Source organism: Bacillus cereus group sp. BfR-BA-01522, from assembly GCF_022662635.1.
GTDB classification, from domain to species: domain Bacteria; phylum Bacillota; class Bacilli; order Bacillales; family Bacillaceae_G; genus Bacillus_A; species Bacillus_A cytotoxicus.
In genome coordinates this window covers 173,015-230,685 of record NZ_JAKUDY010000003.1, presented here as the reverse complement: position 1 = coordinate 230,685, position 57,671 = coordinate 173,015, and the positions used below count along the sequence as shown (strand labels likewise).

Below are 57,671 nucleotides of genomic sequence, written 5' to 3'. Positions count from 1 at the left end.
AACACTTCCTCGAATAACGAAAATAACTGTTCCTTTCTTGGTTCTTTTACAAAAAAACTTTCAGAAGTAGCACTATTCCCCATATTGTCCCTCCATAATACTTATTCCATCAATTTCATTATATTATATTTTTTTATTAGCGGAGTACACCGCTTTCAAATCAATATATTATCACAAAATATAACAAAAAAGCTTCATTATATTATTTTATTCCACAAAATATATTTGTTACAAATCAATTTTAAAATGCAATTCCCACTTGCGCTACCGCTTTACACATATAAATTCCCTTCCCTCTACACTTCCAACAATATATTATCGTAATATACATATTCACTAAAATTATATTTCTTCTAAATAATAATCATAAGATTATTCTGTTTATCCCGCATTAACTGCCCGTAACAACCCGATTGGGGATGCCTCATAATCAATGGAGGATGAAGAAAATTCCCACTGATTCAAGTTTCACTTTATTTATGTGAATTTCTACTCAACTCCCTATACAAATAAGCATTTCATTTTGTACTCTTTCAAATTTATGCTAGAGTTATAGAAAGGAGATGAATAAATATGAGTTTATTAAATAATGGTTTAACTTTTCTTCATTTTGATGAAACGTATCGATTACAAAATAAACTTCATTCTTATTCACATGAAGATATTGATTTTCGTCATTTGGAACATTCAAATTTATACTGTGAGAAAAGTGCATTGCAGCACATTCAAGCAAAATTACATAATCGAAAACAAAAAGGCATTACCTTTATCGGCTCTGGTAACTATCATTACGTATCATATTTACTTATTCAAGAAGTATTAAAACCTTTCACCCTCATTCTGTTTGATCATCATACAGATATGAATCTATCTCCTTCTCAAGAAAGGAATATGATTTCTTGCGGATCATGGGTTTCATTTGCATTGCGAAACAATGACATGCTTCAAAAAGTAATCATTGTCGGGCCTTCTTCGTTTCAAATCCATTCTTCCGAACATTCAAAAATAGAAATTTTTCCAGTGGAAGGTTCACATATCGTCTCTTTACATACAATCCTTTCTCATATTCAAACCGATACGATTTATATAAGTGTGGATAAAGATGTTTTAGATCCGAAAGACACTGTCACAAATTGGGATCAAGGTCACATGAAATTATCGACATTATTAAGCTATATCCGCTCCATGATTGACAAAAAAGAAGTATATGGAATTGATATTTGTGGAGAAATGCCAGTTTCACCTCCTCAAATATTTATTCCAAAATATCAAGAAGCGATTACGAAAAATGAAATGGCAAACATACAAATTTTAAACACGATTTTGCAAACATCCAAACAATACAGTTCTGTAAAGTAATACGCTAGCTATTTTAGGACGGCACTGAAAAAGTGATTACTTCGAAGAAACAACATGTATTTTATGAAAATGTTAAGAATAAAAAAGAGTCCGCCACCTCTGTATATAGTGGGTGATAGACTCCTTTTTATTATGAAGTCGACTTTTTCAGTGACCTCCTATTTTAGCACTCTTTGTTTATTATTCAATTGTTTCCATAATATGATGGAAGCAACAACAAGCATAATTGTTGTAATTACACTTCCTTCAATTCCGAACGCTCCTCCATGCAAAGCATCTGGTCCATTTGTCGTCGATCGAAAAAACGGTGTAGAAAATATAGTTGTCCCACTAACTGCAAAACCATATACATTGTACTGCGCCCAATTCCATATCGAATGCCAAGCACAAATTCCCGAAAGGCTATTATCTTTTAATACGTATAAAGCAGCAAACACACCAACTAATATAATATTTGTAATAGATAAGATGGTAACACCGGGATTTAGCAAATGTAGAAACCCAAATAAAAGAGAAGTTACCATAACGCCGATCCATATACGACTTCTAACAGATATAACCGGGAACAACCATCCTCTTACAATGATTTCTTCTGTGGCACCTTGTATGAGAAATGCAACGAAAGAACTTAAAATTCCTAATATAGCTGTAATCGTCATATGTTGCATTTGCAGCTGTACAAATCCTGTTATAACTAGGAACACAACAGGGAGAGAAATGAGTAGAAACCCTATAAACGCTCCTTTTATGTATTTTTTAAAAAATTGATTTTTCCAAAATCCAATGGATGAGAACGGTCTTTTCTCTATAAAGCGCACCCATAGAAATACAATAAAAGTTGCTCCTCCAAACGTTAAAATCATCTGTATATTAGCGTAAATCCCTTTCATAAATGTTGTTTCTGCTTTTGGTAAAAATAACATAAACAATATAAATACTTCACCAAGTATTATAAATAGAATAGATAATATAACTGCAAAAATTGGATGGACCTTCTTCTTCCCTTCTTTTGCGGCTTCAATAACTTTGTATTCAGTATGTCTCATTTTTCCACCTCCTAATACATTTTACCATTATATTACAATACGGTCACGCAGATTCCTTCTCTTTTCTTTTTCTCACAACTCTTGACATCTTAACAATTTGTTATACAAATACACTTTCTCTTCCTCCGTGATAGCAATATAAGTGATGATATCTGTCTATATGTTTCAAATTCCGATTCCTATATTTCTTCATAATCATTCCAGCACTTGCTATTTCTCACCATATGCTGTAAAATGAAATTTAAGGTTCAATGGAATAACATTCATTTCACATATTATCAAACATCCATAAGGAATGTTTTTCCTTCTTCATGGGTTTTTGATAATATGTGAATGTTTATTTTCGTCTAAATAAGACTGATCATATTATAATTTTTTTATTTTCAGGAGGCATTTGCCATGACATTAACAGGTAAAGTAAAATGGTTTAACAGCGAAAAAGGTTTCGGTTTCATCGAAGTTGAAGATGGTAACGATGTATTCGTTCATTTCTCAGCTATTACTGGCGAAGGATTTAAAACTCTTGACGAAGGTCAAGAAGTGAACTTCGAAGTTGAAGAAGGAAATCGTGGACCTCAAGCAAAAAACGTTGTAAAGTTATAATCCAAACAATAAAAAAAGGTTGTTACCAAGCACGGTTAACAACCTTTTTATATATAATTCAAATTTTTACATAAAAGGAGTGGTCATATGTATCGCAATCGCAAGAACGATGTAGCAGAAGTACCACCAGAACAAACCCCTGTTTGGGAATGTGAATCAGAGGATTGTTTAGGATGGATGAGAAAAAACTTTTCATTTGAAGAAGAGCCAAAATGCCCTTTATGTAAAAGTAATATGAAAAGCGGAGAACGATTACTACCTAAATTAGGATAATATTTACACATCCCCTCTTATCTTATGATAGGAGGGGATTTTATTTTTATAAATAATCATAATATTTTCATTTCAATTATTATTCTGGTATCCTTTAAATTAGATACTTAAAAGGAGTTGAAATGATAATGAATAAGAAAGTCCAACTTGGTAATACCGATTTATATGTCAATCCTATTGGATTTGGAACAAACGCTGTTGGAGGTCACAATCTGTATCCAAATTTAGATGAAGAAGTTGGAAAAGATTTAGTTCGAACTGCGCTACATAATGGAATTAACTTTTTGGATACAGCATACATATACGGACCTGAACGATCTGAGGAGTTAATTGGTGAAGTACTACAAGAAACAAAAAAGCGTTCAGAAGTTATTCTTGCTACAAAGGGTGCTCATAAAATAGTAGGCAATGATATTGTTTTTGATAACTCTCCTGCATTTTTAACCCGCTCTGTAGAAGATAGTTTAAAGCGCCTGAAAACAGATTATATCGATTTATACTATATTCATTTCCCTGATGACAATACACCAAAAGATGAAGCTGTCGGTGCCTTACAGCGTTTAAAAGAAGAAGGAAAAATAAGAGCAATTGGTGTATCAAATTTTTCGATTGATCAATTAAAAGAAGCTAACCAAAATGGTTATGTTGATGTATATCAAGGAGAGTATAATTTATTAAAACGAGATGCAGAAATTGATTTATTACCCTATGCGAAAGAAAATAACATTTCATTTATACCATACTTCCCTCTAGCTGCCGGTTTATTGGCTGGTAAATACAATAAAGATATGAAGTTTCATGATTTACGTGCCGATATGCCTCATTTCCAAGGTGAATCGTTTAAAGAAAATTTAGAAAAGGTAGAGAGAATCCGTCAAATTGCTCATGCAAAACAGACAGAAATAGCTCATGTAGTACTTGCTTGGTATTTAACAAGAGATTCCATTGACGCTTTAATACCAGGTGCAAAAAGAGTCGATCAAATACTTGATAATTTAAAAACATTAGATATCCATCTAACAGACGACGAAATTCGTCAAATAGATCTTCTATTTAAAGTAAAGTAATAATCTTCTTGGACTTTTCCTACACGTTTCTTCCAATAACTAAAAAACCGGTGGAGAAAATAGATTATCTCCACCGGTTTTGTTATTTTTTTATTCTTTTCCTTCATCCGCTTATTTAAGAAGATTGTAAGGCATGACAATGTGCAGCGTCATAAAGAAACAAACCCTCTTAGCGATGAGAGGGTTTGTTTCTTTATGCTTACTTTGAGCAATTATGTAATGCTTTTATAATTTGACTTGCTGTTTGTTTTCCGTTTCCTATACAAGCTCCAATACCTACACCGTAATAAGAAGCTCCAGCTACATAAATATTCGGAACAATTTTTACTAATTTTTCATTTAAAGATTGAACTGCTTGATTATGCTCTAAATGATAATTTGGCATTAAGCCATCCCAATTTGTAACTTCAACTACTTGTGGTTTCCCCTGAATTCCAAGACTTTTTTCAATATCCGTTAAAGCAATTTGAAGACGTTCTTCTTCACTACTATGTTTCATTTTTTCGTAATTTGCGTTTGAACTTTTATAAAACATTCTCACTAGTAAATTTTGCTTTTCTGACGTGTGTTTCCATTTTCTACTTGTCCAAGTACAAGCATCACATTGTAAATTTCCGTTTTCCGAAACAATAAAGCCAGTTCCATCTGCCGGTAATTGATGATCAGGTATATCAAACCCTAAATAAATACTTACAAGCGATGAGTTCTTAAATTTATCAAATTCATCGTCCAAATCACGAGAATGTAAAATTGTTTGTGCAACATCATGTGGAACAGCTAGCACGATACAATCTGCTTTTACTGTTTCTCCATTCACAAAAGAAACTTCATATCCATCATCGTTTTTACTTATATTTGTTGTTAGCATTCCTTTTCGTATTTCCGTATCACTTAATGTCTCTTCTAACCGATGAATAATTGTAGATAATCCGTTTTTAAATGATACAAACTTTTTATTTCCAGCCGCCTGAAATTGTTTTTTATTTACTTCAAATCCTTTTATAATACTGCCGTACTTATTTTTATAGTCCACTAAATATGGTAATGTAGATGCCATCGTAAGTTCATGTAATTTGCCAGAATATACACCCGAAAGCACAGGAGCAATTTGCTTTTCCACTAACTCTTTTCCTAAAAAGCTTTCCAAAAATAAAGCAAGCGATGTCTCTTTTGTGAAACTTTTATTTTTCGTAATAAAGTCTTTTAGCGCAGTGATCTTCCCTTTTGCAGAAACTAATGTACTGTGAAATAATGATTCTACACTTGTTGGGATTCCAAATACAGTATCAGCGGGAATTGGATGTAACATATTATCTGAATAAATGTAAGAAATTCCTGTTTCGTTATAAACCATCTCCTCTTCTAAATTCAATTCTTTTATAAGAGGAATAACATGTTCATTTCGTGCAACCATAGAGTCTGCCCCTGTCTCCATAATAAAACCATGCTTTTTCACACTATGAATTTTCCCGCCTAAATATTTCTCTTTTTCCACTAGGATTAAATTTAAATCTAGATTGTAATCCTTTTTCATTCTTTCTAAGTAAAACATTGTGGAGAGGCCTGTAATACCTCCACCTATAACAAGAACTGTTTTCATGTCAACTAAGCTCCTAACCGATACTACAAATTATTAAATTCTTTTATTATTATACCCAAAAATTAGTTCTCTCGACTAGCAGCTTTCACACTCTGTAAGAATTTAGACAATATATTTGAATATACATCAGGCTGATCCCGATGAACGAGATGACTTGCAAAAGGAATAACCGCAATATAAATTGCGGGATTTAATTCTTTAAATGTCATAGCGGCGGTAACTTCAGCTTTTGATTCTCCCCCTACTATACATAACGATGGCACTTGTAAACTTGAAACTTCCCTCGTTTCAGAAAATGGATACCAATCCTCTTCATTCCATGATTCGATTAATGCTTTCCAATCACTATTTACATGGATTTGATTCATATAATTTACAATCTCTTCATTTTCGAATAACATTTTATGTCTAATTGCTTCTTCCCTTTGATCTTCATCCCAGTTTTCTGTTTTCATCGGAAAAACCCCAGAAAAAGTTAATGATTTTACTTTCTCCGGATACTTTTTGGCAAATAAAAGTGCAACTAACCCGCCAATTGAAACTCCTGCGATATGACAACGGTTCACTTGTAAAAATTCTAAAGTATCTCTTATATCGTCTGGACATTGAGAAAAGTAATTTTTTATGGAACCCCCTGTTTTCCCATGGCCTCTTAAATCCGGTCGAATTATTTTATAACTTTCTTTTTTAAAAAACTCAGTCTGTTCTTCAAACTCTGTTAATCCTGTCATACCGCCAGAATGCAGAAATACAATTGGTTCGCCAGCCCCTGAAATATTCGCATGTAATATCACCTCTACTCCCCCTTAAAATAAATGAAATATTCTGCTAAATAAAAATATATCAAAAATATTCGATAATTTTTATCTCATCTTCTTCATACATGTCTTCATCTCAAAAACATAATCCAATTTATTAGTTTATCAATTTCTTGACTCACTTCTAATACTTTTTCATGTTGAAAACCATAGTTCGCAACAAGCATAACGAGTTCTTCTTTTTTTAGGTCAATCATTTCCTCTATTCTTCTCAGCTCCATATCGCAATACTCGCTCCAATTTTAAAAGTTATGTATCTTAGTATAGACTACTTACATAATAAGTAAAACCCTCATGTTTCTGTAAATCTTACATATGTAAGAAAAAACAAATAAATATCTCTTATTTAAGCGAAAGGTAAAACATTACAAAAAAGATTGACTCTACAAAAAATGAATTGTATATTTGTATTAGGTAAAAAATATTTACCTAATACAAAATAATGACACACGCGCATAATTTATTTAGGTAGTTCAAGATTTCCATCATGTTATTCCTATGTAGCCCGAAACCATAAGGGCTACTCCCCATCATTCTAAATTGTAAAGGCTCCACTTTCTTTCAAATGGAGCCCTTCTTTTTTAGATAACACGAACTTTCTTCACGTTTTGTTCTGTTGAATAATAGTAACTTCGCTTTGACTTTTTCATATATTCCTGAACTACATTGATGTGAAAACTAATTCAGAACCATATTGATGAATCCAGCGCATAATGGTTGTATGAGCAATAAATAGCCCGCGTTCTTCCATCATTTCGACTACCTCACGAAAACTTAGGTTGTATCGTAAATCCCTTCTTACAATTAGTCAAGTAGTTTTTATTTACTAGAGCGGGTTTTTATATTTTGTACAAGCATCCTACCGTTTAGCGAATAGAATATATAAACATTTCAAAGAAAGGAGAATGACATACGCATGGCTGATTATTTTTATAAAGATGGTAAAAAGTATTATAAAAAACAAAACCAGCAAAAAAACAATAATTGTTCTATTGCAACACACATTATATCCGGTGCCGGAATTAACCTAAACGGAAATATTCTACTAGATGTTAACATACCACCTAACTCTACAATAACGGCTTTTGAAGACTTTACTAGCAATCACAATAAAGCATTACTTCAGTTTTTTGTTACTGGTGGTACTCCTCCTATAACAGTATCAATCTTCACAAGAAGTTCTTCAACACCAATTACTGCTACTCTACAAGCTCTTGATACAAGAATATTTCAAGTAGAGGATATCCAACGACTCCAACTCACAAATGCTTCCAATACAGGGGGCGGTATCGGTATGTATATCGAAAAAACATTTTGTATTTGCTGTAATAACCAAAACAACTCTTGTGATGAATATTACCGTGAAGCCGATTTTTTTTGTTAGACTAAATCACTTAGAAGAATCCTATTTAAGTAGGGTTCTTTTTTATTAATTTCCCAAAATGACATATACAATTTAGATAGCAAATAGCATTTCCAATCATCGAAAGTAGGCAAAGAGAGCTTATCCATCTGTATCTTATCAGGAATGGAAAGATGCAAGTTGTGCTGCGTAATCATTCCATTTACTTATGTTTTCTCCTATAACATATACTGTTCTACATAAAAAAGAAACGCTTCCTCACTTTCAACAGTACATACAACATCAATATACGAATATGGCTCTATTAACTTTTTTCCCATTATTCCTTGATAATTTGCACCGCCAAAAATAATGTGTAAATTAAACTGATTCTTTAACCTTCTAGCTATAGATAATGCTCCCATATTCTGCTGAAACATCGTAGATATGCCTATATCCCATGGCATGTTTATCCAATCATCTAGAGCTCTTTCAGCATGAAAAATTCCTTCTTTGAGAATACCTCTTAAATAATTGAGATTACGCCAAGGACTAGGAGTCGTCCTTGGGCGTTCTGCAATATAATCAACAAACTTTTCCAACTCTTGATCAGTTGAACGATCATAAACGAAATTAGAAAAAATCCTAATCCAAAGTACATTTCCATTAAAATACCGCCAGATAACAACCCTATTAATTGAACAAAGTTCCTCCCTGTACTTAAATCCGCATTCGCTTTCCGTAATTCGTCACTAATAGTTGGAATAAAGCTTTGAAGTGCAGCTTCAAAACCTCCTGCAAAAAACATATTTAATCCCACTAAGAGAGAGAGTAGAATAACGTTTTGGCTTCCTAATATCGCCAATAACCAGAAAGCTAACATCACAAATCCTCTTAACAAATCTGTACAAATAATAATTTTTCTACTACCAAATATATTTACTAATGGTGCAAATACGATAGATCCAATCATCCTAGAGACTACAGCTGTAGAAACTGCCCCCGTTCCCCCCCCCATATTCCATTGCTCTGTAATGCAAACCAAATCATAGTAATAGAAAATACGTAATCTCCAAAAAAAGAAATAGTTCTAGAGAGCCAAAATACCTTATATTGATTCAATCAAATTTCTCCCTTCTATACTTCTCTTAAATTTGATTTCATAAGGTTCAAAAAATACTAGGTGTGATCTCGTTAACATAAAGTGAAACTTTAATCAGTGGTTTTTTTTCATCCTCCACTGATTATGAGCCCTCACCAATCGGGCTGTTACGGGCAGCCCTACTCCTTGCTTCTCTTTTTGAATCTTGAGAGGCAATCTTACTGCCCTAAAATAGCGGGATAAACAAACGACTATTCGAATAAAATCATTGAATTATCCTTTAAATGGTATATAAAATATTATAATATCTTTTAAATTATTATATATTTTTCATATAATAATTTAAAAGATATCGGAAAGTAAGTTGAACGAACTAACACCCTCCTCTCTCTTTTCTGACAAACTACTACCGTAGAATAACAATCATGTCTTAGTTCATTTCCGATCCAATCATCCGATATCCTTCTTGACAAAAGGAAATGTCCCCTTTTCTGTGCCGTATGCAATATCTAATATTCATATCTTTTTGAATTCTTACTCTCTCAGCTCCTGAAAGTGAAAATGATAGATCTAATAAACTCCATTTTATTTTGTACAATACATCCCTCATCTCTTTTTGAGTGAAAACAATATACAAATTATACGAAATAAATATTTCTCTATAACCTTTAAAATTAGTTGGACTAATCTCTTTTCGATTATCGTAAGTTAAAATGAAGTGAAAAAATGAGGAGTGATACGATGGAACGATTATGGATTCCAATAATCGTGACATTTTTTTCATTTGGTGGTTTATTACTAGGTGGTGCTGTTGGTGTGATGACACGTCAGTTTATAGCGGAAAAGATGCATCATTTATACGCACTATGCGGTGGCATTTTACTTGGGTTATTATCAATTGAAATTATTCCAGAAACTTTTTCAAATTACAAAGCGGTGAGTCCCATACTTGGAATTGTCATTAGCATTTTACTTATGAGCCTATTCGATCATCATTATCACCATTCCATTATACATACAAAAAACCAACAAGCATGGCAAACTTTTTTATTTTTATCTTTTGCCATTTTTATTCATAATGTACCGAGCGGATTTGCCCTTGGGTCTGCCTTTATCAATCATAACGAGTCTGCTATTCCTTTTTTACTTGCAGTTATAATCCATCATATTCCAGAAGGATTAGCCTTAATTATCCCGTTTTTGTTTACAAAACATACGTATATTTCGTTTCTACTTGTCATTTTCTTACTTTCTATGATTCTCGGTACAGGAACGATCTTCGGTATTATAATGGAAGGAAAAGCAGCTCATTTACAAGGACTAGTTATGGGAAGTGCAATCGGTTCATTAGGATATGTTACCATACACGAAATGCTAGGCAAAGCTGTAAAAAATCTTTCTCCTATCTCCTTTCTTTTCTGGTCTATCAGCGGCGTTTTATTTATCACATTCTTTACAGGACATCATTAATTTCATTATGATTTATTCAAATTCATCACGAAAAAGGCTTATTTCCTTTATTGCTCAAAGATAAAAGTAAAAAGATAGATAAAAACAAAATGTTTTTATCTATCTTTTTACTTATTCATTTCTATTTTTAATTTCTATCTGTAAGTTCTCTATAAACTCATGTAGTGATACAACTTCTGAGTTCTCTTCACCATATTTACGTACATTTACAGATGCATTCTCCATTTCCTTATCTCCGATGACCAGAACATATGGTATTTTCTGTATTTGAGCGTCCCGGATTTTATATCCTAGTTTTTCATTACGAATATCCCGTTCTACTCGTATATCAACCTGTTTGAATTTATCTTCAATCTCTTTTGTATATGAATCGTGTACTAGATTTGAAACTGGGATTACTTTTACTTGAATAGGAGCTAGCCATGCCGGAAAGGCTCCTCCAAAATGTTCAATTAATATTGCTAGGAAACGATCAAACGATCCTAATACAGCACGGTGAATCACGACTGGTCGTCTCTTTTCATTTTTCTCATCGATATAGTGTAAATCAAATTTCTCAGGCATTTGAAAATCTAATTGAACTGTTCCACATTGATGACTTCTTTTTAAAGCATCCTTAATATGAAAATCAATTTTTGGTCCATAAAAAGCACCATCTCCTTCATTAATTCTATAATTATATTGTAAAGATTTCAGTACGTTTTCAAGAGCAGCTTCTGCTTAATTCCATAGTTCATCATCCCCCATTGAATTTTCAGGTCTTGTTGATAGCTCAATTTCATATTCAAATCCAAATGTTCTATAGACATAATCGATTTGTTTTAATACTGATTGTATTTCACTCTCTATCTGTTCAGCTGTCACATAAATATGTGCATCATCCTGACAAAATGTACGTACTCTTAATAAACCATTTAATGCACCACTAAACTCATGGCGATGAACTTGGCCAAACTCACACATTCGAATTGGTAAATCACGATATGACCGAAGTTTATGCTTAAATATAAGCATATGTCCTGGACAATTCATTGGTTTTAATGCAAAGCTTTTATGGTCTACCTCTGAAAAATACATATTATCTTTATAATGATCCCAATGTCCTGATTTTTCCCATAGCTCTTGATTCATCATAAGAGGAGTACGTACCTCTTGATAATCATATGCTTGTTGAATTTCTCTTAAAAATCCTTCTAACTCATTTCGAATGATTTGCCCTTTCGGTAAATAAAATGGCATTCCCGGTGCTTCTTCAGAGAACATAAATAATTCTAGTTCATTTCCAAGTTTACGATGATTTCTCTTAGCCGCTTCTTCTACAAAATGCAAATATTTTTTTAATTCTTTTTGGGAGGAAAACGCAACGCCGTATACACGCTGCAATACTTGATTATTGCTATCTCCGCGCCAATATGCTCCAGAAACATGAGTTAATTGAAATGCTTTTAAATATCCAGTAGATGGTAAATGTGGACCGCGGCATAAATCTACAAATTCTCCTTGTTTATACATTGTTATAACTTCTCCTTCAGGTATTGCTTCTAAAAGTTCTAACTTTAAATGGTCGTCCGCTTCTTTAAAAAACTTCTCTGCCGCTTCTCTACTTATTTCAATCCTTTCGATATTTAAATTTTCATGTATGATATTCTTCATTTCTTTTTCAATTATCGGAAAATCCTCAACAGTTATACTACTTGAAAGATCTAAATCATAATAAAAACCATTTTCAATCACAGGTCCTACCCCAAGTTTGACATTGCCATAAATTCTTTTTACAGCTTGTGCTAATATATGTGCAGCAGTATGCCTTGCTATGTTTACCCCTTCTTCTGAATCGATAGAAATAATTTCAACTTTTGCATCATTCTCAAGCTTACGGCGTAAATCAAATAGTTGATCATTCACTTTCCCGGCTACTGCTTTCTTTTTCAAACTAGAACGAATGGATGCCGCTATTTCTTCTAAAGTAATTCCTTTTCTATATTCTTTTTTGCTTCCATCTGGAAAAATAATACTGATCATCTGTTCACTCATTTTCATCGCTCCATTTCTTTTATAAAAAAAGCACACTCATCCCTATACATATAGGGACGAGCGTGCTTGTACCCGTGGTTCCACCCAGATTCCCATTATATACAATATACAATGGCTTCTTTTGCGATAACGTCGCTGACACGGCACTAGATACTTTTCTTTTCCCCAGTGCAGCTCGAAGGTGGTAAGTTATTTCACTGCGTTAGGAAGTTCTCAGCTATTCTTCCCTCTCTGTATAACCGTTTTAAATAACTCGTGTCCTTTTCTTTGCTTGTCGTGATATAAAATTTAAAAAATAAAAAAAGCATATTCATCCCTGAAATTAGGGACGAATATGCTTAATATCCGTGGTTCCACCCAGATTCCCATTATATAAAAATATACAATGGCTTCTTTTGCAGTAACGTCGCTGGCACGGCACTAGATACTTTTCTTTTCCCCAGTGCAGCTCGAAGGTGGTAAGTTATTTCACTGCGTTAGGAAGTTCTCAGCTATTCTTCCTTCTCTGTATAACCGTTTTAAATAACTCGTGTCCTTTTCTTTGCTTTTAGATTCATATCCATTAATTGCTATTAACTATATCTTATTCAAAATTTTTTTGCAAGTATTTTAAAATAAAAAAATTATTTTTTTATTCCTGACTCTGCACTTTTATTATGAACTAATAAGCCATTCTTTTATATATTCAACTTTTTCCCTTGTACATGTTCTACATCTAATGATACATTTGCCTGTTCATATAACGTTGGAAAAATTTCATTCATGTAAAAGCGATGTGATTTTTCATCTTTCCAAAAAGAAAGTACAATATAGCGATTTGCATTTTTCAATGATCTTCCTACAACACCGCCTAACATCCCTGCTGTTTCTCTCATCCCTTCATTCCAAATCGTTCGTTGTACATGTAAAAACTGTTCTTCCTTTCCACGTTTCACATCACAAATTGCAGTTCTAATAAACGTACCTTTTGCAATTGCCTTCGTGATTGATGAATCCTTTATATGAAATAAAGTTTCATATAGTTCAATATCACAAGTTATGTACGTTTCCTGTTGATTGCTATTGTTAAAAATGGAATCGTGTATTTCATCCATAAAGGTTTGATATGTACTCATATTCTCCCAAAGAGTAAATATACAAGCTTCTTCTTGATCCCATCCCCCACATTGACCAAGAAATCCATTCACATTTCGCAAATCCCTCCATCTTTCTTGCGCTTTTGAAAACAAACTCATTTTCTCTTTTTCGACTTGACAAAATATTGTTTTTAACAGCATTTCATTCTCTCCTAACAAATCTACTAGTAAAACCGAATCAAATTTACATAATATAATTATAATTGATTAAAATATTTTACAGCAGGATATATATATTATAAATCGAAATTTTCAGATGATGATAGCAATATGAACTAGATAATTCAACTTTTGTCTTAGTACGAAATCTTTCTACGTCGACAAAATATGACAAAAAGAAAATGTATAACTTGTTATGATAGATAAGATATTTTGATACTTCACCTTACTGGAGGAATATACATCATGAAAGAGTTATTCGATCGAAAATGGTGGGTAGTGCTTTTTAGTGCGGTCATCATTACAGGCACAATTTCTTTTATTACATTCAGCTACAATTCAGAGAAAAAACTACAACAGGATACAAAAGAATCCCTTGACAAATCTACTTATCAAAAAGAATTAAAATCGCACATTGATTTGTTAAATGCAAAATATGATCAAATTGTAGCCAAGGAATGGCTCCCTGCCTGGGACATTATAAATGGGAACAAAAATAATGTAAATAAAGCCGAATTAATAGAAAAAATGAATCAGATTAGCAATGATTTTAGCGAACTCTCAAGTCAAATGGAGAATTTTAAGGCAGAGAAAAAACTACAAGATACAGATTTGAAGAAAAAAATGAATCATTTTCGAATCGCATTTATCGCGGCTTCAAATTATATGAAAAATGCTGCATCTTCAGTTTCTGAAGATTTAAGTGATGGTACACCTTTAAATGAAATTTCCCAAAATACACTTCATCCTTTAGGTCTTGCTGATCAAAATATGGTAATGGCATTATCTACTTTAAGTGAAATCAACAACTTATTCGGAATCACAAAAAAATAATTTGTTCCGCTTTGAAAAGTTCCTTTCTTCTATTCCACTTGAATCTAAATTTTAAAAACTAAAGGCTGTCCCCAAAGGTATCCTTTTAGGACAGCCTCCTCATAAAACGAACTCGATCGAATATATGTATGTAAATCTTAATTTCCAGTTTGTTCATATGGCATTTATCTGATCACAGATAGTTGTTGTTTCTGAAATTCTGTTTTTTCATCCGCTTTCGCAATTCCTATTTTTTCTATCGTTTTCTTTTTTATAGATTTATATTTTACATATGTGTTGAATTCTGTTTCAAAAGGAAATGGCGCGACTCGAATCGTTTTTTTATCTACCCATTCCGCTTGTAGTAACTCATTTGCTTCTCTATTAAATATTTCAGTCCCCTCAAATCCACCTTTAAATAAAGCTACTTCCTCTTGTTTTGAGGCACCGGGATGATTCATACAAACATATAAAGACAATTCATCACAAAACTTCAATAATCTATAATGCTTATCAAACATCATATACTGTCCTTTTGTTAACGTTTTCAAAAGTTGTTTTTGACGGTCTAATTCTTTTTGATAGAAATTCACCATCTCGTTATCTTCCTGATTGAGAGGAAATGAAATAAAATGTTTACTACAAAGTACAGCTCCATATGTATTACTTTTGGCAATCTCATTAAGTCCTAACGTGTAAAAAACAAATCGTAAAGAACTTGGACAGTCCATAAAAGTATATGGTGCATTTGTAGCATCATTCCAAATTGGCGTCTTATCCAATCTTATCCATCCCCTATCATGTTCATAAATCGCATCAATACATTCTTTTAAATATAAAGTATTTTCAAAGAAATCTTTTTTTATATGTTTCGCAAATTCTCCCGCTAGAAAACCATGATCATGTTGGCGAATCAATACAAATTCTTCTTTTTGATTACGAATAATCATAGACTTACTCCCCCTCTTCATTCCACTTTATTTACTTTCCGCGATTAAAATAAATTCTTAGTCCTTAGCAGGGATTTCATCTCTTACAACGAAATTAAGTAACAGTATGATATGATCCTACTAATTCATTCTATAAGTGAATCCTTTTCTATTCTTACTATTCATTATACTAGTAATCACACGCAAAATAATTCTTTTATGAGGTGAAAAAATGAACAAAACGGAATTAATCAAAAATGTAGCACAGTCAGCTGATATCTCTCAAAAGGATGCCTCAGTAGCTGTTCAATCTGTATTTGACACAATTACGAATGCTTTACAAAACGGAGACAAAGTACAACTAATTGGATTCGGAACATTTGAAGTACGGGAAAGAGCAGCTCGAACTGGACGCAATCCTCAAACAGGGGAAGAAATCCAAATTGCAGCTGGAAAAGTTCCTGCCTTCAAAGCAGGAAAAGAATTAAAAGAAGCTGTAAAATAAGAAGAAACTTGATCTATTCTATCCAAAAAAGAAAAGAACAGAATTTTTATCTATATACAGAAACGAAAAGAAGATGACCATCTATGTATGAAATGATCATCTTCTTTTTTATTTCTAATCGATCTGCCAATAGCGTATTGAAATTCTCTTTTATTAGCGGTTAAATGTTATTGCGTGATGTAAAAATCGATTGAAAATAGCTGTTGTTAATACTTCATCTCCCAAAATTTTCTTCGGCTCTCTAAAAGATTTCATCAATGATAAGTAATTTATACTTCGTATGGTGTTTTAAACGATTTTCAAGGCGATTTGCTACTTTTGCACGTTTAAGATTTTGAAGTAAATCATGACATTTAGCGAAATATGTACTTGTGCGTTTCTTAGCTGCTGCGATGCCGATGGAAGTAGCCAAGTGGGTCTTACCAACACCACTCGGTCCTAAGAAAACAATGTTTTCATGCTTCTCTAAAAAACGTAGAGAAACATCCCATTTTAATGAAAATATGCGCTAAGAAAAATTCAATATGAAAAAACGTTGATTTGACTACTCTAAGCGATTCATCCAATCTCAAAAACAAGGGAGTATTTGAGACAAATGAAATGGAACCTAAAATATGCTGAAAATAGCTTTAAATATGTCTCAAAACTTATCCCTAAATCAACGCCTAAATTGAATAGGGAATATTGAGTTTTAAGAATCCTTTAGCGTATAAAAAGGTTAAAATGTGCATGTTACCCCCAGAAGAGAAACAAGCAATCATTATCATTCGTAAGTGCTTTATATCCCACATAGTTCAAATAAAACCCCTATCTATATACGGATGATACACCTTATGATAGCAACATTTTAACAGGTGTATCATCCAGCATTTTGTAGCACATCATCAATCATGTTTTTGTATCCTCTTAAAACATGCTGAAAGGCCTTGTCATATCAAGGTTTTCTGCATGTTTTATAAAAACGAGGTTTACTGCAAAGTTAAGGAAGTACAATTCCTGTTCCTGTTATCTTTTCTTTATTAAAATCGTACTTACAATTTAAAGTGTGAATGTATTGAAGTCCAGGAATGTCAAGTTCCTTTATTTCGATCCCGTATCGTTGAACCTGTTTTCTAGAAATAGAGGTTGTAAGCTTTTCGATTTGCATTCGTAATAATTTTCGCTGTTTCAAATCTTTTTCCTGTTTAAATGTAGTAAATAACTCACGATTCTCTACATATATAGAACAGGGAATAACTTGATAATTATCAATATCACGCAGCAACCTTTGTGCTTCTGTATTTCCCATATCGTTTAGTGGCAGTTTATCTAATATCTTTAAAGCTTGATAGAATTCGTCTAAGTATTTTTTACTTAGGTTCTCTGTTTTATATAATGTTTCTACAAGCTCCATTTTTGTTTTCTCATGTAGTTTTTGTTCATTAAAGGATTCTAAAAGTTTTAAACCGTTGTTTACAATATCTTTATCATAAACGCTCCCTATCCCTTCTGATTCTGTATAAACAAAAGCATTAGGTTCTGTTCCCTTATACTCTCTCCCGCGATAACAACGACCTAAACGCTGAAATAAGCTATCTAATGTAGAGATTTCAGTAAATAGCAAATCAAAATCAATATCTAATGAAGTTTCTACAAGCTGTGTGGTAATCCAAATACCACTTTGTTTTTCACGTTTTTTATCATTTGGTGCGAATTTTTTAATTTCTTCTTCTAAAACAGCACGATCCTGCTGAATAAATTGCGTGTGCAACAACCTTACATTTTCATTATTAAGCAACCCGTATATACGTTTGGCTTCTTTTACGGTATTAGCAATAATCAATACACGTTTATTTCGTCCAGCTCTGCGAATATGTTCTAAATCCTCATCGATCTTTGTTTTTCGTATAGATATGCGGTGACGAATTAAGTTATTATAAAACTCCCTTTTTACAAAATCACTTACCTTGATTTTGCCTCGTTTCTTCATTGTTTCCATAAAAACAGTTGGAAGTGTAGCGGTCATAATCATAAATTTACCGCCTATCTGGTGAATCATTTCCAATGCTTTGAGTATAACAGCTAAGATTTTCGGAGAATAACCTTGTATTTCATCTAAAACTATCTTAGAGTACGCCATTGTTGCCAAGTATTTCTCATACCCTCGAAATAAAAATGGAAACTTCAGAATTTGGTCAATTGTGCTACATGTTAACTTTTTACTCAATAAACGAGACTGTTCATAGATAAGTTCATTGGTTTCGTAATCATTGTTTAATGTCTGTAGAAAATCCACGCTTCCACTGTGTAGCAATCCAGCAATCGCTTGCCCCTCTTCATCTACATATCCTATTCCATTTGTTATACGCTCATACAAGGCATTTAAACTTACGCGGATAGGAAGTGTAATAAAACCTTTCGCTTCATCAATCCAAAATAAAGAAGCCTCTGTTTTCCCCATACCAGTTTGTGCAGCAGCTACAATATTCTTGTTTCGATTCTCGTAAGAAAAGAGTTGTAGACTGCGTGGTTTATGACCATTCTTATTTAGAAATTCATCGACATAAGCCCCAACCCCTTTGTCTGCATGACATTCTACAAGTTCTCCTGCAGAAGCTGCATGATCTACACGATTTAAAAGTCCCTTTACAAGCACAAGAAAAGGATATTCTTTATCCTTTTTCTTAATTGGTTTCCAACCTACAGTTGTAGTATCAAGGTTTTTATTAACAGAACAGCACAATTCTTGCTCCAGACGGTCTATTTTCCCTTTTAAATCTGGTAAAACTGCATTTAGTATTTGTGCATCAAACATTACGTTTCGTACATGATGATGTGCAATTGCCTCTTTCACAACCCGTTCTTTACTTTGAGAATAATGCAATTGTAAGAATGGAACACAAAGTAAGGAAATAAAAGCATGAGGAACATTAGGATATTTTTTTTCAATTTCTTGTTTTGTTAAAGGAGATAACCCCATATTGAGTTTAATAAATTGTTGAAATCCCTCATAAACCTTTCCTGCATCGTGGTATTGTGCAGCTACTTGTGCCAGTTGCCAGATCTCTTCTGATAAAAGAGAACCATACAAGTGTTTTAATAAAGATAAATTTTCTAATACTCGCCTTGTATGTTCTTGTAATGTTTCAAATTCTCCTGTTTGCTGATCCCACTTTGCGTAAATGAAATCTTCCATGTCTTTTCCTCCTGAAAAAAATCCATGCCCACTCATAAGGCATGGAAAAATACAAGATGTCCATCTTCATCTTCCATATACTGAGGTGAATTTAACCCTTCTCCTTTACGGAAGAACTGTGTTTGAACCGTCTCCCAAGTACGAATTCCTTGTTTCACTTGATATACTGTATTCAAACGATATGAAATTCCTTTATAATTCATATAATCAAGGCGATCAACAATGCAATGACGTGGTATATAGAAATCATTTTTGAGTGTAATGATTTTGTTTGTATGTCTTTCTTTCAATGTTACGATTTTCACGTCTTCAATGACCGCTAAATCTTCACGTCGACCAAGGTGTGGTGCTTCATTGATATTTTTTAATGCTGTTTGTAATTTCTCTAATACATGTTGTTCTGCAAGTACATGAAAAATAAGGGAGACTTCTTTCAACATATGAACATGTGTGGGCATGGTTGTAATTTCATTCGACTTGTAAAAATAATGTGTTTGCAGATCAAACAGCTTTCCTTCGTGAGTGCCTTGGATGCTAATTTCCATTGGAATTAATTCATTTGCACCTAATACGTAGTGAAGGAACCCCTTTACCGTACTATACGGTGGAAGCGGGTAAGTTTCCTTTGCTTTTTGTGCCATCGGTTTCTTGTAACAAGCGGTTTGTTGATACAAATCTACTCGTAATGCTGCATTAGCCGACATAATAATTCTCCACTTGCTGTAATAGATAATCTAGCATACTTGGAATCGTATGAGTTGAGTCGCTTGAAACAAGATTTCGCAACTCTTCTTCATTGGCGAAAACACCAGATAACAGACCAACATGCGTTTGTTCTTGTACAGTCCGCCCCATACTGCGGCGTTCTAAAATTTCTTGCAGCATAATAGAATGTAAACGATATTCACGTTTTGTCGGAAGTAATTGTGTACGTCCTAAGAAATACGGTTGATTAATAGCATACAGACCTCCAATTGCAAACAAAGGAGATAAATCTTCTTGTCGCCCGCGGATATTACGATTTAAGGAAAATACAATTTCTAAGAATTCTTTGATTCGTCGTGCCTTTTCTTCACTTGGTAATTCAATTTCTCCATCTACACCAATTCTATCTAAATCAATAGTAATGGTATAAGAATATAAGCTTGTATGCCGCTCAAATGTTGCGAGATTTGGTTTTTCATTGATACGTGAAGCATGTCCTAAATTTGTTAAAAATTCTAAATCTCCTCGGTACGGTTCAAGAGAAATGGCATGAGACAAACGAACGCTAGCTGGACGTTTATTCCCCATATCACGTTTTGCAGTTCTCATATAACCAAATAAATCCATTTCTTCTGATTCTTGAATGGTAACACTGGGAGAATATTGGACCACATTTTTATTTTTTCCTTCCCCTTCCCCTTTGGCACGGCCAACTGTATCCAAGTTCCAACCATAACGCTCGGCTCCTAAACGAACCATATCGTATCGAATGGCTTGTCGCGAGGCAAATGTATGAACATCTCCATTTCCACGATTAAATTTCTTTAATTCGGAGATGTTATGGATTCCTTCTCCATAATTTAATGAATCTCCTTGAAATACGATTGTTAATGTTAATCCAGCCATTAGTTTGCTTCCTCCCCTTCTTTTTTATAGGATTTGTCATTTAATCCGGATAGTAAAGCACTTGCAATACCTTCAAACTCATTACTATGTTCCCTTGTAGCATCCACATACATAGAAGTGTTCTTTTCCACTAATAAAAAGGTGCGGAATAATGTTTCAAAAAATTGCTGACGGTTATTGGTAGTTAAAGCATTTAATAGACGGTAAGTAATGCCTGGAATCTTATTTTCCATTCTACGATCAGTAAGTCTTCTACGTACTTCGCGTCCATCCCTTAGCGCATACTGGAGTCTCTTTTGCATAGATTCATATTGAGCTTCTCGTGTTTCGTTTGACATGCCATTACACTCCTTTATTCTATTTAAATGAAACATAGCCAAAGTGGCTGCATACGTATCATAACTGGAATAGTTGTTATTTACGTTTTTCCTCAATTGGTTAGTAATGTTACGAAAAAATTGCTCTCCATTTAATAATTTACGTAGAATCACGTTCCGAAACGGTGGATACTTAATATGATTGAGCTCTTTTCTTCCACGTTCTTGAATGTATTGAATAGCATGTTCTGATAAAAAATTCTGTGTAAGAATTGTTTTCTTTCCTTTATTTTGGAATTCAACAATTAACATATTTTTAGAGATCCAGTTTGCTTTATCCTTTGCTTCTTTTAATGTGTTGTATAAAAACACTTCAAAAGGATTGTTTTGCTTTTTATTGGTAACAAATAAATCATTTATTTCCGCTAGTGCATCAAAATCCTCATCAGTTTGAATAAAAGAATAAGTTACCTCTTTTTTTATTTGCTCTCTGTGGAGTCCAAAAACGGAACAAAACATAATTAATCGATACAGATTAGATATAGGAAAAGACGCTTGGTTATTCCATGTGTAATTCGTTGCATTATCAATGCTCACTGAATTTGGATAGAAGACCGCTTCCGTGTAATCCGTAAGAGCAAGTTGCCCTTCAATAACAGGACAATACAACAGTTCGTCTTTTTCTAATTTCTTAACAATTTGTTTCGCTAATTTTGTGAAAATTTTATTATCAGATTGCTGTATCACTTTGTTTAAGCCTTCTATAGCTTCGTTAGGGCTGGCAGAAGACTGAAGAATAGCAAGAATCTCTTGTTCTAGTAAAATAGGTTGAACGAAATCTCTTTTAAGGAATTCTTCATGTTCTGAACGATTTAGGATACTGCGTGATCTTTGTAAAAAACTCGTTTGTCCATGAAGTTCAGTTAAATAAGAACGAATCATATTTAATGTTAAAGCCTCATTTACTTGATTTTGTTTTAACAACTTCAGGTAATCATTGATGCTTGTTTTTAATTCTTCAATGGTTGATACATCTTTTTTTCTGCTAAACAGCTCTTTTAAGGTTCCACCTTCAATTAGCAAACGTTTATTCAACTTATTTTCTGTACTTTTAATATCAGCAAAGATAGATTCTTTAGAACATTTAAAGTTGGATGTAGCGTATGTTAGAAAAGCATTCATCTTATTTTCTTTTTCATTTGCAACAGAAAATATATCAAAAGCATAATTGAAAAACCATTTCGGAAAGGCGTGAAGTAATTTTGGATCAAAATCTAGATATGTCTCTTCAGTTTCAAATAAATCTGTTTCGGCATGTTCTAAAATACGATAAAACCCCAAAATACCAGTGTTCGTAGCCCAATCTTCTAAATATAACCGAATCATTGGTACTCCACGGACACGCATCCGTACCCTTGTGACTTTTTAAAGGATGTACCGATTTGACGAAGAATTTCTAAGTCTTCTTGGTTTCCCTTTAACAAGAATGTGCCTTTATAAGCTTCAAAGTGCTGATAATTTGGGATATTTTCAAATTTTTCTTTTACAACTTGTTTTGTTAAATTCATAGGTATGAATTGTAAAGGTTTTTTTAAGCCTTCTCCATGATAATTACGCAAAGTCATATCACAAATATAATTAAAACTCTCTTCATAACCTTCTTCTGTTGGAGCAAGAGGTTTTCCATCTCTGTCTTTTATAAAAATAGGGGAAAGGGTGCGGAATACTACCGTATCACTTTTCACTTTGACCTCCGGTAGTAGAGATATGCTCTTCTTTTGTAGTTTGTATCCTTTGTACTGAAAATCTTTAATTTCGTTTAAACCATCTACTAAATAAGAAATGAATTCAGGATCAGGTGAACTAATAATCCAGTCCAATCCGTTTTGGAGGAAGAATTCATTATTTTCTAAAACATAGTCTTTAAGATAAACGGAAAACGTAAAATTCTTGCTTTTTTTATTCGGTTTATTCTCAAAGACATATAGGTTCTCCGCATATACTGCGTTTGATGCTTTTAGAGCCTCTTTAATAAAACTCACAAACATAAATCGATACGAGAGAGGAATTACTTTGCAAGTAAAACTTACTTTCAATCTCATTATTTTCCTCCTTAATCTTCAATATAAAATTATTATAATTTATTTGAAAATTAATATTCAATAAATACGTAGAAATAAATGAAAAAACCCTTTCTGTACAAATAAAGTTTTTTCTTGATTCCATATAGTAAAGATAAAAATCATGTGGGACTTTCGTAATTTTGCAGCGAACCTCGTTTTTATAAAACATGCAGAAAACCTTGATATGACAAGGTCTTTCAACATGTTTTAAGAGAATACAACAATATGAGTGATGATTCGCTGCAAAATACTGATTGATATACCTGTTAAAATGTTGCTATCATAAGGTGTATCATCCGTATATAGATAGGGGTTTTATCTGAACTATGTGGGATATAAATAAGATAGAAGTTTATGCAAATCACTTTGTTGATGTAGTTTTATCTAAACTAAGCGGGAATAAAAATCGGAGCATATTTTGGACCAATTGTTTCTGGAATAGTTTTATCTGGGGTATCGCCAGCTTTTTGGAACTATCTTCACCACGAAAATTAAAATGCGCATTTAAAAGGAGCCTTACGTTGAATACATATACTCTACAAAGGGCGAATTATCCTTCTGTTGCTTGAGAGTAATGTTTGATTAAATTAATACTATTAATCTTTGATAAACTAACAAAAAGAAAAGGTGTGTTTTGAAAAAAGATTGATCAAAAACTACGACTTTTGGTTCATCATTTTGTATATAGTGTCACTATTTTTAGCTATTATAAATTCACCATTAGGGAGTTCAGCCGAGATATTCACGTTATCTTAGCTAAGAAAATTTCAAAACGAATTTAAAAGAGCCCTTACGTTGGATACACGTACTCAACGTAAGGGCGGATTATGTGAAATGACAAATTACGTTTTTTTTATGAATACATCTTCTGGTTTATTCTTTTCTTCGTTCCACACAGTTTGAATTTCGAATGTTCCAGGTTCAAAAAATAAATCGAATCTTATTTTTATATCTTCTTGCATAGGTAAATCTTTTGCTTCTTCAATTTTTATCCAATGTAATTCGCCTTCTGGAGGATTTTCTAATAACTCTCCTGTAAAATCGTTCGTCCAATAGTTCATCATTATATATCGCTTATTTACAGTAGGATTTACAAACTCGGAAATCCCCTTAAAAATCAGATTACGAACCTCAAGTCCTGTTTCCTCTCTTACCTCTCGTATAGCCCCATCTACAAAACTCTTAGGGAATTCTACTCTTCCGCCTGGTGGAATAAACCCCTTAAAGTTATCGCGCTGTCTGTCTAATAACAATACTTTATCTCCGTTTTGAATCATTACAACTGTCCAAATCTTATAGGTTATATCCTGTCCCATACATTTCTTCTTGTTATAACAAATAATTACATATCTTGTTTAATCACCCTTTAATTTAATAACACCGGCTCTTATTTTTCTTCTAATTTATATACTTCATCGCAATTTATTCCACAAGCTACCGCTTGTATTTTAGGATTATATTTCTGGCCATTTAATATTGTATAGATTAAATTTGCAATTTTACCACAAAGATGACCAATTACTTTTTTCTTTACGATGCTCCTTCTACTTTACAATCATAACACAATCGGTTTTCGTTTTCCATTTTCCAACATCACCATAGACATCTGATAAAGTACCTGACATGCTCGAATACCACTATATGTTTGTTTAGTCAAGCGTACAGAAGTTCCAGATTGCGAATTTTCGGCTGAAACACCGAAGTATTTCTTAAATTCTTTATGCATTATTAAATGCGATACCTAAAGAAAAAATAAAAAAGCTCACCTCGCTTTGAACTGTACCCTATAAAATGGACAGTTTAATAAAAAGACCTTTAAAAATCAAGCACTTAAAAGATGGTTCCGGTATTGTACCGGAGCCATCTTTTTGAGTGTCCATTGATAACGCTCATGATTATACTCTTGCATATACTTGTCTATTACTTCCTGAAGAGATTGGAATGTTTGACAACACTTATCATTTCATTCATCCTTCATATGACCGAAAAAGGATTCCATTGGAGCGTTATCTAAGCCGTTGCCTCTACATGGCATAGATTGTCTGAGTCCCATTTCTTTTACTCGCTTTTGGTATTCTGGATGAGTGTAATGAACACCTTGATCGGAATGAAGTAGGGCTTCTGGATGAATGGTGCCTCCTAATCTCACTTTCCATTTTTCGAGGGTGTGATAGACGATCTCCATTTGTAAAGAGGGAGAGACGTGATAAGCTAAAATCTCTCGCGTCTTACAATCTTTTACACACGATAAATATGCTTTTTTCCCTTTCCCATAAAATAAATACGTCATATCGGTTACCATCTTTTGTTCCGGTTCTCCCTGATGAAATTGGCGGTTCAACAGGTTCGGACAAGTCTTATGTTCTTGTGTCGCTTTTGCGATTTGTTTATAAGGATTCGCCCGACGAACCTTCGTTACAAGATGATACTTGTGCATCATACGGTAAATACGCTTGAGATTCATACAAATCCCCTTTGTATTTTCTAATTCCATTTTGATAAAACGAGCACCGCATTTTTTCTCTTTTCGGTAAAAAATTTCTTGAATCAGTTCGTAATCTTTTTCGTCATTCCGTTCTCTCTCCATATGCTGATCTGTTTGGCGAAGCCAAGCGTAATATCCACTACGACTCACGCCCGCGAGTTCGCAAAAATAACGCACCATACGAGGAAATCGGAAGCGACGAATCGTTTGTTCAATGAGTGTATAGGCTTCACGAGGTGTTAAAATCGCTTCTTCTGTAACGCCTGCCTTTCGAGTTCGTCTAACTTTTTTAAGAATTCCAGTTCTGCCTCCAGAAACGCAATACGAGCTTCTGCTTTCTTTAGCTTGTCAGCAGAAGAGAGTTGTTTGGAAGAAGGGCACCCCGTACTTCCTTTTCCGCGACGCTCTGTATAAAATCCTTCCTCCCCAAATTGTTTATATGTTTTTCTCCAACGCTTTAAACATTGGTTTGGTTTCTTTTCACCGATCATCTCTAAATCGAACCCATTTTCTAAGAAAATTTGATTGGGTCCTTTTCCTTGTTGATTTTCTTTCACAGCTCTTACTTTAAAACCTGGGCAATAGCGAATCGAACGTTCTGATACTTTTACCACATTTTCATTCTTTTCTAGTTGTTTCCTTTGTCGTTCATTAAAAATCATTTTACTCATGTTCCGTACCTCACTTCTATCGTTGTATCCATTATAACAAGGTTTGCTTATAAAGATACACAAAAACCCCGAATCATGGGCTTTTTTTTAGTGTCCATGATTCGGGGTACAGTTCACTCCATAACTTCATATATATGTTTTGCATGAAATACTTCACAAATATAAAATAAGCATTTGCATTTACTTACAATTTGATATTTTCTAGTTGGATATATATGTGATTCTACTGAACATCCATCAAATAATTCAAGGATATGTCCTGACGGCTGGTAACCTTGATATAGAATATTTTTTCTTGTATCTAGCTGTCTCACTAATTCTTCAACAGGGATACATTCATTTTCTAATTCTTTCTTTACATGTCTCGGCAAAAGTGATGTATCAGCAAATACGAGTCTTTCAGATAATACCTTTCCTTTGTAAGAAATAGAAGACACACGATAAAGACATGTTCCATTATGATCAAAAAAGTTTTTCACTTCTTTTGGAATATATTCCCTCTCCAACATTTCTTGTTCAATCACATGAAACTGAACGCTGTCTTGAATGATGTTTTCTAACGTTTCCATTGATGATTTTTCATAAGAAAACACGATATCTTTTATGGCTTTTGCGGCTGTCATATCAGCAGCTTCGTTTCTTTTACTTTCCGTTACTAACACGACCAACACCTCTTTTATCTTTCTGAACTTTTGTATATTGGCAATCTCTCTTCTTCGTAAAAATAGAGAAGAGACCTAGCATTTCGCTGTTGAAACTCTGTTATTTCTTTATTTAACACTGCCAATGATGCGATGTATCCAAAACCTAATTGTACCTCCATCATGACTGTATTTTCTAAGAGTGATGATTTTTCCTTAAAAACAAGTAGTTTAGGAGCATCATTTGGTGCTGAGACCGTAAGATGAGTTGGCGAGATCATCAGTCCTTCTCCAGTAGCCTTTAGTACAGCTTCCTTCCGTGTCCAATACGTTAAGAACCCTGCAATCTTTTTTTCATCTGGCAATTGCATAACGTGCATCATTTCCGTATCTGTTAATACACCTGTCGCCATATTCATAACATCAATATTCGGCGTTATTTGTTCAATATCTATCCCAACAGGCGCAGAGGCTGTAAATGCTACGACAACATACTCCCCAGAATGCGATACGGATAATTGCGGCATACCATCTGGTAATTGCGGCCTTCCATGTGCTAACTTACAAACTGGACACATCCGATCTATTGGTACTTGAAGCGGAGACACACTCAGATGTTTTCCAAGTACGAGACGACTAATTACACAACCGATTACAAAGCGGGCGCGGTCCGCTGCATGATGAAACGAATTTGCCTTTTTGCGTTCCTCTTCATTTAATAAATGAAAATGCCATGGTTGTAAGTCTGATATTTGTGCCCACCATATTTGACAGTTACGCTGATGAAGTTTCGGAATGAAATCTCCATCCTTCCAAGCTATCACTAGCATCCCCCCTTTATATCCTCTACAATCTCTTCACTCCCTTGCCGCTTTTTTATTTCATTGTATAGATGTTTGTTCTCCTTTTTTGCTTACGCTCTCATCGCGAATACGTAATGCAAATAATAATGCGATAAACAAAAAGCCAGCTGCGGTACATAAAGCAATTTGATAAGCTGTAATATTGATTTGTCCAACTACCATTTCACCTGCAATATAACTTTCCAGCGCTAACATACTAGCAAGAATCGCAACACCTATTGCAGAACCTAAGCGATTTTGTACATGAAATATCGTTGTAGCCCTTCCTATAGAAGATGACTGAATATGCTGAAAAGCAGAAAATTGTACCGCCCCGACAGAATGTCCTAAGAAGAAACCTATTCCAAACAATAGTAGACGAATGAGCCACGGGTTTGTTTCATTCGTTACAAAGCTTAACAAAACGAATAAAATAGCCGCACATAGTAAACCGATAGAAATGAGTCTTCGCGACCCTATTTTTCTATAAGACCATGGTACGATTTGTGATGAAATCATTAATCCAATTGCCTCTGGAAATGTCGTCAAACCCGTTTCTAATGCTGATGCATGTCCTATATTTTGATACATAAGTGGAAATATAAATAACATACCAAGTAATCCCGCTGCCGATAAAAATGAAATGATGCTCATATTTCGAAATAGGTGTTCCTTTAATAAACGTAAATCTAACATTGAGTGTTTTACTCGAAGTTCGACAATAATAAATAAGGTGATACAGAAAATTCCACCTATTCCAGTTCCGATAACATCGAAAGACATCCAGCCTTTTGATGGCCCTTGACTTAAAGAATATACTAGCATCGTAAAACCAGGTGCTGAAAGAATAAAACCTAATAAGTCTAATCTTCCAGCGTCTGTTTCTATATGTTCTACAAGAAACAGCATGCCAAATATAAATGCAATCATCCCGAACGGTACATTTATATAAAACGCCCAGCGCCAAGATAAATGCTCTACAAAAAAACCACTGATAATGGGGCCAACTGCTGGTGCAACAGCAATTGGCAACACAATAAATCGTGAAATTTTCGGCCTCTCTGCAGGTGAAAACGTTCGAAATAACATCGCCATTCCTACTGGTGTCAAAAGTCCTCCACCAACCCCTTGAATCATCCGAAATATATTTAAAGTTGTAATGCTATTTGCAATACCACATAATGCAGAAGCAACTGTAAATACGGAAAGAGCAATTAAAAAAATTCGTTTTGTTCCAAAGCGATCACCGAGCCATCCAGAAATAGGTAAAAATATAGCGAGACTAATCAAATACCCTACATTAACTGTCCCCATGGCTGAAGGTGGTACTTGTAACTCTTGACTAATCGTCTGAAGCGCGACATTCACAATCGTTGCATCCATGGAAGCCATAAACATCGCTATAATATATACAACAGTAACAACCATTTTTGGATTCATTCTTACTTCCCTACTGATACATATTCAAGTTGATGAAGACGCTTTGGCATCATATCCGTCCAGTGTAATTCAATATATGTTAGACAAGCTTGCCTACTATCATTGTCATGCACAACGCTCCAACCAGCTGGTACATCAAGAAAAGCCGGCCAGACAGAATGCTGGCCTTCTTCATTTATTAACACTTTATACATATCATTATCATTTTCAAATGGATTCGTCATATATGATTACTCCTTTCTTTTCTTGTAATCTATTCGCTAAAACTTTTCCAATTTCAGCAAGTGGTTCCGGCTGACATAAATCTTTATGCCGGCAGTCAATATCATATTGTTCTATTTCCCCTTCTATATAGCTAGACCACGTGTCCGGTGAAATAGGATCAAACCATTCTGGTATCATTGTCGATCTGAAAAAGATAAGATTCCCTTTAAATTTCTTTGGAACATATTTTCCTAATAGAGTAACAGAATTCACATATGTTTCTTTTAAATTCAAAATGGTTGTCTTTTCTAGGCTGGCTAATGCACTTCCATCCTTATGAAGAATTTCAATGGCACTTTCCATATTAAGTGGTTTCCCATCCATATGATCTGGATCATAACCACCTAAAGCTAACAATGCGATAAGTGCCTCTTCTTCAGTAGGCGCCTCTGTATTTGGTAAGAAATGCCCCGGATACGAATCAAGCATCACAAGCATTTCAACTTCTTCGCCTTCACTTTGTAAATGCGTCGCCATTGCATGAACAACATTTCCTCCAAGCGACCATCCTAATAATCTATATGGACCATGCGGTTGCACTTCACGAACATGTATAAGGTAATCCGTAGCCATTTCCTCTAATGTTTTTGGAAGCTTTTCTTTTTTGGAGATACCGCGTGCTTGTAACCCATAAATTGGATACTCTTTTCCTACAGATTTCATTAATCCTGCATAACACCAGCTCAGTCCTCCCGCTGGATGAACACAAAATATCGGCAATTCTTCCCCGCTTGTTCGTAAAGGTAACATGACATCTAACGCACTTTGATTCGTTCCCATATCAAGTCTTTCCGCAAGAGCGGAAACTGTCGGCGCTGTAAATAAATGACCGATATTTATTTCTATACCTAACGCCTCTCTAATACGGCTCATTAGCTTTACAGCAAGCAATGAATGTCCGCCGAGTTCAAAGAAACTATCGTCAATTCCAATTCGAGGCACTTGTAACACTTCTGTAAATATGTCACATAATAGTTCCTCTTTCGGTGTTCTTGGTCCTCGGATTCTATTCGATACTGTAAATTGCGGAGCTGGTAACGCCTTTCGATCTAACTTTCCATTTGGAGTTAATGGTAACTGATCGATTACAACAAAAGTGGATGGCACCATATAATCTGGTAGACTCTTCCCGACATATTGACGCATATGAACTGTTTCTATCTGTATTTGTGGTGACAGAACGATGTATGCAACTAACCGTTTATCACCTGGCTGATCTTCCCTCACAATAACAGCGGCTTGTTCTACCTGTGGATGTTGCATAATTGTAGCTTCAATTTCCCCAAGTTCAATGCGGAAACCGCGAATTTTAATTTGGTGATCTGCCCGACCTATGTAATCTAATGTTCCATCTTGCCTCCAGCGCGCCAAGTCCCCAGTGCGATACATGCGAGTCCCTGGCTCTCCGTATGGATTTGCTATAAATCGCTCTGCCGTTAATCCAGCGCGCCCTAAATATCCATGTGCAAGCCCTGCTCCAGCCACATACATTTCCCCGATAACTCCAGGTGGTACAGGCTGCAAATAAGAATCTAATACGTAAACTTTCAAATCTGGTATACTACATCCAATTAAGCTATTTGCTCGTAAGGATACTATATTTTGATCCAGTTCCATATAACTTACATGTACAGTTGTTTCCGTAATCCCATACATATTAATGAGCTTTGGTGCATGCTCTTTATGACGGCTGTACCAATCTTCTAGGCGGCTTAATTCTAGCGCCTCCCCGCCAAAAATGATATAGCGTAAAGAAAGCTGTTTGCCTAATTCTATGTTTTCGCGATCCGCCTGCATCAGTTGATAAAATGCGGACGGTGTCTGGTTTAAAACAGTTACTCTCTCCTTAACAAGAAGATGTAAAAATTCCTGAGGTGAACGACTGACCGTATGCGGTACAACGACAAGCCGACCTCCATATAAAAGCGGTCCCCAAATCTCCCAAACTGAGAAATCAAATGCATAAGAATGAAACATTGTCCAAATATCTGTTTCATCAAATTGGAACCAATGATCCGTTGCACCGAATAACCTTACAACATTTTGATGCGGAATCATAACACCTTTTGGCTTTCCTGTCGAACCTGATGTATAAATAACATAAGCAAGGTGCACCGGTAATAAAGGTTGGATTCGTTCTACATCCTCAATATCCTCGGTACAATATTGATCGATCGCATTCCTTGTTTTCACATCATCAATAACAATTACATTGGTCGCTTGATACTCTATTTCAACTTCTGTACTTGTAATGATACAAACCGGCTGTGCATCACTTAACATAAATGAGATTCGATCTGCTGGATAATCAGGATCTAACGGTAAATATCCTGCTCCTGCCTTTAAAACGGCTAATAAGCTAATCATCATATCAAGTGATCGCGGCATTGCTAGCGCAACGATTTGCTCTGGCCCTACCCCTTTTGCAATTAATAAACGAGCTAACTGATTTGCCTTCTTATTTAACTGTTCATAGCTTAATGTTTTCCCCTCAAACACAACAGCAGTTGCACCCGGAGCCTTGCGAACTTGCCGCTCAAACAGTTCTGGCAACGTCACTTCAGCTGTAGTTTGAAAACCACCATTCCATTTTTTCAAAATCGTGCAATATTCTTCTTCTTCTAAAATTTCTAAACGTCCAATCTGTTTCTCTGGATTCTCTACCGCATCTTCTAACAGTCGAATAAACCGCGTTACAAATTTTTGAGCCGTCTCATATTGAAATAAATCTGTACGATATTCTAGTAAACCTTGTAATCCATTCGCGTTTCCTTCTTTAGTACTTTGCTCACTTAGTTCAATCGTCAAATCAAATTTGGCAGCGCCTACGCTCTGAATCTCAAGCGTTGTATCTACATTTGGAATATCAAATGTAGCTTCCGGTGTATTTTGAAAAGCTAGCATAATTTGAAAGAGCGGATGACTATTTCTCGAACGTACAGGGTTTAATACTTCCACAAGTCGCTCAAATGGAACATCTTGGTGTTCATAAGCAGCAAGATTTCCTTTTTTCACTCGATTTAATAGTTCTACAAAAGTCGGATCTCCTGATGTATCTGTACGTAAAACTAATGTATTTATAAATAAACCAATCATCTCACTAAGAGCATCATCATTGCGTCCAGCTACCGGACTACCAATTGGAATATCCGTTCCAGCTCCTAATCTTGTAAGTAATGCCGTAAGACCTGCTTGCATTACCATAAATAGACTCACACCATGCATGCGAGCTAGTTCTAATAAACGTTTGTGTAACCTTGAATGAATATGAAAATCTATCGTATCCCCGTGATAACTGATTTCAGCAGGACGTTGATAGTCTGCAGGCAACTCAAGTTGATCTGGTAATCCTTTTAATTTTTCTTTCCAAAAATCAATTTGTTTTGAAATCAGACTATCCTTTCTCTCTTCATTTCCTAATAGTTCTTGTTGCCAAAGAGCGTAATCAGCGTACTGCATCGGAAGAGTTTCCCACTGCACGACTTCACCTTGACAACGAGCTCTATACGAAGTGGCAAGATCTTTTGTGAATGGGCTTAAAGACCAACCATCCCCTATAATATGATGTAATAAAATAAGGAGTACATATTCATTTTTCCTAATTTCAAATAGTTCAACGCGCAGGGCAGGCTCTGTAGCTAAATGAAAGCTATATCGAACCGATTCAGCAAGCAAATCAGATAAATCCGCTTCCGTAGTCTGCGTTATCATAAGCTTAGGTTTCGCTTCCTCTATTGTGAGAATTTTCTGGTGCGGGGTTCCAAATCGATCTGGAAAGATCGTTCTGAGCGTCTCATGGCGTTCTACAATATCGTAAAACGCACCTTGTAATGCTTCTTTATTTATTTCACCAGATATACGAATCACTAACGGAATATTATATGTTGGACTTGGTCCTTCTAAACAATTCAAGAACCATAAACGGCGCTGCGAAAAGGAAAGAGGAATTTCCTTCGGACGCTTCATCTTTTTCAAAGCTGGCCTTGTACTTTTTGCACCATCTAACTGTTTCGCAAGTGCAGCAACAGTTGGCGCCTCAAATAATTTACCAATTCCTATTTCTACACCTAACATGTCCCGAATGCGTCCCATTAACTGGGATGCCAAAAGAGAATGACCGCCCATTTCAAAGAAATGATCATCTATCCCGATTCGTTTAAGGCCAAGCACTTCCGCAAAAAGATTACATAAAATTTCCTCTTTCGGGTTTCGCGGTACTCGTTCACTTGTATTTACACTGAAATCAGGTGCTGGCAGTGCTTTTCGATCAATTTTCCCATTTGGTGTTAACGGTAATTTCGACAATACGATAATAGCTGAAGGAACCATATATGCCGGTAAGTGCTCCGCTACATAAGAGCGAATGTCTGTAGAATCAGCAGATTCCCCTACAATGTAAGCAACGAGCCTTTTATCTCCTGGTTGATCTTCTCTCACAAGTACAACTGCTTGTTGAACAGCTGCATGCTGATGGAGTACTGTTTCTATTTCAGCTAACTCTATACGGAAACCGCGCATTTTAATTTGATAGTCCGCACGACCAATATATTCGAGATAACCATCTCTACGCCATTTGACAAGATCACCCGTACGGTACATCCGCGTTCCTGGTTTCCCATAAGGATTTGCCACAAATCGCTCTGCTGTTAAATCTGGTCTTCCTAAATATCCGTGAGCAAGCCCTGCTCCAGCAATATACAATTCTCCTACTACCTCTGGCGGAACCGGTTGCAAGCTGGCATCTAATACATATACTTCTGTATTCCAAATTGGTTTTCCAATGGGAGGTATGTGTGTGTTCGTACTATTCAGATGCATTATTGTAGACCAAATGGTTGTTTCTGTTGGTCCGTAAAGATTTGTAACATCACAATTTAATTCTTTTAATTTTGCTGCTAATGCATTGGGAAGTGCTTCACCACCTACGAGAGCACGTATCCCCTTTATACTTTCCGGATTATCTGTAACAAGCATTTGCCAAAGCGATGGTGTTGCTTGCATAATCGTAATTTTTTCTTTTTGTAATACTTCCGCTAAAGTAACTGAATCTTGGATTTCTTCTTTTTGCGCAATTCTAATACTTGCACCGCTTATAAGCGGGATATACATTTCTAATGCTGAGATATCAAAGGCAAAAGTTGTAACGGCTAGTAAACGATCGTTTTCCTGTAGTGAAAATGTATCCTGCATCGCTAATAAGAAATTGCTTAAACTTTCCATTGAAACAACCACACCTTTTGGTTTGCCAGTTGACCCAGACGTATAAATTGCATATGCAGGATTTAAAAGACTAGAAGCATGTCGCGTTTCTGGATTGATACAAGGATACTGTTGCAATTTTCTCTTCATTACTTCACGATCTACTACAAACGTCTCCACCTTTCGCTCATCAGGTAAATTCTCCAACACGGAAGATGTTGTAATCATGCAAATAGGATTGGCATCACTGAGTATATATTGCACTCGATCAGCTGGATACTCAGGATCTACTGGTATATATGCGGAACCAGTCTTTAGTACTGCTAACATTCCAATTAGCATGTCGACTGTCCTTGGAAATGCTAAGGCTACAAATTGTCCCGGCTGCACCCCTCGTTCTAACAAGAAATGCGCTAGCTTATTTGCTCGTTCGTTTAATTCTTGATAAGTCAGTTGCCATTCTCCGCCTACTACCGCTGTTGCACTTGGTGTTTGGTTCGCTTGCTTCTCAAATAAATTTGGCAGGCTGATACGTTCTTTTTCTACAGAAGTTTCATTCCACGCTTGTATTACTTGATAGCGTTCATTTGGAAGTACTACTTCCATCTTACCAATTGATTCAGTTGGATTCATATGTGTTAGAGTTTCTAAAAAATGCATAAATCGTTCTTTATGAGCCGTTACATCTCCTTCGCTATATACCGCAGGATTTGCATCAAAGTGAAACATGAATTCATTCTTATCAAAATGGTTATATACATGTATAGAAAGATCGTCTACAGGTCCCGCTGACAGATTGTGTTTCACTCCAAGATTTCCAGCGAAATTCAAACGATAATCAAATGGCATCACATTGATGATCGGACCAAATAATCGTTGGTTTTCTCCTAACAATTTAAGATCGCGGCGAAGTTCTTCATGACGATACTTTTGATGAAGACGTATTTCGCGTATTTCATGAGCGACTTGCTCAGCAACTTCAGCAAAGCTCATATGAGAAGATAAGGATACTCTAAGCGGAACGACATTCATCACCATACTTGGTGTATGAATGGATGCTGATCCTAAACGCCCCATCATCGGTAATCCTAAGACAATATCTTTGGCGCTTGTTAATTTATGAAGATAAATAGCAAGTGCAGCGATAATCAAGTCTGGCCAATTTACATTGCACTCCAGCGCTACTTGCTGTAATGATGTTGTTTGCAAATGCGATAAAGAAGCTGTTTGACGTAAAAATTCTTTCGATGCTTTAGATGTATGTTCAGCTAAGCTTATCACTTCTGATAAATCTTGAAATCGTTCTAACCAGAAATTGCGGTCTTTCTCAATTTGAGAAGAGTTTCGATATGCAGCATCTTCCGCTAACACTTGTTGTAAAGAACCGAATGGCTTCTCATGATACGATTGCTGATTCATTAACCTCGTATATACTTTTGCTACTTTTTGGACAAGTAACGAGAAACCGTATCCATCCATTACAATGTGATGAATACGCTGATACCAAATAAAATGATCAGATGCTACTTGGAATAATGCTTCGGTAAACAACTTGTCTTTTTGTAAATCAATTGGTATGGATATATTCTCTTTCATCCACATTTCAGCCGCACGTTTCGGATCATCTTCTGAACTGACATCGATGAAATGCATATGAAAATCTGAAGAATCAGCAATGACTTGCCATAAGCCCGCTTCATCTTCTTCAAAATGAACATGTAATGCTTCTGCTTCCATTACAACAGTACGGACTGCTAATTCAAATATTTCGGGATTCACTACCCCATGTATCTCCACATATTCAGCTGTATTATAAATTGGATTATCTGGATCAAGTTGCTGCGCAAACCACATTCCGGATTGCGCAGACGACAAAGAATAGCGAACATTTCGACAATTATACATACTGTATGACCCCTTTATTTTGTAATCTGCAATTTACAGTACTCTTTCTTTTTGTGATGCTATCATTCGAAACCAGTCTGAAATGGTTGGGTGTTCTGCCAAATCAGCGAAAGTAACTTCTACACCAATTTGGCGCCACTTCTCTACTAAACTCATTAATCTAACAGAGTCTAATCCGCGATTTAGTAAATTTTCATCATTTGCAATATCGGCTGGGGACTCGCGCAGTAGCTGGGCGACTTGTTCACGTATCATTTGTAGTGTAATGGCTGATTCACTTTCCTCTTTTAAACGTTGGAAATCTGTTAATACTGCATTCGTTGTTGTTGTTACCGCACATCGATCGGATGCATATTGCATGGCTTGTCTATGATGATCGAATGAAAAATCGGCAACTGCATCAGCGATGAAGAAAGGTTGAATCCCATCCATAAACGCTTCACATGCTGTTAAGAGACATCCAATATGTGCATATACACCGCAAATGATTAATTGATCACGACCTTGTTCATGCAAAATTTCTAATAAATTTGTCTTTTTAAAGGCACTATATCTCCATTTTGTAAGAAAAATATCATGGTCATCAGGTGCAAGTTCATCAACAATTTTCTGTTTATATGGTCCTTCTGGAATACCAGCACCCCAAAAATCTTGTAATAACCCCCTTTGTTCCAATGTTTGTCCACCTGGCTGTGCAGTGTAAATAACGGGTACATGAAGTCCCTTACAAGTTTGTCTTATTCGCTGAATATTAGAAATGAGCTCTACTTTTGGAGATTCTTCATCACAGTACGCATCAAGAAAATATTCTTGCATGTCGTGAATAAGAAGTGCTGCACGTTTTGGATCTAGTTTCCACGTTACTTTATTCATTGGTAAATCTGATTCAGTTGGCATTTTATATATGGAGATAGCAGGAATCGCCATCTAATCACTTCCTTTCAAGTTAATTGAATATATGATGAAAACATTATGAATGAATGGTAGACTGTAATCTTTCAGCAATTGCTTTTCGTAAGTCTTTCTTACTTACTTTCCCTACACCAGTTTGCGGAAACGCTTTAACAAATTCAATTCGATCCGGAATTTTATACGCCGCAATTCCGCGTTCTCTTAAAAATGTTTTTAGCTCTCCTACGGATGGCTGTTGTCCGCGCGCGATGATGAAAGCACAAGTACGTTCTCCTAAATACTCATCAGGCATTGATACAATTGCAGCATCATGAACGGAATGATGGGCTAACAGATGATTTTCTACCTCTTCTGCTGCTACTTTTTCCCCTCCGCGATTAATTTGATCTTTATCGCGACCTTCGACGACTAAATACCCGTTCTCATTTATTTTCACGAGATCACCTGTACGATAAAAACCATCAGGTGTAAAAGATTTCGCATTATGTTCTTCCGCTTTATAATAACCGCGAATCGTATAGGGACCACGAGTTAATAGCCTTCCCACTTCACCCGTCTTTACGTCACAGTCATTTTCATCTACGACACGTACTTCATCAAACTCTGACATAGGTCGCCCTTGCGTATGAATAATCATTTCTTCAGAATCATCAAGTCTTGTATAATTGACTAACCCTTCTGCCATGCCAAATACTTGTTGCAATGTACACCCAAATGTAGGACGTATACGTTTCGCAGCTTCTGCGCTAAACTTTGCACCTCCAACTTGCAAAACTTGAAGGCTAGATAAATCATTATGGCGCGATGCTTTTGCATCCAGCCATATCATCGCAAGCGGCGGTACAAGCGCTGTAATTGTGACGCGTTCCTTCTCAATTAAAGCAAACGCTTCATCGGGACTCCCTCCAGAAGCGAGCACAACCCTTCCCCCAGCATAAAATGTTCCGAGAGTTCCTGGTGAGCTGAGCGGGTAATTATGAGCAACCGGAAGAACAACGAGATATACACTATCCTCATTCAATCGACAAATCTCAGCGCTTACTCGTAAACTATAAATATAGTCATCGTGTGTTCTTGGAATGAGTTTCGGTAGTCCTGTTGTCCCTCCTGATAGTTGTAAGAAAGCTACATCGCTAGATTTCACTTCAGGTAAGTCAACTGGTTCTCTATATAAATCATGAATTCCAACAAACTCTTCTTCCTCACCAACAACAATGATATGCTTCAATGTCGGTACTTTTCTTTTCACGTCTCTTGCAAGATTTCGATAGTCAAATCCAAGTTGTTTATCTGCAATAATATAAGCAGTAGCTTCAGCAAATTCACAAAAATAACAAATCTCGCTACTTCGATGTGCTGGCAGAGCGAACACCGGAAGAGCCCCAATTCGAAAAAGTGCAAAACACACTTCAAAAAACTCTATAATATTGGGTAACTGAAGAACGACACGATCTGTTTTTTTAATCCCTAGCGATAGAAAACCAGCGGCTAAACGATCCACTCGTTTATCAAATTCTTTATAACTTATATGATGTTCCCCGCTCGTCAATGCAATGCGTTCACCATACTTGATAGCCCGTTCTCTGAGCATTTCTCCAAACGTTTCTCCGCGCCAACAACCGGCTTCTCTGTACCGATTTGCAAATTCTTTAGGCCATTCATAACATCCTGATAACATCATTTATCCCTCCAATGAGTCCTCATTTAATCCCATAGCTTGAAGCATCGTACGGAATTTAGCTGATGTTTCTGCTAATTCATCCTCAGGCTTTGATTCCGCAACAATACCGGCTCCGGCATATAAACGAAGTGAATTCTCTTCTACTTCTGCACAGCGAATTGTTACAATCCATTCCCCATCACCATTTATATCACTCCAACCAAGCATGCCCGTGAAAAACTCTCGATCAAATGGTTCAATTTCTTGAATTGCTTCACGTGCTTTTTCGGTAGGTGTTCCGCAAACAGCAGGTGTCGGATGAAGTGCGGATGCTAATTCTAATGCAGAAATAGATTCATCCAGTAGCGTCCCTTTCACTTCTGTAGATAAATGCCACATCGTTTCACTATGAATGAGTGATGGTTTTTCTGGCACATGTAACGTACGGCAATAGGGACGAAGCGCTGCCGCCACTGCTTCTACAACAACCGCATGTTCATGTAAATCTTTCTCTGAGGAAAGTAATTCTTCTGCTCGCCTCTTATCTTCAGCAGGATCTCCACTTCGAGGTCTAGATCCTGCAAGTGGGTTAGAAATAACTTGCATTCCTCTTCTTGAAACAAGCAATTCGGGACTAGCTCCTATCAAGGTCCGAGTGCGTTTCTGCTTTGTATCATCCTCATTATTCGGTAAATCTACCGCAAACGTATAACCATGTGGATTGTGTTTTGCTAAATCATATAGCAATTTCTGAACATCAATTTCCCTTGAAGAATAAACATCTAACAATCTTGATAAAACGATTTTTTTTAAGTCACCACTCTTTATTTTTGCTATCCCTTGCTCCACACCACGCATATATTCTGAAGGCATTGGGATTGGCTTCATTTTAAATTTATGTACAGAGGAAGAGTCCTGAGTTTGTTCTCCAACATCCCACTGTAAACGATCTGTAACTCTTGTTTCCTGAGGAACAATAAGTTGCATTGTTTTTGTTCGATCAAAAGGTAGCGCCCCTACTACAATGGGATTTTGATGTCCCGCTTGTTTTGCACTTTTTAATACAGATTGAACAATCTCAGGGAAATTTTTTGCCTGACTATGCTTAACTGTGGCAAATGTTCCTTCAGCTAGCATCGTTCGATATGGTGAAGTAAAAAAGAACGAAGACCCAGCTTTGTAATCTCGCAATAAACTTGTCGCTAATTCGTTTAAAGTAGCTGTATGATTCATAATTTGAAATTCCTCCCGTAATGACTTTTTAAACTCCTAAAGTCGCACCACCATCGATACATAAATTATGCATCGTAATATGACTTGCCTTATCTGAAGCTAAAAATAATACTCCTTCAGCAATTTCTACAGGTGTCGCTATTTTTTGAAGTGGAATTCCCAATCTATATGTATCTTGTGAACCTGCAATAATCCTTTCAGGCCCATTTTTATCTGTCCAAAGTTGCCGCTGCATCTCTGTTTCGGTTGAACCTGGCGAAACTACATTACAGCGAATATTGTACTCTGCAAGCTCTAGTCCTAAACATTTTGTAAACATCGTTACCGCCGCTTTTGATGCTGCATATGCCGCCATCCCTATTCTCGGAATATTTGCTGCATTTGAACCAACCGTCACAATTACGCCAGACTTTCTCCCCATCATACGTTTACTAACTGCACGTGATATATAAAACACACCTGTAGAATTGACAGAAAAAGTGGCATCCCAATCTTCATCACTAAAAGATGGAATTTGACCCATTCGTAAAATACCAGCAACATTTACTAAAATATCAATAGATCCCATTTCATTTTCAATTTGATCTACTACTCTTTCTACTGCCGCACGGTTACTGACATCTAATTGGAACGCTTTCAAAATTGTTCCTTCTAATTCATGAGAATGTGAAAGTAATTGAAGAGCTGAAAGGTTTGTATCTACAGCAGCAACTTCAGCCCCCCTCTCAGCAAGCATACTGGCCACTGTTTTACCAATTCCTTGGGCTGCCCCAGTAACTAAGGCTATTTTCCCCTTGAACTCGTTACAACTCATATCCCCAAGTCCTTTCTTTTTAAAATCGATTTCTTATTCCTGTCTAATATGAGAAAATAAGATCCCTTGAATCGATATTGATAATCATTATCAATTGTATCTCAACAAAAATAATATACATAGTAAACTTATCTGTCAAGTATAGATTTTCGTATTTTTACTTTGATTTTCGAAATCAATTCAATTGATAATGATTTTCATTTTCTTCACTCACAACGAAATGATAATGTTTCTCGATAATCTTGTCAATATTTTTTTATTTTTCAGATAAAACTTTTAATTATATTTATATAGTAAAATATTAATATCATCTATTATAAAAACAGTCATTTGCTCAAAAACTGTACCTTTTCCCTCTGAAACAAGTATATTTATATTTACACTTCAACCACAGACATGATAAAAGTAGCAATTTACTACATTTTTAAATTCATATTTTCTCAACAAATATCTGAAAATAATAACTGACAAATTCATCCCTATTATATATATTGAAGTCTTACTGACGGGATAAATGACATATGAATATTCAATTTATAAACTAAATGTAAAAAATGTTCATAAAAACAAAAACTACTAGTTCATGCTAGTAGTTTCAAAAATAGTATTTATCGCATTCCATTCTCCCACTTTTTCATTTTTTTCTCCATTCATTTTCATTTTCCGTTAGTTTATAAAATAAAGCGAGTGATACGAGAATCACATCTATACACTCTTCCTTGACATCATTCATTTCTAATTTCCTATATTCACTGCCATTTACTTTTAGTGCTTGAGATGTCTCACCAGCCTCTTCGGTTAATTTTAAAACCATTTGCTCTAATGTTTTTGGTTCTTGTTTACTAAGTAATTTTATTTTTTAATAATGTATCCATAATGTCCCCTCTCGTATTCATTATGGTTCTAATATAAAAATAAAATGAAAGCCACTAAAATGTATATATTCCTAACAGAATTGTATTTTATGCTACAACTTCAAATAATAGATTATTATGAATATTAAGTTATTGCCATATCCTTTAGCACAAGAGCGTTCAAAGTCATGCTAATTATTAAATTTTCATATTTAATTGATTATTAGATTTAATGAAGAGGCAGCTTTAGGCCATCCAACGTAAAATGCCATATGTGTTATCAAAGCAATAATTTCCTTTTCGCTAATTCCATTTTTTTCAGCTAATTGTAGATGAAATGGCAATTGTTCAGTATTACCTATACTAATGAGAGCAGATAATGTACATAAACTTCTTTCTCTAGATGTTAAAGTAGGATTTCTCCATATTTTGTCAAATAGTATATTTTCACTATACTCAACAAAATCAGGAGCCATTTCCCGCATTTTCTTTGGTATATTGGATTCGATACGATCATTCACTATTCTTTTCCCTCCTTCATATTAGCCAATTGCACTACTCCTTGACCAAATGACCAGTTTTCAGCCGATGTCTCGTTTAATATAATAAAAATATCAGCTGTAGAGATGCTTAAATGATTAGAAATAGCTTTTGATATAGATTTATACAACCTCTTTTTCTGATTTATCGTTCTTCCTGGCCCACATGTAATGGAAACGTACATCATGTTTTCTGTTCTCTTTTCCTCTCCTTCTAACAGATAATCCGAATCATAAAAAAATTGATTAGAAGAGTAGGGAAAAAACATTTGAAAATAATCATTTTTAGGTATTTCAAAATATTCAATCAACGAATGGTGAATACTATTACTCACCTTTTTTAATTCTTCTTTCTTCAAAAGACCTTTAGGATAGTAAACGTTAACAAAAGGCATATATTCTCATTCCTTTTCTTATTGTATCGTTTTTGAGGTTAATTTCTATTGTGATATATATAAAACTTCATATAATTTAAGGTTGTCTAGTGAGTTAAATTCTGGTTTTTCTCGATAAAAACTAAATTGACTATAGCCCCATTTATCGGGATTATACACTAATACATTCCCCAAACTTTTTTCTGCATTGTTCACATATTGATTATTGGTATTCAATAGAATTCGACTTAACGATTTACTTTTAGAAATATTCCCTGTATATTCAACAACATATCTACTATTATTAAAATTTTTATCCAAATGAATAGATAAAGGAACACCAATATTAATTTGTTGCCATCCAAAGGATTCTAAAATATTGTCATAAAAACCATCAAAGATAAATTTGTTCATTCCCTCATGGTTATTCCAAATATATAATGGGGCATAAGAATTATATAGATTCTTATTTTCCACAGCCTCAGTAATTAAATAAACCTTAAAATTCAGCCCTTGAAACCCATCTGTTTTATGCCCATTCTGTTTTACCCTTTGTCTAATAATCTCCATATCATAATCTTATATTGCATCCCAATCATGTTTATCACTCACTTTCGATATTATATATATTATAATAGTTTGGCATTAAGACAGTGTAAAATAGGTATAAATGATGCTCTATATCATTTATAATGATACCTAATAAGGGGTTGAAATGAATGGAAATCAATGATCTTATCATATTTAAAACTGTAGTAAGTGAAGGGTCAATTAGTAAGGCTGCAAAAGAATTAGGTTATGTTCAACCAAATGTAACTGAACGAATTAAAAGATTAGAACAAGAATTAGAAACACCGCTACTACATAGAAATAACAAAGGTGTTTCCCTATTGCCATCAGGCGATATTTTGTTAGATTATACTAATAAAATATTAAATCTAATAGAGGAAGCCAAAAATGAAATTAAAATGAGTGACGCTTCTTATCGAATAGCAACGTCACAGTCTATTTTGTCAGATTATTTAAGTATACGTATCAAAGAAAATTTCAGGAATTATCAAATATATATGGAAAGTAATAATTATTTGCACCAACTATTAAAGAAACAAAGAGTTGATATGGTCATAACTTATGAGGATTACTCTGATCCAGTATTTCAAAAAGCATTTAGTTCAACAATTTCTATGGGTTTACTAAAAGCAAAAGGATTATCCAATATTGAATATTCAAAGGAATTCTTTTTTGTTAGCCATGATAAACAATGTCCCTTTAGAAATTATACAATCGAATTCATAAAGAAGAATAACCTTTCTCAAAAGCAGCTTCAGCAACTAGATTCTTATTCACTTATTAAGGAATTTATTGCTCAAGGAAAGGGATTAGCTTTTTTACCCATTTGTAATGGTAACTTAGAACCAATTAAAGAAGTACCAATAGAAAAAATACCTATTTATTTTTTTACGATTCGAGAATCAAAAAAAATGATTCCAAGAGAGCTATTTGATTAATAAATGAATTTTCCTTGCGTATTAACATCTGAAAAAGGTATGATTTATGCGTCCTTCTTTAATTCATTTTTCAAACATCAGAAGTTCTTTTTCTTTTTTTACGCAGCAACGTTATTTGCACTTTGGGATAATAAATATTCTTAAGTTGATGTGCATGGGGTCACGTCACCAAAAGTATAAATATTGTACATTTAGATATCATTTCATGCTTTATACAGAAAATCTACAGTATTGTTACCGTGAAAATAGTCCTTAGCCTAGTTTTATTGGCTGTCCCCCTTTAGATTCATTTCTGCTATACTTAATTAGAGATGGAAAAAAGTGTGAGAGGGAGAGATAATGAAGCAACTTATCATTTTTATCATATGTTTTACATGTTTAATTTTAACCTACATACCTTTTAAAAAGAAGAAACGTTAAGTATTTACTTTCCCCCTGGTTACAGTAATGCTGATATTGGGCCAAAAAAGGAGAAATAGAAAACAAAGTAAATAACAAATATCTCCTAAAAAAATCAATAGTATTTTGTTGAGAAATATTCACATCAATAACTAATTATTATTAATTTTGGTGCAATTATAAAAAAAGAACCAGAGGCCTTAAAATAATGAAAAAACATTTAAATTCTTTGGTATTTCAGTTGGATTAACATTATTATTGGTAGGCTTTATAAGTGATACTCCTTCAAACATATTGCAAGCAGAACATGGTAAAACTTTTATGCAAAAATCGAGTATTTCACAATATGAGCTTAAAGAACATGGTAAAACTTTTTAATACTAAGATAATCGAGTAGGAGAGGGTGATTCCCCCTCGATCTCTCACACCACCGTACGTACGATTCTGTATACAGCGGTTCAATTAAGTCTGACGAATCATTGAATATCTATTACTCAAACTTCTGAGCCCTAGACTTTCCCAATACGAATTGTCTAGGGGTCTTTGTAGAATTGGACTTTTTGAGATTCTCCATTATTGTTTTCTAGAATGACTCCATTCGTATGCTGTCTGTTTGGCGATACCAAAAGATTGGAGTTTCTTTCTCCTTGTCCTTGGTAATTTCCATTATTTCCACATAACCATTCGGAACCTTCTTCGAATCCACTTGTCTCGTTCTTTACATATGGACGGCGTGTCGCTTAATGCATCATATCCTCACCAACCAATTAGATATTGATTGAGTTTCTCAATTCTTTGTTCCGTTGATATAGATTTTAATCTCGCTGTGAGATCTCGAATTTTCTTCTTCACTCGTTTCTTACTTTCGTTGGAGATTCTAATCTTCACTTCTTTCCCCAGCGTAAAGCTAAACCCTAGAAAATTCCTCTTCCAAGGTCGGTCGATTGCTGACTTCTCTTGGTTTCCCTTTAACTTTAATTTCTTTTCTAATGAAGTTTGTAACCGATTCTTTCACACGGATTCCAGCTTTTCTTGATTAGCAGTATGCTACTCTGTGAAAGCCATACAATCAATTGAACAAATCAATTTATCCGATTTACTGACAAATTTCAATAAGCAAACACTATAACAGCTAGTAAAAGCAAATGCTGAGCCAACAATCTATATGACTGCTGGCTCAACATCTTTATTTTCCCTTTTATATTCCAGTGACCCTATAAAAATCCGACAAATCGTTCTGTCAAATTTTAAGCTAGCCTCTTCGCTTGTATCTCATTCTTGAATAAGCAAGTACATACAATCCGATGATAATAAGGATTGTAATAAGAACATTCCATTCCCATCCGCCGACTAACGGCTGTCCTAACATGATTGACACAGCCTTATTACTTAGACTGCTTGGAAGAACAGCATCTAACACAGGATTTGAATAGTTGCCGATAATCATCAGTATAGTAGGAATAATCACTGTGATTGCTGCTGCCTGGATCTGTGTTTTGACTACCGCGCTAGCAGTCACTCCTAAACTAATAACGAAAAGAAACCATACGCTATAAATCAACAGCGCTTTTATATACAAATCCATATCGACTGGACTGTAGTAAATATTTGTATAATAAACGCCCGCAAAGGAGCCAATGACAATACTTACCAACATAAGCACAATATTTGATAAGTATTTACTGACCAGATAGTTGCCTGTATTGATTGGCTTTGAGAACAAAGTATCCAAAATCCCGCTTTGTTCTTCTTTTACGATGCAACCCATCAGCAGGATAGCCGAAATCAACAGTCCGAATTGATTCAACTGTCCAAAAACACCGGCATAAATTTCATTCCCCGTGGCAATTTTGGCATTCGGATCGATCATCAGCCCACTACTTTCTCCAATCATTTCCGGCAGCAGTTTCATAGTCAGTGGCTGCATGATGCCAACCCCTATAAAAACCAGCGGCAACCATACTACCTTATAGTCTCTAATACATTCTGTCCACTCTTTTTTTAACAAAACTAATAAATTACGCAATCGTTCCACCTACTAACTCCATAAAATACTCTTCCAATGAGAATTTGCCCACATCGATTTTCAAAAACTCTACATTGTATTCGTTAATACTCTCTAATACAAGGCGAGTCCAGTTTTGATTACTGCTCAGTGATTCCAGATAAACCGAGTTATTCATTTCAACTACCTTATTAATAACTTCAAGTTTCTTTAAATAACCGATCCAGCTTGAATTAGGCTCTTTCAATTCTATAGATAGCGAGTTCTTGTCGTGTTTTTTTTGCAGATCAGCATAATAAAAATCCTCTATTTTTTTCCCCTTTTTCAACACACAGAATCGATTACAGCTTTCCTGTGCATCGCTTAAGATATGGGTTGAAAAGATGACAGTTGTATCTACTTTTATTACTTCAATTAAATCCAATACTTCTCTTCGCCCAATTGGATCAAGTGCGGAAACAGGTTCATCCAAAATAACAAAGCAAGGTTTGTGAATAATAGCCTGAGCAATTCCCAACCGTTGTCTCATCCCTCCTGAAAAACCAGTTACTTTTCTTTTTTCACAGCCGACCAGGCCCACTAATTCTAGAACTTCTGGAATCCGTTGGCGCATCTCCTCATTGCTCATTCCGAATAATTTAGAATTAAATGCCAGAACTTCTTCAGCTGTCATCCAATCATAAAAATGAGGATATTGAGGCAAATAGCCAATTAAATGTCTCTGCTTTTCAATAGGTTTATTATTTAAAAGAACATCTCCACTGTCTTCCTTTAAAATCCCTGAAACCATTCTCAAAAGAGTCGTTTTCCCAGCTCCGTTTGGTCCAATAAGTCCAATGCAGTCTCCTTTGTTAATCGTTAATGAAAAATCATCAACAGCAGCATGTTCTTTGAATTTCTTGGTGAGATGTTCCATTTTTACTTCCAATTCATAATTACCGGTAGCCATTTTCATATTTTCGCTTCCTCCCGATAATAAAGTACAGAACTGGCCCAATAAAACTAAATACTACAACAACGATAATCCATAAAAAAGGAACAATTCTAGCCTTCCAGTTTTTTATTAAATCAACCAATGCAATCAATGCAAGAAAAAAGTGAACAAACAGCAATGGCAGAATTAATTTGGCTAATTCCAGTGAAATCCCAAATAGATTAGCTACTTCTTCAGTCATATATATTCCTCCCTGTTTTTTCTCATTTTTATGTTCAACTTTATTATCTAATTCTAGTTAACTAAAACATCACACACAGAGCGGACTTGGTTCATGCCGACAACTATCATCCCTATATATTGATCTACGCTTTTATAACAACTCTTTAATAAAAGTAATTATTTCATACTTATTTGTTCAAAAAAGATCGCCTTTCACTAGAAACAACTAAAGCCACTTCATGCTTTTGACAATTCCCCCTAGACAATGCTTGGTAACATTAGTTTTTATCTCATTCCCAATATAGCCTAGAGCAACACCAGCGCCTACAATCGCAATCTGACCGACCTTACCTGGGGCAGCCAGAGTCATATCCTCATTTAGAATATAGATTCGCTGGTTAGCCATTGGATATCCATAAGGGATATATGGATAATCAAACAGATTTTCTTTTGTTATCAAATAAAGAATTGACCAAATAGAACATTCTGTTGCGCCACCTAAGCTGTAAGTCTGACTATTCGGAAAGGTATTCAATACTGTTTTAGAAAGTTCAGTCGAAACATAATCTCCACTCATCATACAGACCCTTAGCTTGTTCATGGCAGCTTCTGACAGTTCGATTTCTTTTAAGAAATAATCGAGTACACTTGGAACAGAATTCCAAATTGTGATATTATGCTTTTCAATGACATTTTTTATCGTTGCAAAATCACGCTGATCTTCTGCAATATACAAAGTACCTCCTACAAACACGGATCCGAAAATATCAAAAACTGATAAATCGAAATTGAAAGAAGCAAGACAAAGAAAATTATCATTTTCATCTAAGGATAAACGTTTCTTTAAATCCCATAATGTATTCATCACCTGATAATGTGTTTCCACTACCCCTTTCGGCAAGCCTGTACTACCGGAAGTGAAAATGACATAAGCAACACGGTCACCGGGTTTTACTTTTTGGTCGAACGGCACTTCAACGTCCTCCTGATGGAGCCAAGTGATTCGGTTTCCATCCAAAAGCAGACGGGCATTGGTTTTAGCTACAATATAATCGATTTTTTCCTGAGGATAATTCGGGTCGATTGGAATATAGTAATTTCCGGCCTGCAGCACTGCGAAGATTTGAATCACTGATTGAATCGACCTTCTTGCGATAATCCCTACAGGCTGATTTTCACAGGTGATTTCTGCTGCTAGTTTTGACACCTCTTCATAAAAAGTTTTATAGGTGATTTCCTGATCCTTATCAATAATTGCTGTTTTGTTGCCGAATCTTTCACTCGAATTCTTTAATAATTCATCAAGGCGAAAAAATTCAAATACTTCGGATGTATCGTTATATTCAGTAAACAAACTATATTCTTGTGTTTCCATAAGAACCTCCTACAAATAACCAAATTTTTTAATCTGAACTGTCAGGAAAATAATTACCAGGATTTCTATTGTTAAAAGAGCACAAATACCCGTTATTCCCAGAAACAGTAGCAGTACAGCTGATAAAGTGATTAGAACTATACTGATTACTGCGGTAATGATTGTTGACATCCCTTGTTTTACAACAACCATTTCATTTGTCCAGTTGAAATTTGGGAATTTCAAATTGATAAACAGTCCCACCACCGATATGAATATCACATTTACAAATAACAACAGGGAATGTCCAAGAAAATCCGCCCCCCTTAAGCCAAAGACGCTCCAACAATCTATCACTGCAACTATCAATCCTGGCACAAACAACAGGATATTCAATAATCCTTTGGCAATACTCAATTCTGTAATTGATATAGGCAGACTTTGAATAATCCAGACATTTTTTCCTTCAAAAGAAAAGCCACATGATGTAGTTGTTGTCAAAGTCGCGCAGGCAATAAAAATGACATAATAGATAAATTGACTAGATAAGGTCAAATCCAGATCCTCAAAGACAAGAGAATACAACTTCGGGAAGATCCCAAACCCTAAACCCACAGCTACAAGCAGCAATGCACAAGGGGCTAAAATTGTATTTATCACATAAGAAAATGATGAAAAATAGCGACTGGCTTCTTTTTTAAAAAGAGCCGTCAATACCGGACTAACCTTTAATGAATAACGCTTGACTGCTGTTGTTTTCACGCCGATAAGCTGAACAACCTGAGTGTATTTTTTCGCAATCACAAAACATAGAAGACTAAAAACGCCGATTACTCCGATAAAGAAAGCGAATATCTTTAACCACTGACCGCCGTCGAGTTCTTCCAACAGAGAATATCTTAAAAACGATGTATTTATCACACCAGCCTTTGCATCGAAAGGAGAATATCTTGCATAACCATACAGTAAAGGTGAAATAAATATCAACAAAGTCAAAACAGCTTCTACCAAATTGCTCTTTATTTTCAATAAAGTAACAAACAATTTGACCAGCAATGAAACGGTAACACTAATCCCGACAGCCAGTAAAGGCGTAATAGCAGCGTAAATTCCTACAACAAGCAAATTTATCAATGGAAACGGATGCATCAGAAACATTGGGATTTGAGCTACAAACAGAACCATCGCACAAAGTACAGTCTGCATCATAATCTGGGAAAAAATATTCAAAAGCTTTGCCTGCCACTCTTCTATAGGCAAGACAAAGATCTGATCATGATCAAATCCAACTAGAACATTTTTGACACCAGACAATAGCGTCCAAATCCCAAAAACCCAAAACAGCAATGAAAATATATACGGATTGACCATTTCTAGCTGGTTCATCTGATAAGGCAATGTAACAACGTAACCTAGTACTAAGACAAACGCTGTTAAATATCCAATATTCGTAATCATAGCGTGGGTCTTCGCTGAAATGTCATTATCAGAAAGCTTAGATAATCCAAGTTGATTTCTTAAACGTAATCGAATCAGTTTCATTGTCTTACTCTTCATGAACAGTCACCCTCCTGAATAACTCCTCTAGTGATTCCTGAGCTACCAGCTCCTCCATCAGACCATTCACTTTTACTTGACCATTATCAATCAGCACTGCTCGATTACAAATTTTTTCGGCTACCTCTAAAACATGGGTGGAGTAAATTATTTTTGCTCCTTCAGCTGCGCGTTTTTGCAATTCATTTTTTAAAAAGTAAGAAGCATTTGGATCTAAACCAACGAAGGGTTCATCCAAAACGATCAAATCTGGGCTGTGAAGAAAAATCGAAATCAATACTAAACGTTGCTTCATCCCATGAGAATAGTTTGAAATCAACTGGCTTAATCCTTCCTTTAAATCTAACTGCTCAGATAGGTATTCAACCTCCTTCTCAAAGATTTTTTGAGGCACACCATACATTGAGCCGATAAAATTAAGATATTCATAGCCACGTAAATTCTCATAGATATCTGGGTTATCTGGAGAGTAACCGATCATGGTTTTGAATTTCTTAGGATTTTTCTGTAAATCGATATCATTAAGAACAATTTGTCCATGGTCATAAGGATGGATGCCGACAATTGATTTTAGTGTTGTTGTTTTTCCTGCACCGTTTGAACCGATAAATGCACAGATATCTCCTGGCTCTATCGTTAAAGACAGATCCTGAATTCCTTTTGTTGATCCTTTATAAATCTTTCTTAAATTTTTTATAGTTAGCATGCTTTTCCTCCAATCTTTTTAGCAAGAAGTGAGAAAACTGAAGTTTTCTCACTTGTCTTCAGACACCTTTTGAGTCACCTAAAAGTAACTTTTTCATTGTATCCGGTTGCTCAAAAATTTCATGTATATAGAAATGGTTTCCTTTAAAACAAATTTATTGAGCACTAGATTCTCCAATGCATTTGAGAAAAATTCTGCTTTGTCCGCCAGCTCTTTATAAGTGAGTACTTCATCATTTTTAATCAGTGCGGAATTGTTACTTTTTAGCTGACTGACCGCTAAGAATCTTTCAAAAATATTTGTAAAAGAATCAAATTCATTTTTAGTTCCTGCAAGTATTTTCTTGTTTTGAGAAGGCAACATAGCTGCAATAAGCTCTGCTAAGTCTTGTTGAAGAGACTGAAGCAACCAGTACTAAAGATATCAGCAAAATAAATTCTCTCTTCCGGTGTCCATGTTTCATCAGAAAATTCCAGTTCGCAAAAGACTCTGTCGCCGAATTTTTTGATGTTTCCTGTCAGTTCAAATTCTGCCCCAAGCTGACTGATATTTTTTTCCTCCACAATTCCTTCAAATCCCTTTGATTCTTGATAGCTAAAAACTGTATGAAAAAGTTTTGACTCTCTTTTATAACCTCTTAAAACTTCTGACAAAGAAATCTCCTGAAAAGCCGACAACCGAAATATTTCCCATTGAATCCCGCGATAATAACTAGCCGGATTTGCTGTTCTAAGTTGAAAGGTAAAGTATTAACAAAATACCCCAAAGCCTGTTGCTCCTCAGCCGACTGCCGATTAGCATATGGAATACCGATATTCATCTGCTTTTCATCGCTGTATATTCAAATAAATGAATAAAAACAACCTAAATAAAAGAAAAAACCGATATCTTATTCTCTGCACAAAACCGGACGACACGTTCAACACTGGCATAATCCGACTCAAATGTCTGCGTAAACCCTGTACGCAGCTCTTGAATCGGCTGGTACGGCTTGATTCTATTCGGTAGCTGCTCAATCTCTTTACAATAAATCTGAATAAATCAATTACCTTTTCCAGCTTAAAAGCCCACGTTTCTGTGTATAATTCTTTGATAGCAAGCTTGCTCCACAAAAAGTACAGCTGTTCTTCACTACTCGTTGCTGATAACACATTTTCTTTTACTTGATTCATTTCACTCATGATTCCTCAGCTCTTCTCCCATTCATCAACATCTTGATGAACAATTCAAAAAGATAAATTAAACTAATATAATTAACTAAATATCTTATCGGCCAATGTATCGATTAATAAAGTCTATTGTTTACAACATGATTTCATAGGACTTGCTACTCTTCCAGAACAGGATTAAAAAGACTTCTTCTGTTACGTAGCACTTTCCATATTGTGCGATATACCTTGATATGCTGTTGTCATTGTACTCAATACTCTTATTTGAGGAATATGTTGTGAGGAACTGTTTTAATACATCTTGAGGTATAAATTTAAGATTCTCATGAATTTTATTACGCTCTTTTTCAGTATAATTACATATATTTTGCGAAAAGTTCTATGGATTCTTATGATGTACGTCTGCAACTGGAAGTAAAGGTGTGGCACAAACTGTATATATTTTAGTATTAGATTGAATTACTTTGGCACGTAGTTGAAGTTTCTTAGAAGTTTCATAAAAGTGAATTACTTTTCCATTCTCCCTGAGTCTGTTTTTCATGGATTTAAGTAGAGTGTAGTGTAGTTAATTTTACAGTTCCCGAAGGCTCGTCGATACGACACAAAATGGGGTAAAAAACTTTTTTTCGTCTATTGAAAGTCATCGATTCAAAAGGAAGTGTACTTCATTTATTGATGAATTGAGATGTTCCTTTTTTTGTTTTGAACCACAGAAGTCAATAATTCAAATTTTTAACCTCCTTTTATGTAACACTAGTATTCTTTAACACACTCTTATTATAAGGTTATAAAGTTTGATTTTTCAACATCTTCACAAAACATTCATATTTCGTTTTTTTATTTTCAATTATAAAAAATCACATTTAATAACATATAAATTGTGGTGCTTTAACTAAATTAGCAAAAACATTGTTAGGACTATTCAATCATAACAATGTTTTTTAAAATTTTCTGCTTCATAGTGGATTTGAGTCAATATTTTGGACATAAAAAAGTTAAATCTAAGCTAGTTTTTAGCTAAATCTTCTATTGCTTAGAGAGTTTTATAACTCGCGAGTAAGGTTTGAAATTCCTGACTTGTATATTAAGTTCCTAAGTCAGTATGTAGAATAAGACCTTCTGGTGGTTTCTGTGTATAATAAGCATTTTCTAACGCTTTTACTACAAGATTGATTGTCATATTTCGTGAAAATGACGACCCAATATACCAATCGCTTGTCTTTTTGTGACCATTTGCCCAGGTGCAACAAAAATTTCACTAAGAGAAAGATAACGAGAAACCACTCCATTTCCATGGTCAACATACACTCCTAAACCACCACTATCAACATAGCTTGTTTTCTGTCTAACAATTCTAGCTTCCATTGTCCAATGCGATGGTTACTCTACTGCATTGAGCTGTTTACCACCTCATACCGTATAAATGTATCTGGGATAGATTGCGTTGCCCATTTCCGCCCTTCACCCGAAACCATTTCGCCATCTCTCAGGGAAACATAGACCTAATTCATTTGCAAAAAATATTAAACTTTATTAAATTCGGTATTTTTTGTATAATTAAAATGTTTAGATAACTTAAATTTTTAGGAGGTTTTATTTTTTTATGGCAACGTTAGATAAAAAATCCATAGTTGAAAGCGTCCCACAGAAAGGCTTTTTCGGTCATCCAAAAGGCTTATTCACCCTCTTTTTCACAGAATTTTGGGAGCGCTTTTCTTACTATGGAATGAGAGCAATTCTACTCTTTTATATGTATTATGAAGTATCAAAAGGTGGACTTGGAATTGATAAAGCAACCGCTGCATCCATTATGGCCATCTACGGTTCACTCGTATATATGTCAGGCATTATAGGTGGCTGGATTGCTGATCGTCTATTAGGGACAAGCCGAACGGTTTTTTACGGCGGTGTTTTTATTATGTTCGGTCATATTGTTTTATCTTTTCCTGGTAGCATTACTGCCTTTTTTATCTCGATGGCGCTTATCGTTATCGGGACAGGATTATTAAAGCCAAATGTATCAAGTGTTGTAGGAGACTTATATAGCGACGAAGATAAAAGACGTGATTCAGGTTTTAGTATTTTTTATATGGGAATTAATTTAGGCGGTCTTCTCTCTCCTTTAGTCGTTGGTACCATTGGACAACAGTATAATTTCCATCTCGGTTTTGGTGCAGCAGCTATCGGTATGTTTATTGGCCTAATCGTATTTGTTACAACAAAAAAGAAAAACCTTGGCTTAGCAGGCACACAAGTCCCTAACCCTTTAACACCTCAAGAACGCACAAAAGTATTTGGAAGGCTCAGCATTGGTGCTCTTGTCATTATCATCATTGGATATATTACAATTACAACTGGTATCCTAACAATACAACGCTTCACCATGGTTGTAAGTTTGTTAGGTATCATTATCCCAACTTGTTATTTTTATGTCATGTATCGAAGTCCGAAAACAACTGAGGTAGAACGCTCACGCCTTCTAGCATACATACCTCTTTTTATTGCAGGTATTATGTTTTGGTCCATTCAGGAGCAAGGCTCTATTATTCTTGCAAGATATGCTGATGAGCGTACACAATTACAATTCGCTGGATTAGAACTGCAATCTTCATGGTTCCAATCCCTTAATCCACTATTTGTTGTTTTATTGGCACCAGTATTTGCATGGTTATGGATAAAACTTGGAGATCGTCAACCTTCTACTTCTAAGAAATTTTCAGTCGGACTATTTTTTGCAGGCATTTCTTTCCTAATTATGATTATTCCAGCATACATGCATGGTACAGAATCACTAGTAAGTCCAATATGGTTAGTGCTTAGCTTCCTTCTTGTTGTAACCGGGGAATTATGTTTATCACCTGTTGGACTTTCTGCCACAACAAAGCTAGCGCCAGCAGCATTCTCTGCGCAAACAATGAGTTTATGGTTTTTATCTAATGCTTCTGCGCAAGCAATTAATGCACAAATTGTACCGCTATATAACCCAGAAACAGAAATTATATACTTTGGTGTCATCGGTGGGGTCTCTATTCTTTTAAGTGCTGTTTTATTTTTACTTTCACCAAAAATCCAAAGCTTTATGAAAGGGGTACGTTGATCCCTATTAAAAAGAAGGAGACTTGCTTCATTTGCTAGTCTCTTCATCTTATTATCAGAAAAACTGAACTTAATAAACGTTTATATAGACAGCTATCATGTGATAATCATTCCAGTAAAAAACATAACACATAACTACTTACTAGAGCTGTTTTTGGCTATATTTACCGGTTATAATACCAGAAAGTTCATGTTATCCTTTTATTATCGAAAAGATTTCATTCGATGTAGTTATTCACACAAAAAAACATACTTCTCTTTCCCTTGAATCTCTGTCGCTACAGGGATTCTTTTTCTATACTTTTCAACTGTTATTATTCTCCTCAAATTTAACCTTGTTTTTTATTTCTCAATATACAAACTACCCTATTCATCCTATAAAGTGAAACTTTCATCAGTGAGGCTTTTCTTCATCCCCACTGATGAAACCGAAACTATTTCACCATAAACTTCGCCTGACTACACCCATCCTTCTGCTTGGTTACTTCTAGTACAGCTGGCATTGCGTTTTTCAGCTCTTGTACGTGTGAAATCACACCAATAAATCGCCCTGATTTTTGCAGGTCGATGAGTGCATCTACTGCTTTTGTAAGAGATTCTTCATCAAGTGATCCAAAGCCTTCGTCAATAAACATCGTTTCAATCGAAATTCCGCCTTCATATGCCTGGATTACATCTGACATTGCAAGCGCAAGACAAAGTGATGCGTTAAATTTCTCTCCACCAGACAACGTTTTTACGTCGCGCGTTTGACCTGTATATGCATCGTAAACGTCTAATCCTAATCCGCTTTGACGATTGCGCTTTTCCACTCGTTCGCTTCGTTTTAAATAGAACTGTCCATTTGATAATTTACGCAGTCTTTCATTCGCAATATGAACAATTTGTTCTAAATACTCAATTAAAATGTAACGCTCAAAGGAAATACGGCTTTCATTATCCCCTTTCATTACTTCATATAAATCAACAAGTTCTTGGAAAGCTTTTTCTTCCTCACGAATTTGCTCGTCAATTCGTCTAATATTTTCATATAAGTCAGAGATATATTCCACGGCACTTTGTGCACGCTGACGTTTTTCTTTTGTAATATCAAGCTCAATATCTAACTTTTTCATTTGTTCTTCAATGGATATAATATCCATCCATTCTTTATCCTGTAATTCATTTGTTAATTCTTCAATTTGCTTCGCCAATACTTCAAGTGATGAATAATATCTTTTAATTTTTTGTTGTAATTCTGCTATTTCTGTATCTGTTCGTTTTGCTTCTTTATACGCAGATTGATCCGGAAAACCACCTTGTTCAAGCTCGTTTGCAAAACGCGCAAACGTCTCTTCTCTCTTCTCTCTCGCATTGTTTACTTGTTTCACAGCACTATCATATTCAGCTTGCATGCGCACATATTC

General features: G+C 35.1%; 47 protein-coding genes, 9 pseudogenes and 2 other annotated features (2 of these 58 running past the window's edge). Of the genes and pseudogenes, 10 read left to right on the top strand and 46 right to left on the bottom strand.

All coding sequences use genetic code 11. From position 1 onward, the window contains the following. Window positions 1-83 carry the 5' end (the start) of a GNAT family N-acetyltransferase gene (locus tag MR059_RS06210; protein WP_242161626.1) on the bottom strand. It extends 802 nt beyond the left edge of the window, so only the first 83 of its 885 coding nucleotides appear in the window; its start codon is at window positions 81-83; its stop codon lies off the left edge, out of view. A 490-nt stretch (window positions 84-573) separates the two neighbouring features. Here MR059_RS06210 and MR059_RS06205 point away from each other — a divergent pair, with 490 nt between their 5' ends. Continuing rightward, window positions 574-1,359: an arginase family protein gene (locus MR059_RS06205; protein WP_087098706.1), complete on the top strand. Its 786-nt coding sequence runs from the start codon at window positions 574-576 to the stop codon at window positions 1,357-1,359. A 158-nt stretch (window positions 1,360-1,517) separates the two neighbouring features. On the opposite strand, the gene MR059_RS06200 is transcribed toward MR059_RS06205, so the two are convergent. Next, window positions 1,518-2,405 (bottom strand): CPBP family intramembrane glutamic endopeptidase, encoded by an 888-nt coding sequence (locus tag MR059_RS06200; RefSeq protein ID WP_012094265.1) that lies wholly within the window; start codon window positions 2,403-2,405, stop codon window positions 1,518-1,520. A 399-nt stretch (window positions 2,406-2,804) separates the two neighbouring features. Here MR059_RS06200 and MR059_RS06195 point away from each other — a divergent pair, with 399 nt between their 5' ends. From MR059_RS06195 to MR059_RS06185, 3 genes are all read left to right on the top strand, one after another. Further along, window positions 2,805-3,008, top strand: a complete 204-nt coding sequence (locus MR059_RS06195) for a cold-shock protein (RefSeq protein WP_012094264.1) — start codon at window positions 2,805-2,807, stop codon at window positions 3,006-3,008. Between the two features lie 87 nt (window positions 3,009-3,095). Continuing rightward, window positions 3,096-3,281, top strand: a complete 186-nt coding sequence (locus tag MR059_RS06190) for a cold-shock protein (protein WP_000286200.1) — start codon at window positions 3,096-3,098, stop codon at window positions 3,279-3,281. A gap of 128 nt (window positions 3,282-3,409) precedes the next feature. After that, complete coding sequence (locus tag MR059_RS06185; RefSeq protein ID WP_041809721.1) at window positions 3,410-4,348, top strand: aldo/keto reductase; 939 nt, start codon at window positions 3,410-3,412, stop codon at window positions 4,346-4,348. 199 nt (window positions 4,349-4,547) lie between these two features. Here MR059_RS06185 and MR059_RS06180 read toward each other — a convergent pair whose 3' ends face one another. The 4 genes and pseudogenes from MR059_RS06180 to MR059_RS06165 all read right to left on the bottom strand — a co-directional run. Further along, window positions 4,548-5,948 carry a protoporphyrinogen oxidase gene (locus MR059_RS06180; protein ID WP_242161625.1) on the bottom strand — a complete coding sequence of 467 codons (1,401 nt, stop codon included), beginning with the start codon at window positions 5,946-5,948 and terminating at the stop codon, window positions 4,548-4,550. Window positions 5,949-6,010: 62 nt separating this feature from the next. Continuing rightward, entirely contained in the window at window positions 6,011-6,742 is a 732-nt protein-coding gene (locus MR059_RS06175; protein ID WP_242161624.1) for an alpha/beta fold hydrolase, read from the bottom strand. 95 nt (window positions 6,743-6,837) lie between these two features. Continuing rightward, window positions 6,838-6,987: an aspartyl-phosphate phosphatase Spo0E family protein gene (locus tag MR059_RS06170; protein WP_012094260.1), complete on the bottom strand. Its 150-nt coding sequence runs from the start codon at window positions 6,985-6,987 to the stop codon at window positions 6,838-6,840. 458 nt (window positions 6,988-7,445) lie between these two features. Then, a pseudogene (locus MR059_RS06165) lies at window positions 7,446-7,571 on the bottom strand (IS6 family transposase); the annotation flags it as partial. A gap of 111 nt (window positions 7,572-7,682) precedes the next feature. Between MR059_RS06165 and MR059_RS06160 the strand changes: the two are divergent. Then, window positions 7,683-8,150 carry an exosporium protein D gene (locus MR059_RS06160; RefSeq protein ID WP_087098698.1) on the top strand — a complete coding sequence of 156 codons (468 nt, stop codon included), beginning with the start codon at window positions 7,683-7,685 and terminating at the stop codon, window positions 8,148-8,150. Between the two features lie 197 nt (window positions 8,151-8,347). On the opposite strand, the gene MR059_RS06155 is transcribed toward MR059_RS06160, so the two are convergent. Together MR059_RS06155 and MR059_RS06150 are read right to left on the bottom strand one after the other, a co-directional pair. Then, on the bottom strand, window positions 8,348-8,548 hold the full coding sequence (locus MR059_RS06155) for a hypothetical protein (protein ID WP_242161623.1): 201 nt from the start codon (window positions 8,546-8,548) through the stop codon (window positions 8,348-8,350). A gap of 86 nt (window positions 8,549-8,634) precedes the next feature. Further along, a complete protein-coding gene (locus MR059_RS06150; protein WP_242161622.1) occupies window positions 8,635-9,126 on the bottom strand; it encodes an MFS transporter in 492 nt (163 codons plus the stop codon). Between the two features lie 825 nt (window positions 9,127-9,951). On the opposite strand from MR059_RS06150, the gene MR059_RS06145 reads away from it, so the two are divergent. Continuing rightward, complete coding sequence (locus MR059_RS06145; RefSeq protein WP_041809715.1) at window positions 9,952-10,680, top strand: ZIP family metal transporter; 729 nt, start codon at window positions 9,952-9,954, stop codon at window positions 10,678-10,680. Window positions 10,681-10,791: 111 nt separating this feature from the next. Here MR059_RS06145 and thrS read toward each other — a convergent pair. After that, window positions 10,792-12,714 (bottom strand): annotated as a pseudogene (gene thrS, locus MR059_RS06140) (threonine--tRNA ligase). A gap of 49 nt (window positions 12,715-12,763) precedes the next feature. After that, window positions 12,764-12,991: a binding site (T-box leader), on the bottom strand. A 44-nt stretch (window positions 12,992-13,035) separates the two neighbouring features. Continuing rightward, window positions 13,036-13,265, bottom strand: a binding site (T-box leader). A 126-nt stretch (window positions 13,266-13,391) separates the two neighbouring features. Continuing rightward, complete coding sequence (locus MR059_RS06135) at window positions 13,392-13,991, bottom strand: DUF4937 domain-containing protein (protein ID WP_048722948.1); 600 nt, start codon at window positions 13,989-13,991, stop codon at window positions 13,392-13,394. Between the two features lie 264 nt (window positions 13,992-14,255). On the opposite strand from MR059_RS06135, the gene MR059_RS06130 reads away from it, so the two are divergent. Next, window positions 14,256-14,843: a hypothetical protein gene (locus MR059_RS06130; protein WP_012094254.1), complete on the top strand. Its 588-nt coding sequence runs from the start codon at window positions 14,256-14,258 to the stop codon at window positions 14,841-14,843. 164 nt (window positions 14,844-15,007) lie between these two features. Here MR059_RS06130 and MR059_RS06125 read toward each other — a convergent pair whose 3' ends face one another. Then, window positions 15,008-15,772, bottom strand: coding sequence for a DUF3891 family protein (locus tag MR059_RS06125; RefSeq protein ID WP_012094253.1), 765 nt, complete (start codon window positions 15,770-15,772; stop codon window positions 15,008-15,010). A 211-nt stretch (window positions 15,773-15,983) separates the two neighbouring features. Here MR059_RS06125 and MR059_RS06120 point away from each other — a divergent pair, with 211 nt between their 5' ends. Continuing rightward, window positions 15,984-16,256, top strand: coding sequence for an HU family DNA-binding protein (locus tag MR059_RS06120; RefSeq protein ID WP_012094252.1), 273 nt, complete (start codon window positions 15,984-15,986; stop codon window positions 16,254-16,256). 247 nt (window positions 16,257-16,503) lie between these two features. Here the strand turns inward: MR059_RS06120 and MR059_RS06115 are convergent. The 22 genes and pseudogenes from MR059_RS06115 to MR059_RS06015 form a co-directional block, all read right to left on the bottom strand. Beyond that, window positions 16,504-16,740: pseudogene (locus MR059_RS06115) on the bottom strand (ATP-binding protein); the annotation flags it as partial. Between the two features lie 495 nt (window positions 16,741-17,235). Then, the gene (locus tag MR059_RS06110) at window positions 17,236-19,431 is read right to left on the bottom strand and encodes a CRISPR-associated helicase/endonuclease Cas3 (protein ID WP_048722946.1); all 2,196 of its coding nucleotides are present in this window, start codon (window positions 19,429-19,431) and stop codon (window positions 17,236-17,238) included. Between the two features lie 32 nt (window positions 19,432-19,463). Beyond that, on the bottom strand, window positions 19,464-20,135 hold the full coding sequence (cas5b, locus tag MR059_RS06105; protein WP_048722944.1) for a type I-B CRISPR-associated protein Cas5b: 672 nt from the start codon (window positions 20,133-20,135) through the stop codon (window positions 19,464-19,466). After that, window positions 20,125-21,042: a type I-B CRISPR-associated protein Cas7/Cst2/DevR gene (cas7i, locus tag MR059_RS06100; RefSeq protein WP_048722942.1), complete on the bottom strand. Its 918-nt coding sequence runs from the start codon at window positions 21,040-21,042 to the stop codon at window positions 20,125-20,127. The genes cas5b and cas7i overlap by 11 nt, the downstream gene beginning before the upstream one ends. Further along, a complete protein-coding gene (gene cas8a1 / locus MR059_RS06095) occupies window positions 21,042-22,766 on the bottom strand; it encodes a type I-B CRISPR-associated protein Cas8b1/Cst1 (RefSeq protein WP_239453022.1) in 1,725 nt (574 codons plus the stop codon). Before cas8a1 ends, cas7i begins: the two co-directional genes overlap by 1 nt. Further along, window positions 22,742-23,461, bottom strand: a complete 720-nt coding sequence (gene cas6, locus MR059_RS06090) for a CRISPR-associated endoribonuclease Cas6 (RefSeq protein ID WP_048722938.1) — start codon at window positions 23,459-23,461, stop codon at window positions 22,742-22,744. Before cas6 ends, cas8a1 begins: the two co-directional genes overlap by 25 nt. Window positions 23,462-24,324: 863 nt before the next feature. Beyond that, window positions 24,325-24,798, bottom strand: coding sequence for an 8-oxo-dGTP diphosphatase (locus tag MR059_RS06085; protein ID WP_200902082.1), 474 nt, complete (start codon window positions 24,796-24,798; stop codon window positions 24,325-24,327). A 71-nt stretch (window positions 24,799-24,869) separates the two neighbouring features. Beyond that, a pseudogene (locus tag MR059_RS22455) lies at window positions 24,870-25,205 on the bottom strand (IS110 family transposase); the annotation flags it as partial. A 99-nt stretch (window positions 25,206-25,304) separates the two neighbouring features. Continuing rightward, window positions 25,305-26,638, bottom strand: a pseudogene (locus MR059_RS06080) (IS3 family transposase). Between the two features lie 113 nt (window positions 26,639-26,751). Next, window positions 26,752-27,300, bottom strand: a complete 549-nt coding sequence (locus MR059_RS06075; RefSeq protein WP_048722932.1) for a hypothetical protein — start codon at window positions 27,298-27,300, stop codon at window positions 26,752-26,754. Between the two features lie 14 nt (window positions 27,301-27,314). Beyond that, window positions 27,315-28,109, bottom strand: a complete 795-nt coding sequence (locus tag MR059_RS06070) for a 4'-phosphopantetheinyl transferase family protein (protein WP_012094250.1) — start codon at window positions 28,107-28,109, stop codon at window positions 27,315-27,317. A gap of 51 nt (window positions 28,110-28,160) precedes the next feature. Further along, window positions 28,161-29,561, bottom strand: a complete 1,401-nt coding sequence (locus MR059_RS06065) for an MDR family MFS transporter (protein ID WP_012094249.1) — start codon at window positions 29,559-29,561, stop codon at window positions 28,161-28,163. A 2-nt stretch (window positions 29,562-29,563) separates the two neighbouring features. Further along, window positions 29,564-29,785, bottom strand: a complete 222-nt coding sequence (locus tag MR059_RS06060; protein WP_012094248.1) for an MbtH family protein — start codon at window positions 29,783-29,785, stop codon at window positions 29,564-29,566. Further along, complete coding sequence (locus MR059_RS06055) at window positions 29,769-36,929, bottom strand: amino acid adenylation domain-containing protein (RefSeq protein WP_242161621.1); 7,161 nt, start codon at window positions 36,927-36,929, stop codon at window positions 29,769-29,771. The genes MR059_RS06060 and MR059_RS06055 overlap by 17 nt, the downstream gene beginning before the upstream one ends. Window positions 36,930-36,962: 33 nt before the next feature. Beyond that, complete coding sequence (locus tag MR059_RS06050; protein WP_012094246.1) at window positions 36,963-37,856, bottom strand: isochorismatase family protein; 894 nt, start codon at window positions 37,854-37,856, stop codon at window positions 36,963-36,965. Between the two features lie 43 nt (window positions 37,857-37,899). Next, window positions 37,900-39,519 (bottom strand): (2,3-dihydroxybenzoyl)adenylate synthase, encoded by a 1,620-nt coding sequence (locus MR059_RS06045; RefSeq protein WP_041810358.1) that lies wholly within the window; start codon window positions 39,517-39,519, stop codon window positions 37,900-37,902. Between the two features lie 3 nt (window positions 39,520-39,522). Further along, the gene (dhbC, locus tag MR059_RS06040) at window positions 39,523-40,734 is read right to left on the bottom strand and encodes an isochorismate synthase DhbC (protein WP_048722926.1); all 1,212 of its coding nucleotides are present in this window, start codon (window positions 40,732-40,734) and stop codon (window positions 39,523-39,525) included. A gap of 28 nt (window positions 40,735-40,762) precedes the next feature. Further along, the gene (locus MR059_RS06035) at window positions 40,763-41,548 is read right to left on the bottom strand and encodes a 2,3-dihydro-2,3-dihydroxybenzoate dehydrogenase (protein ID WP_048722923.1); all 786 of its coding nucleotides are present in this window, start codon (window positions 41,546-41,548) and stop codon (window positions 40,763-40,765) included. A 634-nt stretch (window positions 41,549-42,182) separates the two neighbouring features. After that, on the bottom strand, window positions 42,183-42,362 hold the full coding sequence (locus tag MR059_RS06030; RefSeq protein WP_235436362.1) for a nucleoside triphosphate pyrophosphohydrolase family protein: 180 nt from the start codon (window positions 42,360-42,362) through the stop codon (window positions 42,183-42,185). A gap of 252 nt (window positions 42,363-42,614) precedes the next feature. Next, a complete protein-coding gene (locus MR059_RS06025; protein ID WP_012094241.1) occupies window positions 42,615-42,923 on the bottom strand; it encodes a carboxymuconolactone decarboxylase family protein in 309 nt (102 codons plus the stop codon). Further along, window positions 42,923-43,336, bottom strand: a complete 414-nt coding sequence (locus MR059_RS06020) for a tautomerase family protein (protein ID WP_048722921.1) — start codon at window positions 43,334-43,336, stop codon at window positions 42,923-42,925. Before MR059_RS06020 ends, MR059_RS06025 begins: the two co-directional genes overlap by 1 nt. 45 nt (window positions 43,337-43,381) lie before the next feature. Next, window positions 43,382-43,885, bottom strand: coding sequence for a DUF4865 family protein (locus MR059_RS06015; protein WP_370684827.1), 504 nt, complete (start codon window positions 43,883-43,885; stop codon window positions 43,382-43,384). Between the two features lie 149 nt (window positions 43,886-44,034). On the opposite strand from MR059_RS06015, the gene MR059_RS06010 reads away from it, so the two are divergent. After that, complete coding sequence (locus MR059_RS06010) at window positions 44,035-44,823, top strand: LysR family transcriptional regulator (RefSeq protein ID WP_048722919.1); 789 nt, start codon at window positions 44,035-44,037, stop codon at window positions 44,821-44,823. 861 nt (window positions 44,824-45,684) lie between these two features. On the opposite strand, the pseudogene MR059_RS22210 reads toward MR059_RS06010, so the two are convergent. From MR059_RS22210 to MR059_RS05955, 12 genes and pseudogenes are all read right to left on the bottom strand, one after another. Continuing rightward, window positions 45,685-46,258 (bottom strand): annotated as a pseudogene (locus MR059_RS22210) (group II intron maturase-specific domain-containing protein); the annotation flags it as partial. A 216-nt stretch (window positions 46,259-46,474) separates the two neighbouring features. Then, window positions 46,475-47,257, bottom strand: a complete 783-nt coding sequence (locus MR059_RS06000; RefSeq protein WP_012094237.1) for an ABC transporter permease — start codon at window positions 47,255-47,257, stop codon at window positions 46,475-46,477. After that, window positions 47,241-48,182, bottom strand: coding sequence for an ABC transporter ATP-binding protein (locus MR059_RS05995; RefSeq protein WP_048722916.1), 942 nt, complete (start codon window positions 48,180-48,182; stop codon window positions 47,241-47,243). Before MR059_RS05995 ends, MR059_RS06000 begins: the two co-directional genes overlap by 17 nt. Beyond that, complete coding sequence (locus MR059_RS05990; protein ID WP_012094235.1) at window positions 48,163-48,402, bottom strand: PLD nuclease N-terminal domain-containing protein; 240 nt, start codon at window positions 48,400-48,402, stop codon at window positions 48,163-48,165. The genes MR059_RS05995 and MR059_RS05990 overlap by 20 nt, the downstream gene beginning before the upstream one ends. Before the next feature lie 207 nt (window positions 48,403-48,609). Beyond that, on the bottom strand, window positions 48,610-49,758 hold the full coding sequence (locus tag MR059_RS05985; RefSeq protein ID WP_048722914.1) for an AMP-binding protein: 1,149 nt from the start codon (window positions 49,756-49,758) through the stop codon (window positions 48,610-48,612). Between the two features lie 9 nt (window positions 49,759-49,767). Next, the gene (locus MR059_RS05980) at window positions 49,768-51,294 is read right to left on the bottom strand and encodes a hypothetical protein (protein WP_048722912.1); all 1,527 of its coding nucleotides are present in this window, start codon (window positions 51,292-51,294) and stop codon (window positions 49,768-49,770) included. Then, entirely contained in the window at window positions 51,284-52,000 is a 717-nt protein-coding gene (locus tag MR059_RS05975) for an ABC transporter ATP-binding protein (protein WP_012094232.1), read from the bottom strand. Before MR059_RS05975 ends, MR059_RS05980 begins: the two co-directional genes overlap by 11 nt. A gap of 93 nt (window positions 52,001-52,093) precedes the next feature. Then, on the bottom strand, window positions 52,094-52,363 hold the full coding sequence (locus tag MR059_RS05970) for a hypothetical protein (protein WP_157671210.1): 270 nt from the start codon (window positions 52,361-52,363) through the stop codon (window positions 52,094-52,096). A 17-nt stretch (window positions 52,364-52,380) separates the two neighbouring features. Beyond that, window positions 52,381-52,653 carry a hypothetical protein gene (locus tag MR059_RS05965; RefSeq protein WP_041809708.1) on the bottom strand — a complete coding sequence of 91 codons (273 nt, stop codon included), beginning with the start codon at window positions 52,651-52,653 and terminating at the stop codon, window positions 52,381-52,383. Window positions 52,654-53,356: 703 nt separating this feature from the next. Further along, window positions 53,357-53,734, bottom strand: a pseudogene (locus MR059_RS22205) (group II intron reverse transcriptase/maturase); the annotation flags it as partial. A gap of 522 nt (window positions 53,735-54,256) precedes the next feature. Continuing rightward, window positions 54,257-54,373, bottom strand: a pseudogene (locus tag MR059_RS05960) (IS3-like element ISBce13 family transposase); the annotation flags it as partial. Continuing rightward, window positions 54,367-54,540 (bottom strand): annotated as a pseudogene (locus MR059_RS05955) (M23 family metallopeptidase); the annotation flags it as partial. The pseudogenes MR059_RS05955 and MR059_RS05960, both read right to left, overlap by 7 nt. 232 nt (window positions 54,541-54,772) lie before the next feature. Here MR059_RS05955 and MR059_RS05950 point away from each other — a divergent pair. After that, on the top strand, window positions 54,773-56,266 hold the full coding sequence (locus tag MR059_RS05950) for a peptide MFS transporter (RefSeq protein WP_012094228.1): 1,494 nt from the start codon (window positions 54,773-54,775) through the stop codon (window positions 56,264-56,266). Window positions 56,267-56,699: 433 nt separating this feature from the next. Here the strand turns inward: MR059_RS05950 and MR059_RS05945 are convergent, their stop codons facing one another. Further along, on the bottom strand, window positions 56,700-57,671 hold the 3' end of the coding sequence (locus tag MR059_RS05945; protein ID WP_012094227.1) for an AAA family ATPase. Its footprint extends 2,118 nt past the window's final position; only the last 972 of its 3,090 coding nucleotides appear in the window; its start codon lies off the right edge, out of view; the stop codon is at window positions 56,700-56,702.

What these genes read in the sequence shown, in the direction of transcription:
- MR059_RS06180 (WP_242161625.1), bottom strand. Translation starts at nt 5,948, where the DNA reads ATGAAAACAGTTCTTGTTATAGGTGGAGGTATTACAGGCCTCTCCACA.
- MR059_RS05995 (WP_048722916.1), bottom strand. Translation starts at nt 48,182, where the DNA reads ATGAAAATGGCTACCGGTAATTATGAATTGGAAGTAAAAATGGAACAT.
- MR059_RS06170 (WP_012094260.1), bottom strand. Translation starts at nt 6,987, where the DNA reads ATGGAGCTGAGAAGAATAGAGGAAATGATTGACCTAAAAAAAGAAGAA.
- MR059_RS06185 (WP_041809721.1), top strand. Translation starts at nt 3,410, where the DNA reads ATGAATAAGAAAGTCCAACTTGGTAATACCGATTTATATGTCAATCCT.
- MR059_RS06065 (WP_012094249.1), bottom strand. Translation starts at nt 29,561, where the DNA reads ATGAATCCAAAAATGGTTGTTACTGTTGTATATATTATAGCGATGTTT.
- MR059_RS06030 (WP_235436362.1), bottom strand. Translation starts at nt 42,362, where the DNA reads ATGGTTTTAAAATTAACCGAAGAGGCTGGTGAGACATCTCAAGCACTA.
- MR059_RS06205 (WP_087098706.1), top strand. Translation starts at nt 574, where the DNA reads ATGAGTTTATTAAATAATGGTTTAACTTTTCTTCATTTTGATGAAACG.
- MR059_RS06160 (WP_087098698.1), top strand. Translation starts at nt 7,683, where the DNA reads ATGGCTGATTATTTTTATAAAGATGGTAAAAAGTATTATAAAAAACAA.
- MR059_RS06010 (WP_048722919.1), top strand. Translation starts at nt 44,035, where the DNA reads ATGGAAATCAATGATCTTATCATATTTAAAACTGTAGTAAGTGAAGGG.
- MR059_RS06045 (WP_041810358.1), bottom strand. Translation starts at nt 39,519, where the DNA reads ATGTTATCAGGATGTTATGAATGGCCTAAAGAATTTGCAAATCGGTAC.
- MR059_RS06135 (WP_048722948.1), bottom strand. Translation starts at nt 13,991, where the DNA reads ATGCTGTTAAAAACAATATTTTGTCAAGTCGAAAAAGAGAAAATGAGT.
- cas8a1 (WP_239453022.1), bottom strand. Translation starts at nt 22,766, where the DNA reads ATGCGTGTCCGTGGAGTACCAATGATTCGGTTATATTTAGAAGATTGG.
- MR059_RS06085 (WP_200902082.1), bottom strand. Translation starts at nt 24,798, where the DNA reads ATGGGACAGGATATAACCTATAAGATTTGGACAGTTGTAATGATTCAA.
- MR059_RS06125 (WP_012094253.1), bottom strand. Translation starts at nt 15,772, where the DNA reads ATGATTATTCGTAATCAAAAAGAAGAATTTGTATTGATTCGCCAACAT.
- MR059_RS06020 (WP_048722921.1), bottom strand. Translation starts at nt 43,336, where the DNA reads ATGCCTTTTGTTAACGTTTACTATCCTAAAGGTCTTTTGAAGAAAGAA.
- MR059_RS06015 (WP_370684827.1), bottom strand. Translation starts at nt 43,885, where the DNA reads ATGGAGATTATTAGACAAAGGGTAAAACAGAATGGGCATAAAACAGAT.
- MR059_RS06120 (WP_012094252.1), top strand. Translation starts at nt 15,984, where the DNA reads ATGAACAAAACGGAATTAATCAAAAATGTAGCACAGTCAGCTGATATC.
- MR059_RS06200 (WP_012094265.1), bottom strand. Translation starts at nt 2,405, where the DNA reads ATGAGACATACTGAATACAAAGTTATTGAAGCCGCAAAAGAAGGGAAG.
- MR059_RS06055 (WP_242161621.1), bottom strand. Translation starts at nt 36,929, where the DNA reads ATGTATAATTGTCGAAATGTTCGCTATTCTTTGTCGTCTGCGCAATCC.
- MR059_RS05970 (WP_157671210.1), bottom strand. Translation starts at nt 52,363, where the DNA reads ATGTTGCCTTCTCAAAACAAGAAAATACTTGCAGGAACTAAAAATGAA.
- cas6 (WP_048722938.1), bottom strand. Translation starts at nt 23,461, where the DNA reads ATGAGATTGAAAGTAAGTTTTACTTGCAAAGTAATTCCTCTCTCGTAT.
- cas7i (WP_048722942.1), bottom strand. Translation starts at nt 21,042, where the DNA reads ATGGCTGGATTAACATTAACAATCGTATTTCAAGGAGATTCATTAAAT.
- dhbC (WP_048722926.1), bottom strand. Translation starts at nt 40,734, where the DNA reads ATGAATCATACAGCTACTTTAAACGAATTAGCGACAAGTTTATTGCGA.
- MR059_RS05975 (WP_012094232.1), bottom strand. Translation starts at nt 52,000, where the DNA reads ATGCTAACTATAAAAAATTTAAGAAAGATTTATAAAGGATCAACAAAA.
- MR059_RS06110 (WP_048722946.1), bottom strand. Translation starts at nt 19,431, where the DNA reads ATGGAAGATTTCATTTACGCAAAGTGGGATCAGCAAACAGGAGAATTT.
- MR059_RS05985 (WP_048722914.1), bottom strand. Translation starts at nt 49,758, where the DNA reads ATGGAAACACAAGAATATAGTTTGTTTACTGAATATAACGATACATCC.
- MR059_RS06145 (WP_041809715.1), top strand. Translation starts at nt 9,952, where the DNA reads ATGGAACGATTATGGATTCCAATAATCGTGACATTTTTTTCATTTGGT.
- MR059_RS06150 (WP_242161622.1), bottom strand. Translation starts at nt 9,126, where the DNA reads ATGGGGGGGGGAACGGGGGCAGTTTCTACAGCTGTAGTCTCTAGGATG.
- MR059_RS06195 (WP_012094264.1), top strand. Translation starts at nt 2,805, where the DNA reads ATGACATTAACAGGTAAAGTAAAATGGTTTAACAGCGAAAAAGGTTTC.
- cas5b (WP_048722944.1), bottom strand. Translation starts at nt 20,135, where the DNA reads ATGTCGGCTAATGCAGCATTACGAGTAGATTTGTATCAACAAACCGCT.
- MR059_RS06130 (WP_012094254.1), top strand. Translation starts at nt 14,256, where the DNA reads ATGAAAGAGTTATTCGATCGAAAATGGTGGGTAGTGCTTTTTAGTGCG.
- MR059_RS06050 (WP_012094246.1), bottom strand. Translation starts at nt 37,856, where the DNA reads ATGGCGATTCCTGCTATCTCCATATATAAAATGCCAACTGAATCAGAT.
- MR059_RS06035 (WP_048722923.1), bottom strand. Translation starts at nt 41,548, where the DNA reads ATGAGTTGTAACGAGTTCAAGGGGAAAATAGCCTTAGTTACTGGGGCA.
- MR059_RS06060 (WP_012094248.1), bottom strand. Translation starts at nt 29,785, where the DNA reads ATGACGAATCCATTTGAAAATGATAATGATATGTATAAAGTGTTAATA.
- MR059_RS06190 (WP_000286200.1), top strand. Translation starts at nt 3,096, where the DNA reads ATGTATCGCAATCGCAAGAACGATGTAGCAGAAGTACCACCAGAACAA.
- MR059_RS05950 (WP_012094228.1), top strand. Translation starts at nt 54,773, where the DNA reads ATGGCAACGTTAGATAAAAAATCCATAGTTGAAAGCGTCCCACAGAAA.
- MR059_RS06155 (WP_242161623.1), bottom strand. Translation starts at nt 8,548, where the DNA reads ATGTTTCAGCAGAATATGGGAGCATTATCTATAGCTAGAAGGTTAAAG.
- MR059_RS05990 (WP_012094235.1), bottom strand. Translation starts at nt 48,402, where the DNA reads ATGACTGAAGAAGTAGCTAATCTATTTGGGATTTCACTGGAATTAGCC.
- MR059_RS06070 (WP_012094250.1), bottom strand. Translation starts at nt 28,109, where the DNA reads ATGCTAGTGATAGCTTGGAAGGATGGAGATTTCATTCCGAAACTTCAT.
- MR059_RS05980 (WP_048722912.1), bottom strand. Translation starts at nt 51,294, where the DNA reads ATGAAGAGTAAGACAATGAAACTGATTCGATTACGTTTAAGAAATCAA.